This window comes from Nocardia sp. NPDC056611, from assembly GCF_042792755.1.
In the GTDB taxonomy this organism is placed as follows: Bacteria; Actinomycetota; Actinomycetes; order Mycobacteriales; family Mycobacteriaceae; genus Nocardia.
Genome location: NZ_JBHTVV010000014.1, coordinates 1 through 56,449, shown reverse-complemented (window position 1 = coordinate 56,449; position 56,449 = coordinate 1). Strand labels below are relative to the sequence as shown.

The 56,449-nt window shown below is 65.5% G+C and carries 51 protein-coding genes and 3 pseudogenes (1 of these 54 cut by a window edge); 30 read left to right on the top strand and 24 right to left on the bottom strand.

Annotation, left to right across the window (positions count from 1 at the left end; all coding sequences use genetic code 11):
* Positions 1-476, bottom strand: partial view of a hypothetical protein gene (locus ACFRAQ_RS36615; RefSeq protein WP_379107702.1) — the 5' portion only. 379 nt of this gene lie to the left of the window's left edge; 476 of the gene's 855 nt are visible here — the first part of the coding sequence; it begins with the start codon at positions 474-476; its stop codon lies off the left edge, out of view.
* A complete protein-coding gene (locus ACFRAQ_RS36610) occupies positions 473-1,237 on the bottom strand; it encodes a VWA domain-containing protein (RefSeq protein ID WP_379107700.1) in 765 nt (254 codons plus the stop codon). The genes ACFRAQ_RS36615 and ACFRAQ_RS36610 overlap by 4 nt, the downstream gene beginning before the upstream one ends.
* Positions 1,238-1,825: 588 nt before the next feature.
* Here ACFRAQ_RS36610 and ACFRAQ_RS36605 point away from each other — a divergent pair.
* The 4 genes from ACFRAQ_RS36605 to ACFRAQ_RS36590 are packed head-to-tail and all read left to right on the top strand — an operon-like array spanning position 1,826 to position 4,767.
* Entirely contained in the window at positions 1,826-2,125 is a 300-nt protein-coding gene (locus ACFRAQ_RS36605) for a hypothetical protein (RefSeq protein WP_379107698.1), read from the top strand.
* A gap of 38 nt (positions 2,126-2,163) precedes the next feature.
* Positions 2,164-3,771: an alpha/beta hydrolase gene (locus ACFRAQ_RS36600; RefSeq protein ID WP_379107697.1), complete on the top strand. Its 1,608-nt coding sequence runs from the start codon at positions 2,164-2,166 to the stop codon at positions 3,769-3,771.
* Positions 3,768-4,373 carry a hypothetical protein gene (locus tag ACFRAQ_RS36595; RefSeq protein ID WP_379107696.1) on the top strand — a complete coding sequence of 202 codons (606 nt, stop codon included), beginning with the start codon at positions 3,768-3,770 and terminating at the stop codon, positions 4,371-4,373. Before ACFRAQ_RS36600 ends, ACFRAQ_RS36595 begins: the two co-directional genes overlap by 4 nt.
* A gap of 10 nt (positions 4,374-4,383) precedes the next feature.
* A complete protein-coding gene (locus ACFRAQ_RS36590) occupies positions 4,384-4,767 on the top strand; it encodes a YbaB/EbfC family nucleoid-associated protein (RefSeq protein WP_379107694.1) in 384 nt (127 codons plus the stop codon).
* Between the two features lie 71 nt (positions 4,768-4,838).
* Here the strand turns inward: ACFRAQ_RS36590 and ACFRAQ_RS36585 are convergent, their stop codons facing one another.
* Both ACFRAQ_RS36585 and ACFRAQ_RS36580 read right to left on the bottom strand, forming a co-directional pair.
* Entirely contained in the window at positions 4,839-5,096 is a 258-nt protein-coding gene (locus ACFRAQ_RS36585) for a hypothetical protein (protein WP_379107692.1), read from the bottom strand.
* A gap of 69 nt (positions 5,097-5,165) precedes the next feature.
* On the bottom strand, positions 5,166-5,624 hold the full coding sequence (locus ACFRAQ_RS36580) for a DUF4254 domain-containing protein (protein ID WP_379107690.1): 459 nt from the start codon (positions 5,622-5,624) through the stop codon (positions 5,166-5,168).
* Positions 5,625-5,776: 152 nt separating this feature from the next.
* On the opposite strand from ACFRAQ_RS36580, the gene ACFRAQ_RS36575 reads away from it, so the two are divergent.
* Both ACFRAQ_RS36575 and ACFRAQ_RS36570 read left to right on the top strand, forming a co-directional pair.
* Positions 5,777-6,685, top strand: coding sequence for a helix-turn-helix domain-containing protein (locus ACFRAQ_RS36575; RefSeq protein WP_379107688.1), 909 nt, complete (start codon positions 5,777-5,779; stop codon positions 6,683-6,685).
* Positions 6,682-6,876: a DUF397 domain-containing protein gene (locus ACFRAQ_RS36570; RefSeq protein WP_379107686.1), complete on the top strand. Its 195-nt coding sequence runs from the start codon at positions 6,682-6,684 to the stop codon at positions 6,874-6,876. The genes ACFRAQ_RS36575 and ACFRAQ_RS36570 overlap by 4 nt, the downstream gene beginning before the upstream one ends.
* 133 nt (positions 6,877-7,009) lie before the next feature.
* On the opposite strand, the pseudogene ACFRAQ_RS36565 reads toward ACFRAQ_RS36570, so the two are convergent.
* Positions 7,010-7,302: pseudogene (locus ACFRAQ_RS36565) on the bottom strand (DNA helicase UvrD); the annotation flags it as partial.
* Between the two features lie 287 nt (positions 7,303-7,589).
* Between ACFRAQ_RS36565 and ACFRAQ_RS36560 the strand changes: the two are divergent.
* Positions 7,590-9,494, top strand: coding sequence for a DNA/RNA helicase domain-containing protein (locus tag ACFRAQ_RS36560; protein ID WP_379107684.1), 1,905 nt, complete (start codon positions 7,590-7,592; stop codon positions 9,492-9,494).
* A 157-nt stretch (positions 9,495-9,651) separates the two neighbouring features.
* Here ACFRAQ_RS36560 and ACFRAQ_RS36555 read toward each other — a convergent pair.
* The 6 genes and pseudogenes from ACFRAQ_RS36555 to ACFRAQ_RS36530 form a co-directional block, all read right to left on the bottom strand.
* Positions 9,652-9,998, bottom strand: a pseudogene (locus tag ACFRAQ_RS36555) (transposase family protein); the annotation flags it as partial.
* A 134-nt stretch (positions 9,999-10,132) separates the two neighbouring features.
* Positions 10,133-11,328: pseudogene (locus tag ACFRAQ_RS36550) on the bottom strand (IS701 family transposase).
* 410 nt (positions 11,329-11,738) lie between these two features.
* A complete protein-coding gene (locus ACFRAQ_RS36545) occupies positions 11,739-11,996 on the bottom strand; it encodes a transposase (RefSeq protein ID WP_379107683.1) in 258 nt (85 codons plus the stop codon).
* Between the two features lie 348 nt (positions 11,997-12,344).
* Positions 12,345-15,734 (bottom strand): DUF499 domain-containing protein, encoded by a 3,390-nt coding sequence (locus tag ACFRAQ_RS36540; RefSeq protein WP_379107682.1) that lies wholly within the window; start codon positions 15,732-15,734, stop codon positions 12,345-12,347.
* A gap of 52 nt (positions 15,735-15,786) precedes the next feature.
* Positions 15,787-18,531, bottom strand: coding sequence for a DUF1156 domain-containing protein (locus tag ACFRAQ_RS36535; protein ID WP_379107680.1), 2,745 nt, complete (start codon positions 18,529-18,531; stop codon positions 15,787-15,789).
* Entirely contained in the window at positions 18,528-22,046 is a 3,519-nt protein-coding gene (locus ACFRAQ_RS36530; RefSeq protein WP_379107678.1) for a helicase-related protein, read from the bottom strand. The genes ACFRAQ_RS36535 and ACFRAQ_RS36530 overlap by 4 nt, the downstream gene beginning before the upstream one ends.
* Before the next feature lie 467 nt (positions 22,047-22,513).
* Here ACFRAQ_RS36530 and ACFRAQ_RS36525 point away from each other — a divergent pair, with 467 nt between their 5' ends.
* The 3 genes from ACFRAQ_RS36525 to ACFRAQ_RS36515 all read left to right on the top strand — a co-directional run bounded on the left by ACFRAQ_RS36525 (position 22,514) and on the right by ACFRAQ_RS36515 (position 24,806).
* Positions 22,514-22,951: a hypothetical protein gene (locus tag ACFRAQ_RS36525; RefSeq protein ID WP_379107676.1), complete on the top strand. Its 438-nt coding sequence runs from the start codon at positions 22,514-22,516 to the stop codon at positions 22,949-22,951.
* Between the two features lie 203 nt (positions 22,952-23,154).
* Positions 23,155-24,003, top strand: coding sequence for a hypothetical protein (locus tag ACFRAQ_RS36520; RefSeq protein WP_379107675.1), 849 nt, complete (start codon positions 23,155-23,157; stop codon positions 24,001-24,003).
* On the top strand, positions 23,916-24,806 hold the full coding sequence (locus ACFRAQ_RS36515; protein ID WP_379107673.1) for a DNA/RNA helicase domain-containing protein: 891 nt from the start codon (positions 23,916-23,918) through the stop codon (positions 24,804-24,806). Before ACFRAQ_RS36520 ends, ACFRAQ_RS36515 begins: the two co-directional genes overlap by 88 nt.
* An 83-nt stretch (positions 24,807-24,889) precedes the next feature.
* Here ACFRAQ_RS36515 and ACFRAQ_RS36510 read toward each other — a convergent pair whose 3' ends face one another.
* The gene (locus tag ACFRAQ_RS36510) at positions 24,890-25,249 is read right to left on the bottom strand and encodes a nucleotide pyrophosphohydrolase (protein WP_379107671.1); all 360 of its coding nucleotides are present in this window, start codon (positions 25,247-25,249) and stop codon (positions 24,890-24,892) included.
* 458 nt (positions 25,250-25,707) lie between these two features.
* On the opposite strand from ACFRAQ_RS36510, the gene ACFRAQ_RS36505 reads away from it, so the two are divergent.
* Positions 25,708-26,088 (top strand): hypothetical protein, encoded by a 381-nt coding sequence (locus ACFRAQ_RS36505; RefSeq protein ID WP_357286414.1) that lies wholly within the window; start codon positions 25,708-25,710, stop codon positions 26,086-26,088.
* 69 nt (positions 26,089-26,157) lie between these two features.
* Here ACFRAQ_RS36505 and ACFRAQ_RS36500 read toward each other — a convergent pair whose 3' ends face one another.
* Entirely contained in the window at positions 26,158-26,835 is a 678-nt protein-coding gene (locus tag ACFRAQ_RS36500) for a YbhB/YbcL family Raf kinase inhibitor-like protein (protein WP_379107669.1), read from the bottom strand.
* A gap of 10 nt (positions 26,836-26,845) precedes the next feature.
* Here ACFRAQ_RS36500 and ACFRAQ_RS36495 point away from each other — a divergent pair, with 10 nt between their 5' ends.
* Together ACFRAQ_RS36495 and ACFRAQ_RS36490 are read left to right on the top strand one after the other, a co-directional pair.
* On the top strand, positions 26,846-27,979 hold the full coding sequence (locus tag ACFRAQ_RS36495) for a CapA family protein (RefSeq protein ID WP_379107668.1): 1,134 nt from the start codon (positions 26,846-26,848) through the stop codon (positions 27,977-27,979).
* Positions 27,980-28,142: 163 nt separating this feature from the next.
* Positions 28,143-28,436: an antibiotic biosynthesis monooxygenase gene (locus ACFRAQ_RS36490; RefSeq protein WP_379107667.1), complete on the top strand. Its 294-nt coding sequence runs from the start codon at positions 28,143-28,145 to the stop codon at positions 28,434-28,436.
* 54 nt (positions 28,437-28,490) lie between these two features.
* On the opposite strand, the gene ACFRAQ_RS36485 is transcribed toward ACFRAQ_RS36490, so the two are convergent.
* Positions 28,491-29,681, bottom strand: a complete 1,191-nt coding sequence (locus tag ACFRAQ_RS36485; RefSeq protein ID WP_379107666.1) for a Fic family protein — start codon at positions 29,679-29,681, stop codon at positions 28,491-28,493.
* Between the two features lie 291 nt (positions 29,682-29,972).
* On the opposite strand from ACFRAQ_RS36485, the gene ACFRAQ_RS36480 reads away from it, so the two are divergent.
* The 6 genes from ACFRAQ_RS36480 to gcvT all read left to right on the top strand — a co-directional run bounded on the left by ACFRAQ_RS36480 (position 29,973) and on the right by gcvT (position 35,524).
* Positions 29,973-31,508 carry an alpha/beta fold hydrolase gene (locus ACFRAQ_RS36480; protein WP_379107665.1) on the top strand — a complete coding sequence of 512 codons (1,536 nt, stop codon included), beginning with the start codon at positions 29,973-29,975 and terminating at the stop codon, positions 31,506-31,508.
* Positions 31,505-31,723, top strand: a complete 219-nt coding sequence (locus tag ACFRAQ_RS36475; RefSeq protein WP_379107663.1) for a hypothetical protein — start codon at positions 31,505-31,507, stop codon at positions 31,721-31,723. The genes ACFRAQ_RS36480 and ACFRAQ_RS36475 overlap by 4 nt, the downstream gene beginning before the upstream one ends.
* 142 nt (positions 31,724-31,865) lie before the next feature.
* Positions 31,866-32,489 (top strand): antibiotic biosynthesis monooxygenase family protein, encoded by a 624-nt coding sequence (locus tag ACFRAQ_RS36470; RefSeq protein WP_379107661.1) that lies wholly within the window; start codon positions 31,866-31,868, stop codon positions 32,487-32,489.
* Between the two features lie 291 nt (positions 32,490-32,780).
* Positions 32,781-33,323 carry a hypothetical protein gene (locus ACFRAQ_RS36465; protein WP_379107659.1) on the top strand — a complete coding sequence of 181 codons (543 nt, stop codon included), beginning with the start codon at positions 32,781-32,783 and terminating at the stop codon, positions 33,321-33,323.
* A gap of 2 nt (positions 33,324-33,325) precedes the next feature.
* Positions 33,326-34,414: an exonuclease domain-containing protein gene (locus ACFRAQ_RS36460; protein ID WP_379107657.1), complete on the top strand. Its 1,089-nt coding sequence runs from the start codon at positions 33,326-33,328 to the stop codon at positions 34,412-34,414.
* Between the two features lie 9 nt (positions 34,415-34,423).
* Positions 34,424-35,524 (top strand): glycine cleavage system aminomethyltransferase GcvT, encoded by a 1,101-nt coding sequence (gcvT, locus tag ACFRAQ_RS36455; protein WP_379107656.1) that lies wholly within the window; start codon positions 34,424-34,426, stop codon positions 35,522-35,524.
* A gap of 78 nt (positions 35,525-35,602) precedes the next feature.
* Here gcvT and ACFRAQ_RS36450 read toward each other — a convergent pair whose 3' ends face one another.
* Positions 35,603-36,442 carry a hypothetical protein gene (locus ACFRAQ_RS36450; protein WP_379107655.1) on the bottom strand — a complete coding sequence of 280 codons (840 nt, stop codon included), beginning with the start codon at positions 36,440-36,442 and terminating at the stop codon, positions 35,603-35,605.
* Positions 36,443-36,542: 100 nt separating this feature from the next.
* On the opposite strand from ACFRAQ_RS36450, the gene ACFRAQ_RS36445 reads away from it, so the two are divergent.
* On the top strand, positions 36,543-37,643 hold the full coding sequence (locus ACFRAQ_RS36445) for a branched-chain amino acid aminotransferase (RefSeq protein ID WP_379107654.1): 1,101 nt from the start codon (positions 36,543-36,545) through the stop codon (positions 37,641-37,643).
* Between the two features lie 72 nt (positions 37,644-37,715).
* Here ACFRAQ_RS36445 and ACFRAQ_RS36440 read toward each other — a convergent pair whose 3' ends face one another.
* From ACFRAQ_RS36440 to ACFRAQ_RS36430, 3 genes are all read right to left on the bottom strand, one after another.
* A complete protein-coding gene (locus ACFRAQ_RS36440) occupies positions 37,716-38,432 on the bottom strand; it encodes an MBL fold metallo-hydrolase (RefSeq protein ID WP_379107653.1) in 717 nt (238 codons plus the stop codon).
* Between the two features lie 141 nt (positions 38,433-38,573).
* Complete coding sequence (locus ACFRAQ_RS36435) at positions 38,574-39,545, bottom strand: carbohydrate kinase family protein (RefSeq protein ID WP_379107652.1); 972 nt, start codon at positions 39,543-39,545, stop codon at positions 38,574-38,576.
* Between the two features lie 128 nt (positions 39,546-39,673).
* Positions 39,674-40,024 (bottom strand): iron-sulfur cluster assembly accessory protein, encoded by a 351-nt coding sequence (locus ACFRAQ_RS36430; RefSeq protein ID WP_040815950.1) that lies wholly within the window; start codon positions 40,022-40,024, stop codon positions 39,674-39,676.
* A gap of 321 nt (positions 40,025-40,345) precedes the next feature.
* On the opposite strand from ACFRAQ_RS36430, the gene ACFRAQ_RS36425 reads away from it, so the two are divergent.
* The gene (locus ACFRAQ_RS36425) at positions 40,346-40,993 is read left to right on the top strand and encodes a DUF3043 domain-containing protein (protein ID WP_379107651.1); all 648 of its coding nucleotides are present in this window, start codon (positions 40,346-40,348) and stop codon (positions 40,991-40,993) included.
* A 3-nt stretch (positions 40,994-40,996) separates the two neighbouring features.
* On the opposite strand, the gene ACFRAQ_RS36420 is transcribed toward ACFRAQ_RS36425, so the two are convergent.
* Positions 40,997-41,227 (bottom strand): hypothetical protein, encoded by a 231-nt coding sequence (locus ACFRAQ_RS36420; RefSeq protein ID WP_379107650.1) that lies wholly within the window; start codon positions 41,225-41,227, stop codon positions 40,997-40,999.
* A complete protein-coding gene (locus ACFRAQ_RS36415) occupies positions 41,224-41,346 on the bottom strand; it encodes a hypothetical protein (protein WP_379107649.1) in 123 nt (40 codons plus the stop codon). Before ACFRAQ_RS36415 ends, ACFRAQ_RS36420 begins: the two co-directional genes overlap by 4 nt.
* Before the next feature lie 86 nt (positions 41,347-41,432).
* On the opposite strand from ACFRAQ_RS36415, the gene ACFRAQ_RS36410 reads away from it, so the two are divergent.
* The 6 genes from ACFRAQ_RS36410 (at position 41,433) to ACFRAQ_RS36385 (ending at position 47,430) form a co-directional block, all read left to right on the top strand.
* The gene (locus ACFRAQ_RS36410) at positions 41,433-42,401 is read left to right on the top strand and encodes a helix-turn-helix domain-containing protein (protein WP_379107646.1); all 969 of its coding nucleotides are present in this window, start codon (positions 41,433-41,435) and stop codon (positions 42,399-42,401) included.
* A 29-nt stretch (positions 42,402-42,430) separates the two neighbouring features.
* Positions 42,431-42,703: a hypothetical protein gene (locus ACFRAQ_RS36405; RefSeq protein WP_379107644.1), complete on the top strand. Its 273-nt coding sequence runs from the start codon at positions 42,431-42,433 to the stop codon at positions 42,701-42,703.
* Between the two features lie 66 nt (positions 42,704-42,769).
* Positions 42,770-44,743: a nicotinate-nucleotide--dimethylbenzimidazole phosphoribosyltransferase gene (gene cobT, locus ACFRAQ_RS36400; protein ID WP_379107643.1), complete on the top strand. Its 1,974-nt coding sequence runs from the start codon at positions 42,770-42,772 to the stop codon at positions 44,741-44,743.
* Between the two features lie 3 nt (positions 44,744-44,746).
* The gene (locus ACFRAQ_RS36395) at positions 44,747-45,493 is read left to right on the top strand and encodes an adenosylcobinamide-GDP ribazoletransferase (protein ID WP_379107641.1); all 747 of its coding nucleotides are present in this window, start codon (positions 44,747-44,749) and stop codon (positions 45,491-45,493) included.
* 146 nt (positions 45,494-45,639) lie between these two features.
* On the top strand, positions 45,640-46,443 hold the full coding sequence (locus ACFRAQ_RS36390; RefSeq protein ID WP_379107640.1) for a DUF4239 domain-containing protein: 804 nt from the start codon (positions 45,640-45,642) through the stop codon (positions 46,441-46,443).
* 81 nt (positions 46,444-46,524) lie between these two features.
* Positions 46,525-47,430: a hypothetical protein gene (locus ACFRAQ_RS36385; RefSeq protein ID WP_379107639.1), complete on the top strand. Its 906-nt coding sequence runs from the start codon at positions 46,525-46,527 to the stop codon at positions 47,428-47,430.
* A gap of 17 nt (positions 47,431-47,447) precedes the next feature.
* Here the strand turns inward: ACFRAQ_RS36385 and ACFRAQ_RS36380 are convergent, their stop codons facing one another.
* Complete coding sequence (locus ACFRAQ_RS36380; protein ID WP_379107638.1) at positions 47,448-48,860, bottom strand: DUF1254 domain-containing protein; 1,413 nt, start codon at positions 48,858-48,860, stop codon at positions 47,448-47,450.
* A gap of 74 nt (positions 48,861-48,934) precedes the next feature.
* Positions 48,935-50,902: an asparagine synthase (glutamine-hydrolyzing) gene (asnB, locus tag ACFRAQ_RS36375; protein ID WP_379107637.1), complete on the bottom strand. Its 1,968-nt coding sequence runs from the start codon at positions 50,900-50,902 to the stop codon at positions 48,935-48,937.
* Positions 50,903-51,338: 436 nt separating this feature from the next.
* Here asnB and ACFRAQ_RS36370 point away from each other — a divergent pair, with 436 nt between their 5' ends.
* The gene (locus tag ACFRAQ_RS36370; RefSeq protein ID WP_379107714.1) at positions 51,339-52,337 is read left to right on the top strand and encodes a cytochrome c oxidase subunit II; all 999 of its coding nucleotides are present in this window, start codon (positions 51,339-51,341) and stop codon (positions 52,335-52,337) included.
* 12 nt (positions 52,338-52,349) lie between these two features.
* Positions 52,350-52,766: a cytochrome c oxidase subunit 4 gene (locus ACFRAQ_RS36365; protein WP_357286489.1), complete on the top strand. Its 417-nt coding sequence runs from the start codon at positions 52,350-52,352 to the stop codon at positions 52,764-52,766.
* Between the two features lie 78 nt (positions 52,767-52,844).
* On the opposite strand, the gene ACFRAQ_RS36360 is transcribed toward ACFRAQ_RS36365, so the two are convergent.
* The gene (locus ACFRAQ_RS36360; RefSeq protein ID WP_379107635.1) at positions 52,845-53,660 is read right to left on the bottom strand and encodes an SDR family NAD(P)-dependent oxidoreductase; all 816 of its coding nucleotides are present in this window, start codon (positions 53,658-53,660) and stop codon (positions 52,845-52,847) included.
* A gap of 143 nt (positions 53,661-53,803) precedes the next feature.
* A complete protein-coding gene (locus tag ACFRAQ_RS36355; protein ID WP_379107634.1) occupies positions 53,804-55,063 on the bottom strand; it encodes an FAD-dependent oxidoreductase in 1,260 nt (419 codons plus the stop codon).
* Between the two features lie 55 nt (positions 55,064-55,118).
* Between ACFRAQ_RS36355 and ACFRAQ_RS36350 the strand changes: the two genes are divergently transcribed.
* The gene (locus tag ACFRAQ_RS36350) at positions 55,119-56,315 is read left to right on the top strand and encodes a hypothetical protein (protein ID WP_379107633.1); all 1,197 of its coding nucleotides are present in this window, start codon (positions 55,119-55,121) and stop codon (positions 56,313-56,315) included.
* Positions 56,316-56,449: the final 134 nt, after the last annotated feature.

Here is a 56,449-nt window from a genome sequence, read left to right as displayed (position 1 = left end):
GCAGCCTGCCACCGCCACTCGGCCGACGGGGGTTGCTGGGCTGAATGACGATCCGGTAGGTGGATCGGGGTGACACGAACGCTCAGGAGGGTCGCGAAGGTACTGCCGGACAGTTTTTGCTGTTCGTACCACTTGAGCGGGCGGCCCTGTGCCGCACGAAGGCTCTCGTATTCATCGACCCAAGGGCCCCAGTGGTTCACGACCTCTTTCGCGAATTCCTCGAAAACCCTCCCTGTTTCGAAGAATTCTGGATCAGCGTGGGCTCTCGTCGCCGAAATCGACGCCAGCAGCTGCGCCCAATCCTTGGCGAGGACGCTCTCGGTCGCGCCGTCGCATATGCTCGCCGTCACCGCACCGTCGATCAGCTCATCGAACGGCGTTGGCGGCAGGACGTAAACGGCGTCCTCACACTCGCTCATCGAATTGCCCTGTTTCGCCGCGAGCAGGCGCGTAACGAAAAGCCCGGGAGTGGTCACCGCAGTTCGGTTGCGCGCGTACCGATGTCCAGGAACTGGACGACCGAGGTGATATCCGCGTTGTAGACGAAACCACGTGTGGTGTCGCCGATTTGCTGGCCCTGAGCCGCGGCGTAGGACCGCATGTGACTCGGAAGCACGCTCGACATGGCGAACAACGTCTGAGCGTAGGTATCAGGCAGTCCTGCATCGGAGCTGGGGAAGACGACCGGGGTGCCGCCACTGGCCGAGACGTGCAAGTTGAACAGCAGCACCGCGCCATCGGCGGTGGCCTGGGAGGTGATGGCGGTGGCGGCTTCGGTGGGGGCGCCGTCCGTGGATTCGCCATCGGTCAGATTGATCACGATCGGCGGGAACCCTCCGGGATAGCGCTCGACCCATCCTCTGACCAAGGACTCCGCATACCTGAGCGCGCGGGTCATCGGCGTTCCGCCGCCGGCGACCGGATGCATCCAGAGGGGGAAGTGGACGGTCGTCTCGACCAAACCTCCTGCGCCGTCCGGAACCTTCTTGGTTCGTTCCTCCACCCGTGCGGGGTTGTCGGCGACCTCGCTGAGTGGTACCAGGTCGCGACCGGTCAGCGCGCCGGAGAAGGCTGAGCCGACAGCGGCGCCGTACCCCACGATCGCGACGTGGAAGTAGTCCCGCACGCCTTCTTCCTTGGCACACTTGACCGATAGCTCGGTCAGCAGCCGGTTGATCGCGTCCGCAACGACATCCGACTTCTTCTGTGGCACCTCGCCACCGATCAGGTCGTTCATCGAGGTGGACTGATCCACCAGGAAGACGAAGCAGGTTGGATTGGTGCGACTGATCTCTGCCGTATATGACATCGACATTCCCCTGACGTGACACCTCGTGCGAGGCGCAATCTTTGTGCGGCACTATGCGGCCCGCACAGTCAATGAAATCGGACGGCACCGGTGAGTGTCAATCACGTTGCGCGCCTGCGGGCAGGACGGCAAATCCGCTATAACCGACTGGTAAGTATGCGTGTGGGGGAACTGGAATAATTCGGTCAGAAGAACTGTGGCTAACCGGATTCGGGCAAATTGGCACAGTTTGTCAGTGCGATTCGGGCGCCCTCTACAAGCATCGCCCGGTGGCGACCGAGGGGACGGCTGATCAGGTCGGTCAGGGCCGGAAATTGTAGATGTTCTCCGACTCCCGCTTCATCGCCTCGATCCCATCGGAGACCTCGGCCGCGCTGGTCAGCCTCGAGCAGCCTCACGTGAGGTTGCCGCTGCGGGGTTGTCCTCGGCCCATTGGTCTTTGAACAGACTGGTCGGATGATCATGCTAGGGTCCCCGAGAACGTTCGTACCGCGAACTGATTCAGGGGGTCCAGCGGTGACTGACATTCTCGACGTTGACCTATCTACGCTGCACGGGCTGGCGAACGAGCTCGGCGGGCAGGCGGAGGATATCGGCAAGATCACCCTGACCAAGGCCGTGAATATGCCGGGATCCCCAATCGAGGCGGTCTCGACGCAGGTCGGCGACGCGGTATTGAAGGCGTACGGGTTGATCCGTGGCCAGATCCAGATCTTGGCGGACCGCGCCAAGTCGGCGTCTGGCAGTTACGAGGACATGGACAAGTCCAACGCCGACCAGTTGGACAAGTACGGCCGCGGTGAGGGCGTGAATTGACCACGATCGGTCACGTTCGTGGATGCGACCCACAGTCGATGCTCGACTACGCCACAGATCTGGTGAAGCAGAACGATGTGTTCGTTTCGATGGTCGACCAGATGGAGCAATCGGTCGACAACGCCATGAATCACTGGAAGGGCGCCGGCGCGGCGGCCGCGTCCGAGCGTGCAGTAGCTCACAAGCTGCACGGAAACCACCTCGCGACCACCATCGTCGGCATCGCCGACCACTACAACACCTACGGCGCTCAACTGGGTGACACCCGGACCTCGTTGCTGAAGATTCTGGATACCGAACTCCCTGCCGCAGGGATGACCGTGGACGATGACGGCAACGTGACCGCGCCGAAGGTTCCCTCCGACCCCGATCATCCGCTGACGGGGACCGCTGCGCTGCTTCAACAGACCCTCGACGGTCAAGCATCAGGATTCCAGTCCCGGATCAAGGCACTCCTGTTTCAGTTCGGCATGTCGGAAATATCGGCGAAAACAGCGATCTCTGCCGACCTGCAACTACTTGGGGGCTATGAGACCAAGCCGGACGGCGCGCCAATCAGTTCCAGCGTGCAGGACATTCTGGACGGCAACTCTGAACTGCCAAGTGACCCAAGGAAACTGCACGACCTCTGGGAGAGCCTGACGCCGGCAGAGAAGGACGCGTTGTACGAAAAGGACAACTACATAGGTAACCGCGATGGGCTGCCTACAGTGGACCGCGACCACTACAACCGCGAGAAACTCGACGACGAACTGACCCGCGCCCAGAATGGCGATCCAGCACTCAAAGACAAACTTGCCGACTTGCAGGGCATCGCCACCGCGCTCAACGGATCCGACCGGTATCTGATGCTGATGGATACTCAATCGGGCAGCATCCCGCACGCGGCAATCGCGGCCGGCAATCCCGATACCGCCAGCAACGTGTGTACCTACGTACCGGGGACCACTTCGCGCCCCTCGGCGATGAACGGCACCAATACAATCAACGGCGATATGCCGCGGGTCGACGCGATGAGACAGCAAGCCCAGAAAAGCGGTGCGCCGGACACCTCAGTGGTCGCATGGTTCGGCTACGACGCACCGCCAGAGCTGCTGAATGCAACGCATGTGTCCTATGCGGACAAGGGAGCACCCGCCCTGGATCGGTTCCAAGACGGGCTTCGGGCCTCCCACGAGGGTCAGCCGTCGTACAACACAGTGCTTGGCCACAGCTACGGCACGACGCTGGTCGGCGACTCCGCCAGTCATGGACGAACGCTGAATGCCGACGCCGTTGTACTCGTGGCCAGTCCGGGGACCACGGTTCAGCATGCCAGCGATCTCAGTCTGACCGGCGTACCCAGCTCGGAAACACCCAAACATGTCTTCGCCACCAAATCGGACGCTGATCCAGTAGCGTTGTACGCCCAAAAGCAAGAAGTCTCACCGCTCCGATGGCTCGCGCGTCATGCCAATATGGACGACTTCGGTGTCGATCCCACCTGGAACAGGTACGGCGCTCAGTCATTCCCCTCAGATCATCAGGGCGCGTTGGGATATGACGGAAACACGCACAGCGAGTATTGGCTACCGGACTCCAAATCCTTGCGTGGCATGGGCGACATCATCGCGGGCAACGGAAATGAGGCTGTGAAAATCAAATGATTATCAGGCGGCACAGGAGGGTTTCGGAGCTCGGTATCGCGCTGCTCACCGCAGCGGCCCTGTTGAGCGGATGCGCGAAGGACCGCGGAGACAACCATGACGCACCGAGGATCATCGACACGGGAAACAGCGGAGGAACCAAGGTGGATTCATCTCTCACCGAGTCGAAGGCCCGCGATCGGCTCAACGCCTACCTCCTCGAATCCCTCCAAGGACTCCCGCCGAGCGTGGGCTATTCGATCGCGTCGGACAATCAGTACCTCGGAAACATGCACACGCCCAGCCTCACCGTCCCCTGCGACGACCATGGCAACGGATCGGAAGTACTCCAGCTCAGCTATTGGGTCGTCGGTGTTCCGGCGGGCCAGAACGCCCAATATTTCGACCTCATCCGGAACGCATGGACCGCGCGAGGCTGGGCCCTTCAACAGGACGCCGACTCGCGCTGGGCTCCGGTGCACACTCCCGACGGCTATGCACTCGTCCTTCAATACGCTCCCGCACAAGACCATTCGTTGAGCGTTACCGCCAGCTCTCCATGTTTTCCCAAGGCAGCCGAAAGCACGGCTGCTCCCCTACCGACCGAGATCAAGCGCCCGTAAGGATTCGTGAATGTTCTCTCCACGCAACGAATCCGACGAACTGGGCCTCAAGGTGCAGCGTGCTCAACACGCTCTCGAACAGATACGTGGCGTAGGTGCCGTACAGGGTGTCCGCGTGATCGTCGACGCCGAAGATCGTCTGCTCTCGGTGACAGTGAACGAGGAAGCCATCATCATGGCCGCGTATCAGGCGGCGATAGAAGACAAGCGCCCCAAGGTCGATGAAGCACTGCGGGAACTGCGAGCCGATCCAACCTTCGAAGCGGTTTCGACCTACACGAAGGCGAACTCGGCGCGCTGGGAAGCCGAGCGCATGGAACGGCAGCGCAAGCTGGAGGAAGAGTTCGACGACGACTATTACGAGCGCGGCTCGATCAAGGCCCCGGATTGGTAGTGCTCAGCGCGACCTGGAAGACCTAATACCGTTGGCTATGTTCAGGTTCGATGCCCGTAGCTGGCGTTGATTCAGGCCCGCAGTCTCATCGGCCGCGATGATGTGGGCTTGGCTGAGGCAGCTGCGTGGTATCTGCTGAGGGGTTTTTGAGCAGATGCCGAGTCTCGGCGGGTCTCGTCGCGTTCGCGTTCGAGGCGGGAAGTGATGTCGGCGACGGTCCAGCCGTCGGTGGTCGGTGGGTGGGTGGGGTGGCTGATCAGGGGGAGCAGGCAGGTGAGGGTGATGCCGGTGGTCAGGCCGAGGAGGAAGGGGAGCCAGAGTGCGGTCATCGTGCGCCTCTTTCGGGGAATCGATCGGGCCGGTGGCAGTCGGTGAGATCCGCTGGTGGGTAGTCGGATTCAGCGGTGGGGGAGGTTGTCCGGCCGGGTGGTGACGGAGTGGGGGATGCGGCGGGTGCGGGCGGTCAGGTCATGGGTGAGGTCGGCGTAGGCAAGGGAGATTTCGGCCAGGCGGGTCCAGGCGTGGTGGGAGTAGAGGCCGGTCGTGGGGTCGGCGAGGGCGGTGCGGGCGGCGACCGAGAAGCGGGCGAGGCGGTCGATGACCATGCCGAGGGTTTCGGTGTGCAGGGTGGCGGCGGCAAAGGGGCGGGGGAGTTCGCGGGCGGTCCAGAGGTCGATGTCGTGGATCAATCGGTCTCGGGTGCAGTCGATTTCGGGGAGATCCGCCGGGGTGGCGGAGTGGCGGGCTTCGTGGAGACTGGCCAGTTCGTAGGCGGCCTGCAGGAGTGGGTGAGGCTGGGTGATGGTTCCGGCGCAGGCATGCAGGAGCAGATCTTTGGGCGGCAGGTGGGTGGTCATTGGTTGCTCCCCTCGGCTTTTCGTGATCGTGAGTTCAGTAGACACCTGCGGCAATAGAATTGGGATCATCCACAGAGTTTTGTATTCGAATTCGCTAGTAATCCAGACAGGGCATTCCTGGATGGAGTAACCCAGATAGCGAGGCAAACGAAATGGTTGGATCATCCCTTCCCAGAAGGGCCCTCGGTCGCCTGCTTCGCAGCTACCGGGAGCAGGCGAAGAAGAGTCAGCTGGCGGCGGGGCTACATGTCGATCTCTCGCCGCAGAGCATCGGTCGAATCGAGGACGGGCAGAAGGTGAAACTGTGCACCGGGCAGATTCGGGACCTGCTTGAGCTGTACGGCGTGCCGACCGAGGGCGGTGAGCGTGATGAGATGCTGGCCCTGTGGCAGGAGGTCAAGGACCAAGCATATGCGGCGAAACTTGCTGGTACAACTAAAGGTTGGTGGCAGGCATATGCCGATCAGTACGCGCCGCACTTCGATCACTATCTGAGACTCGAAGCGGTCGCTTCGCGGTTGACCACGCATCAGATGGTGTTGCTGCCCGGAATGCTGCAAACGCCCGAATATCGGCGGGCGGTTAGCCAAATCGCTTACCCGAATCATCCTGAGGTCGATATCGAGCGGCGATTGGAATTGGCTTCGCACCGGCAGGTTCGCTTGGCGGATAAGAACTTCCGCGTCGAGGTCCTGCTGTCGGAGGGGGTGCTCCGGCACACGCCGGGAGGTCCGGTCGTCATGGTGGATCAGTTGAGTCACATCCTGGAGCTGGCGGAATCCCGCTCCAACGTGTCGATCCGGATAGTGCCCTTGAATGCAGGAAGTCACCTCGGCTTGATCGCCCAGTCGTTCACCTTGCTGGAATTTCCACCCCTCGCGAATCGTCTGATCGAGCCACCCATCGTGTATGTCGAGGGGTTCGAGGGCGGGCTGTATCTGGAGCGCATGGACATGATCGACCGACATCGTCGGGCGATCAACGATATTCAACGAGTAGCGTTGACCGAGGATGACACCAAGCAGTTGGTGCGCCAGATTGCGAAGGAGTGCACGGCGTGACCGCAGACCTTTCCAGCGCCCGGTGGTTCAAGAGCACACGCAGCCAGCCCAACGGGGATTGCGTCGAGATCGCCCATCTGTCGGCCGACTCGGTCGGGGTTCGCGACTCGAAGGACCCGCATGGTCCCGCACTGGTGTTCTCCGGCGACCAGTGGGACAGCTTCCTTGCCAGCGAGATCTGGCGAGGCTGAGCCACTCTCGGATATTCGGGCGCCGGGCGTATCCATAGTACGGATACGCCCGGCCCCTACCCAGTCCAGCAGGTGCGTTCGTTCCGACCGCGGGTGAGGATGGCGATGGTGGAGGGTTCCACCTTGGCGCCGAGCCACGCTCGGACACCTGGTATTGGCCGCCCTGGAGGATCTTGACGGCGAAGTCAAGGTTCTCGGCGGTGGTGCGGTAGTTCACGGTGAGGCGTTCGGCGCGGCCGACGATCTGGATTCCCATCCGCTTGGGACCACCGGCTGGCCGCAGATGCGCTGGGGGGAGTCCTCGCGATGAATAGGTTGTCGGGGCTGTCGGCGCCCAGGGCGCACGGCAGCGCCCAGAGGGTGGCGTGCAGGTCCTTGGGCTTCGTCGACCAGGATGTGGTCGGCGACGAAGTGGCCGCCGCTGCGCGTTCCGTCATGTAGATCAGACCGGCTGCGGCCAATGGGGTGAGCAGAACCCAAGCGTCCCGCGGTTGTAGCTGGTGCAGGAGCGCAGGGTGCTGCGATGGTGGATCGCCACCTCCGAACGGTGCCATGCCGCGAGCTGCTGTCTTCGCTCGGAGAGCCTGTGTTTGGCTGAGTCCTCATCGGTTCGGCTATGGTGATTCTCGCGGCCCGCCGGGCACCGAAGTGAGCGCTTCGTCGCTGCCCCCACCCGCACGTGGATTTCGCGTGCCTTCAGGTGGGGATGACAAGTGGCTCTGGTTCGGCAGGGTGCCGAGTTTTTGTTGGGTGAGGCGACTGCGGGTCGGCTGGCGCAGCAGTTGTCCGATCAGGCGTTGCATCAGTGGGAGCAGCGGATCGGGACGGGCGAGGTGCGGTCCTGGATGCACAGTCTGCCGGTGTTTCTCGCCGATCTGGTCGACGCCGGCCTCGGCGATGTCGAGGTCTTGCTGGAGCACAAGCTGCCGCACAGCCCGAAGCGGGTGGATGTGGTGTTGTGTGGGGTGCACCCGCGTTCCGGTGCGCCCAGCTTCGTTCTCGTCGAGTTGAAGCAGTGGTCGAAGGCGGAAGCGGTTGCCGAGGAGCTGGTTTCGATCGCAGCGTATCCGGAGCCGACCCTGCATCCTGTCGAGCAAGTCCGCACCTATTGCCAGTATCTGACGGATTCGACGCCGGCCTTGGCGGACCGGCCGGGGTTGTTGCACGGTTTCGCGTATCTGCACAACGCGCGCACGGCTGACGTCCAGTCGCTGAAGCAGTACAAGCCGGACGATTTCGGCCGTTTGTTCACCATGGACGACAAGGGCGACATGATCGGCCTGCTGCGTTCGCTGCTGCGCACGGACGGCGGCCGCGATGCTGCGCGTACGGCCGCCGACGAGTTTCTCGGGTTCGAGCACGCGCCGTCGAAGCCATTGCTGGACTTGGCTGCTCGCGAGGTTCAAGAGCGCGAGCAGTATGTGCTGCTGGACGAGCAGCGCGTGGCCTACGAGCTGGTGCTGCAGGCTGCGGAGCGGGCGCGGACCGCGCGACGGCAGACCGCGGTGGTCGTGTTGGGTGGTCCGGGGTCGGGAAAGAGCGTGATCGCGTTGAGTCTGCTCGGCGAGCTGGCGCGGCGCGGTCGCAGGGTGCATCACGCCACTGGCTCGAGTGCGTTCACCAACACCATGCGGAAGGTGGCGGCGAGCCGGAATCCGCGAGTGCGGACGGTATTCAAGTTCTTCAACTCCTACATGGATTCGCAGCCCCGGGAGTTGGATGTGCTGATCTGCGATGAGGCGCACCGGATCCGGGAGACCAGCGTGAATCGCTATACCCGCGCGGCGTTGCGTGAGCGATCGCGTGCGCAGATCAACGAGCTCATCGATGTCGCGTGGGTGCCGGTGTTCCTTCTCGACGAGCACCAGATCGTGCGCCCGGGCGAGATGGGCTCGCTACGGGAGATCCGGGCAGCGGTGGAGGCTGCCGACTGCGGGCTCGAGATCGTCCGACTGGATGGTCAATTCCGTTGTGGGGGATCGGATGCGTTCGATACATGGGTTCGGCGGCTGCTCGGTCTGAGCACGCTGGGATCGGCGGTGGAGCGGCCGATCAGCTGGAGCCGACTGACGGCCGGTGTCGACGACGATTTCCGTGTGACCAGTGCTGCTTCTCCGATGGGCTTGGAGGCGTGGCTGCAGACACAGCACGAAACGCATGGGGGGACCGCCCGGATGGCGGCCGGCTACTGCTGGCCGTGGAGCGACCCCGTCAACGACGCGAACGGTAAGCGGCTCGTGGACGATGTGCGCATCGGCGACTGGAGTCGACCGTGGAATGCGAAGCCGGACAAGCGAGTTCCGGGCGTCCCGGATTCCTTCTACTGGGCTTCCGATGAGCGTGGGTTCGGTCAGGTCGGCTGTGTCTACACCGCGCAGGGCTTCGAATATGACTGGGCCGGTGTGATTTTCGGTGACGACTTCGTCTGGCGCGGTGATCGCTGGGTGGCGCAGCCGAAGTTCTCCTATGATCCGGCGCTGCGTCGCACCGAGCCGATGAACTTCAGCGCGCTGATCCGCAATACGTACAAGGTGCTGCTGACCAGGGGCATGCAGGGTGCGTGTGTCTACTCGACCGACCAGGAGACGCAGGAGTTTCTCGAGCGGATGGCTCGCTAGGTCGGTAGGAAGTAATTCGATGCCGGAATGGCAAGCACTGGAATCCTGTTGGAGCGCCAGCGAGCTGCCTAAGAACTGGGACACGCTGGTTGACGAGGTCGGGCGAAGATATCAGGACGCACACCCTAGGAACAAGACCGCAGGGCCCGGTGGGATTGGCCACCCGGTCGATCGGGATCAGCGTGCCGTCCAGGATCAGATAGGCGTGACCGGCCGTTATCGCCAGCCGCAACGCTGATCGCAGCTTCGGTGCGCGCTCGGCGAGTAAATCGACGGTCTCGTTCATATACCGCCACGCGGTCGTCGTCGAGTTCTCGAACCCGGCACCGAGATCGGCGAGGGTTTCAGTTTTACGCAGGTGAGCCAGTACGAGCAGGGCTTGACGGCCACAGGGGCGAGCTTGCGCCAGGCCGAGCTGATCGCGCGGCGATGCCATCGGATCAGCCCGGCGACGAATCCGACGGTCCGGCGTGACAACGGCAGCGCGGAACGGTAGGAAAGCACGGGAAGCCCTTGGGTGCAGCGGGTTTGGAAAGCACCTGACATTCCAGGGGCTTCGCCAATCACAGGGTCGAAACGCCGGTCCAATCACCCATGGAGACAACCGATCTCAACTAGTACTCCAGCCGGATTTTTGATCAGGCGAGCTGACCGGATAGTCGCTGGTAGTGGCTGGTGCGGGCGCGGTGTTGGTGTCGGCAACGCCAGAGTGACCAGTGCAGTCGGTGGTTGATTTGTGCGCGCTGGCTGCTGGCCGAGTGTGGCGAATAGGTGCCGAATCTCGTTGCGGGTGAACGCAATCAGGCCGGAACTGGTTGGGTCCGGGGTGGGCTCGCCGACGGCGAGGGTGGTGAGGAAGGCGTGGGCGAGCATGGCCAGGACGGTCCAGCGGTGCCAGGGCCGCCAGCAGCGGACCTGGTGCTGGTCGAGCCCGGTGAGCACCTTGGCGGTCTGGAAATTCTCCTCCGTGGACCAGTGGCGGCCGGCGACTTTCACCAGTTGGGTGAGGCTGGCCGGTGGGGGTGCCCAGCAGCGGTAGAACGCCAGCTCGCCGGTGCGCGGGTGGCGTCGGATGAGCAGCCACCGCTGTCCGGCGACGGTTTTGCTGTCGTCGGGTTCGATATCGATCCAGGCCTAGTCGTAGACGCGGGGGACCTTTCGCGCCGCGACCAGCCGACAGTGGTTGCCACGCCCGTTTCGGCAGCGCGGAGGCGAGGACGTCGGCGCGGAGGCGACCGGTGGCGGTGGTGATGCGGTGACTGCAGGCGACGGCGAGAACAATACCAACACTGCGGGATTCGATCGCCGTGCGCAGTTTCGGATCACCGCCGTAGAACTTCGTCGCCGGTTACCCAACCGGCCCGGACACCGGCGTCGAGGGCGGCGAAGATCAACCGCTTCGCCAACGCGGGCTTGGTCGCGAACCCGGCAACGTCGGGCACCCCGCCCGCTGCCCGCCGATCCGGATCGTCGGCCCACGCGCGGGGCAGATACAGGGCGCGGTCGATGAATGCGTGCCCGACGGTGGTCGCGTAGGTGAGATACGGCGCGCCCTGGCAATTTTCGATACGTCCGGCCGTGCCGGAATACTGGCGCTGGGTACCTACGGTGCAGCTGCCCTTCTTGAGGTCACCGGTCTCGTCGACCACAAGGACGGCCTCTCGGTCGCCGAGACGCTCGAATGCATAGTCGCGCAAGTCATCTCGCAACCCGTCGGTGTCGACGACCGCGGCCGACAGCAGATGCTGCATCGCGTCCGGGGACCGGTCCCGGCGTATTCGGCCAAGGTCCAGCAGTTCTTGCTCGGAAGCTCGGACACCAGCCCGGCCAGCATCCTCGCGCCGGTTGCGCGGGTCTCCACCCGCGCGAACCGTGCACCCGCGCGCCCGGTCAGCTCGTCGAACTCCCGCTGCCACCGATCAGGGTCTACGATGGCAGCCGCGGCCGCCGCCAATTCAGTTGTGTCACACACAAACACGACATGATCACGCGGTGGCCGCTCCACGTCCAGCCCGCTGACCAGCAGCATCACCGATCAAAAAGTCCGGCTGGAGTACTAGGACGGATGAAAAAGGGTTCACGGTCTTATTGATCCGAAACTGAATGGTTGAGGCGTAAACCGTGTATGGGGCTTGGAAGTAGCCGCGGACCGGTCCGGCAGCTTCTGGACACGGTGGAAGAACGAGCGGACCGCGGCGTGCATCTGGTCCGGGGTGGTGATGACCTGGTCGGTGAGAGTGCGTTTCAGGTCGGCGTTGACCGGCTCGTCCGGGTTGAGGTGCGGGGCGTACGAGGGGGCAGGAAGTGCAGTTCGAGCCGGTCAGCGTGGGCGGTGCCCCAGTCGCCGACGGCTTTGGAGCGGTGGACCGGGTGCCCGTCGAGGATCAGCACGATCTTTTCCTGGTGCTGGCGCAGCAGCCGTTCGAGGAACTCGAGGAGTTGTTCGGTGGCGAACCGGCCCTTGAACAGCGTGAAGTTCAGTGAGAGCTTGCGCATATCCATCCGAAGATCATCGCTCACCCACGAAACATCAACAGCCGCAACCGATTCGTTTCAGAACAATAGAACGGGTTATCGCGCTGTTGGTGGGAAGATGCGGCATTCCCGAATGGTCGACCTGCGGACAGTAGCGGATGCTCCTATCTGTCGTGACACTCGCAGAAAAGGGACTCGGGCTATCCAGCGGCGTGGTACATCAGGGTGCCCGGACTCACCGGGGGGATTCAATTCGCGACAACGATTCTCACTGCAACCCCCAGTCTGGTGGCCCAGAAGGGGGACAGGTGACCTCCGCGTGTTCACGCAGCAACTGATGCATGAACACGCGGAGAAGAGGGTGGACCGCCCAGCTCAGCGGTCTCCGAACTGGCCCTGAACCTTCAGGTGTCCGAGGTTCTCGACTACCTTCATCACCGTGTCATCAGGAAAGCCGTCCGGCCGATGCGCCTCGATCTGCACGGAGACATTAAGTTCGACGCCGTCGGATGCCTTCAGCAGCGCGAGTAAATCTTGACTGAGCCGGCTGAGATCCCGTCCAAAGCGTTCCGGATCGACCTGGAAGTTTCCTGAGAACCAAGCGTTCTTGACCTGTGGAACAGTCAATGAAGCATGGCCCTGCCATTCGGCACCAGCACCATCTTCGGTCCGCTGACCACCACTCGATGGGTTGCTCGGTGTGCTCTGATCGTCACGCGATTCGAGTACGTCCTCGGGCTCCGAGAGCTTCCTCTCATCCTCTGCACGCTGCGCCTTGGCTCGGCTCAGGTCTACGAGAAGTGTTCCGTCAGTGATCGGACCCGAATCTTCTCCGGTACCCGGAATGCGCAGCTCGATGTACCGACCGGTCTCTGCGTCGAAGTCGCTCGCCAGTGCGAAACCTTCTACACCGCCAGTGAGTTCGTCGAAGACCCGGCGAACGCCTTCCTCAAGGACCTTGCGGTTGCGAAGTCGGCTCAGGTAGGGGAACCGGCAGTAGTATTTCCAGAGGTCGCCGAAGGCGATATGGCCACTCTCCCAGACCTTTCCGAGGTTCTTCACCAGGTCGTTGAGGATGAGTCGCGGACCGATGACGGTGCGCAGCTTATCCAGATCTACGAGCTTCGCCCCGACCCGTTCCGGAATGAGCTTCCCGTCCTCGTCAACAGGCGCTGACTGGAGCGCAATCCGGCCGGCATTCTTGTCCCAGATCGGGTAATAGACGGTGTTGTACGCCTGCGTCAGCCGCAGACCGACGGTGTCGTTTGCGGTCTTGCGTCGATCTTTGGCCATCGCCACCTGGTCGGACAGAAGATGTAGCTCCTCTTTCTCGACGTCCTCGACGATGGTCTTCCACGCTAGGTAGTCCCGGACGGAGTCCATCAGGTTGTCCAGCAGCTCGCGATCAGCGACCGCGAACACCAGCATGTTCTGGTTCTCGCGAGGGGAGTTGCCGCGACTCTCAAGCGTCTCGCTGGCGAAGAGGAATGCGGGGTTCTCCTTGGTCTGGCTCGAATAGTGGTGCCGCGGATGGACAATCACGAGCCGCACGTCTGGGTAGTCGAGGATCTCGTCGTTGCGGACGGGTGCGGGGTAGATACCGAGGAAGGATCCCTTGTGTTTGAAATCGCGATCCTTGATTCGGGCGACGATCTCGACGTAAACGTCTTCTAGATGGTTCCGATAGTCCTCGGCTCGGTCCCGAGCCAGCCGGTTGATGGACTGCTGGGTGTCGTACCAGTAGAGGTTGCCGTCGGAGTAGAAGTACAGCGCCTGCTCACTCAGCAGATGGATTGCGGATGCGAAGTTGCCGACCACGTCGCCCGGTAGGGCAGTCCCGAGCCAAATACGTTTGCGTTCAACACCTTTCTGCTGAGCGCCGGTCCGCGCGGCAGAAGCCAGAAACGCGGACCGAGCCAAGCGGCGGGTGAGGTGACGCTGAGCGAACACGGCGCGGCTCTTGTCGACTCGCTCCGGAGTCGAGGAAGGCGCGTCCACATCTGCCTCGATAACCGCCCTCCAAGAGTCGGACAGGTAATGGGTGACCTCACTCAAGACCCATTCGTCGCCGAGCGGCAACGAGCCAGGCATGATCAGCGGGGCGGGATCTTCGGCTTGCCACAGGCGGTAGATCACTGCGCTCATCAAACGCAGTACGCCCCTGGTCTTTTGGAACCGCTCCAGGGTCGACCAATCCTCATACAGGCGCTGGAACAGTTCCGGATGGATCGGATAGGCCGCCTTGATCTTGTCCTCGTAGCTTGGCTCGAACACTTCGCGCGGGAACTCGGCCGAGTGTTCCCGGTAGAACTTCACCAGTGCCTTGGCAATGAAGTCGCGATCCTTGATCGCCTGTGCGGTGGGCTCTTCGAACAGCCTGCGCCGAACGATCTCGAAAGCCTCACCGGGCGTGGCCGGCCGCCAGTGCTTGCTCACGCGGCCGATCACATTCTGCAGGCGCTCCAACGTCTCCTGTCCGCGGACACCACCAACCTCCGCATCGCTAGCGCGCGCATTCTTGTCGGCCGGATCGCTCGAAGCCGGGATCGAGACTACGAGCATGAGCCCGGGGATGGTCTTGGCCATATCGGTCAGCGTCTGAGCAAAGGTGAACTGTGCCTCGAATGTGCCACCGGGAAGGTCGTCACGACCATGTAGTAGGCGTGCGTAAGCCACCCACTCGTCGATCAGGATCACCGCGGGTGCGTATGCCCGCAGCAATTGCTCCAGAGATTCACCCGACGGCACGCGAGCCTTATCGGATTCGGCGACGATGTCGTAGGCGTCCTGCCCACCGAGCTGCCACGCCAGCTCACCCCACAGCGTGTTGATTCCAGGGCGCCCATCCTTGGTGGAAGGTTTCGCGGTTTCGATGCGGTTGCCGACGATAGCTACGCGCCGGACTCCCTCCACCAGCGTCGTCTTGCCGAGCATGTCCTGAACAGGCTGAGGGAACTTTGTGACCGCAAGTCCCGGCGTAAAGAGGTGCCAGATGGCGAGCATCGAGTGCGTCTTGCCGCCACCAAAGTTCGTCTGCAGATTGAAAACCGGGTCTGCGTTGTCGTCTCCTGCAATCCGGCGTGCAGTGGAGGTCAGGAGCTCCTTCAGGCCGTCGGTCAGATAGGTCCGCCGGAAGAACTGGATCGGATCGGCGTATTCGTCGCTTCTGGCTTGACCGGTCGCGACCTGATGCAGATCCGCCGCGAACTCGGCCCGCGCGTACTGACCGGTGCGCACGTCTTCGTGCGGGATCATGACTTCGCGCCAGCTACCGAGCTTCTCCGCCGGTACCGAGACTGTGGTCGAAGCGCTCTTACGGACGCGATCCCGCGTGCGCTTGTCCTCGGTCTGCACCCGATGCTCTTCACGCTGCTCACGGATCGACTCGGCGGCTGATGAGGCGCCGACGGCCGTGAGCAGTCGCTCCATCGTGTCGAGGCCGCGATAGGTGTCGTCGTAGCTGAGCTTCTCGTTGTGCGCCCATGCGTTGCGGGTCTCCCGCAGTTCGCTCGCGAATCGGTAACCGCTGTGGCCTATTTGATCGTGGAACAGATGCTTGTACTCGGTGATCGCCTTGAGCTGGACTGCCGGGTCCTCCTTGGAGAACTTCATTCCGCCACTGTTCTTCACAGTGGCCCCGAGCAGCTCCAGCCAATCCTTCCCCGCCGGAGCTGCTCCCTGCATGACCAGGTCCACCACCGGACCCAACCCTTCAGCAAGGATCTCGAAACCCCTGCCTACCCGCTGCTGATGTGACAGCGCCATCGGTCCCCTCGCCTAACCCCGCGTCGGCTGTGCGTCTTGGCGCATCCGATCGTCAGTCATCGTCGTCACTCTCCTCCAACAAGGAGAAGAGATCATCTGTATCAGATGTAACATATCCGTCCAGCACGACTTTTTCGGCTGCTGTCATGATGTCAGGCCAAGCGGTACCGAGTTGGTTGAACATGGCAGCTGTCTTGGTGGAACGCCGATCCGAGATCTTGAAAAGCCTGTGTACAAGTCGGTTTGCCCTGTCCAGGCTAATCGCAGCATCGGCACGGACCCGCACACGCGCGACCAATAGGGCTGCGCCGTCGATCCCGCGCTCGTTGAATCGTTTGGCAAGGTGCATGACGACCTCCCAGTGAGAGATGTGCTCGTCCTTCACCGGGTCGTAGGCAGACGGCAGGTCGTCGAAGCTCAGCAAGCGCACCGTGCTTCGCGGCGAGTTGCTGACGACCCCTGCGGCAACCAGATCGCGGATCGCTGTGCCGGTCTGACGGAGCACGACGTCCGCGTCACCGTACGCACCGCTGCCAAACTCGAACTGCCGGAACCACTTAAGGGCAAATCGAGTCGGGGTGTCGAACTCGGCTTCTTCGCCATCGATGACTGCAGTGGCGGCCTTGTCGATCTCTACAAGCGCTTCACGGACGGTCATTGGCGTACCGTCGGGGTGGAGAACTTCTCGATACGCGGAGAAGATCCGCATACCAGGACCAATGGCCGCTTGCCCCATATCCAGGGGAGATACTCCGCCGGTGCGGAGAGCCTCGATCGCCTCGGGTAGTTCCTCTTGAAGCTGCGCGAGGAAGGTTGCTTTATCTGCAATACCCTCTGCCTCACGCGGGCGACAGATCAGGATAATGTACGACGCAAGCGCATTCGCGCCGAGACTAATCTGCCGTGTGCTCATCGTAGACTCGATCGGCATAGTGCCCACTACCGCTAGTCCAGATGTCAAGACCGCCTGGAGCATTGATACCCATGCCGAGGAGACTGCACCCTTACCTTCCGAGTCGTCCTGTTTTGCCGCATATGCGACAACGATCGGCAGGTCGGGGCGTGAGGCTTTTTGAAGCGACGTAAAAACCTCGGTGAAGCCGTCAATGAAGTACTGCTGAGCCTCTTGTTTATTGCCTCCGTGTCGAGCCGGATTTGCAGTTAGCTCAACAGATTTCGGAGTAGCAATAGTACTAAAAAGATCGGGATGCATACCTCGAAGTGCGCGGCGAAGCCAGACGTAGAAGTAGTCACTCAGATCTGCGTAGTTTATTTGACCAAAATAGGGCGGGTCAGTAACAATCAGGGCTGAACCAGGCTCGACCAAACTGCCAGCCGCACGAGCATCCAGCTGCAATACGCGGCCAGAGGTGATTCCGGATGGTAAAATCTTCAGGACGCCTATTATTGAAGAAATTTGAGTAGTCCAACTCCCAACAGATTTACCGAAAGGATATGCTTCCGCGTAATCCCACACCATGGGAATGGATTGAGTGCCGAACGCTGGCATCGAACGTGATGGTCCTTCGCGAGTGAACCACCGAACTAGAGTCGAATTCGTTTGAGCCAACTTGCTAACGCATACCCCGAGGACGGTGGTAATCGCACTGGCCTGCTCGGAGGTTCCGCCGTCCTCGATTACACGGTCATAGACGCTCGCAACTTCATCGGCAAATGTGGCCAACATTACTAACTGCCGCGACGTATAAAGATCGACATGCCGAGTAAGTCCGTACAGCGGCGGTGCAAAGTTCTTGGTGTTGGAACCTATGTCAAGCTCGTCAATATCGTCTGGAACTTCGACGTGTACATTCTGATCTGGGATATCGGAGGGGCTCAAAAAGCTCCGGCCAGCCGGCAAATCCATGCAGTAAGCCATGAGCTGTAGGCCCATTTTGCCCTTCTTGCCAGCTTCGCGAAGCTCTTTCTCGCTCAATTTGGTGGAGCACTTCGGGCAAACGAATTGAGCGCGACCGGGACCTTTAGTTGTCTGGGCTGGCCCGTCCTTTCCGCGATGTACCGCAAACCGGACTTCATCGCCTGTGACGTTAAGGCCGATGGTTGCCTCGCGGCCTTTTTGCTTGCTTAGCCATGGCGAACTGAACAGAGGTATGTTAACTGCGCACATCGGGTTTGTGCAGGGAACAGTTCGCGCCCAGATCCAAGCTACGGGATTCCCCTCATCAGGAACCGGATAGTAGTGTCCGATTTTCTTCTTTACCGCCTCTTCAACTAATTCGCCATAGTGTCGAAGGTCATCGGTAAGTCCGTCGTACGGAACATCATGTGAACGGTATTCGTCGTTGCTATTCGTCACAGATCTATCCAAAGATACAGCTGGCAACAGCTCTCCAAGGGCGCGAGTCACCAAAGCCGCAACAGGGTTAAGATCGGAGCTAACAACAGGGAGCCCCAGTCGAAGGGCTTCGACGATTGTAGAACCGCCCCCAGCGAATGGGTCTATCACGGTCGGGAGTTCGGGGTTACATTCGGCGATCAACCTGCGCGCATTTCGGAGCACGTCATTAGATGGCGCTGCCCCATCGCTGGGTACCAAGTCCTTGACAACCTGGATTAATTCATCGCGATGTGGTCCCGGACCAGGGTCATCGACCAAGGAGGCGAATATTATTGCGCGAAGTGCGGGAGTTGGCATTGGGGCAAACCACTTGTGGAAATTCTTGACAGTGCCAACGCTGCGCTTCTTCTCCGCCATGCTTGCGAAACTGATGGCAGTGAGCGGCAGTGTGACATCGATCAGCTTCCGCCGGTAATTGCCGCTGGTTCCCAGGCTCATACCGGGGTTCCACCTCGCTTCCAAGTCTTGTTCCAGTCGCCGCCCAGCTCGGTGGCGTCGAAGCTTCCGAAATCTACGTTCCTGAACGGGTCTACGATATATCGGACGTCGTCGTGCTCTGGCCCATCTGGATGCACGCTGACAAGGGCTAACCGGAAGTTAGCCCCGGAGTTCTTGCCGGTGAGCACCTCGGTGCGGGTGACGTGAAAACCCTTCGCGCCGAAGATCCGGCCCTTCACCTCGATGAACACCCAATGATCATCGACCGTACGGGATCTGATGTCGTACCCGGGGTTGTTGTGGGCCATTTCCTCGGGGATTCGGCCCAGCTTGCGCTCCTCCTCGAGCACCCGTTCCACCGCCCGCCGCTCCACGATCTCAGTGTCCCGGGCATACGCTTCGGGTGGTTGATCGCGAAGACCAGCAAGTCGGTCCAGTAGGCCCTGTGGAATCACCAGCGCTGCACCGGCGACCCGCGGTGGACGTACCTGGAGACGGGAGTCTCGATCGAGCTCTGCCATGCGGCGTTCGAGCCGCTGTTCGAGGTTTCGTGCCTGCCGTGCGGCGAACTCAGACTTGATCTTCACCGACTTGCCCGCGGCCTCGGCGTCCAATAGATCGGTATGGCGTGAATCCCAGTAGTTGATCTCCTGCAGCAGACGCTGGCGAACCAATCGCCGCGTTCGCTCGCTCTCCTGGTCGATGCGGTTCTGGAGTTCAGCGACGTGTGCACCCAGTCCGTTCTCGACCGCCCAGCCGATCGCCAGGTCTTCGACGCCGGTGGACAGCCAGGACTCCTGAAGTACTGGCTGAACCGACTGGCGCTCGTCATCGGTTGCTGGCGCGTAGTCAAGGTACGGCGCTGCGCCGGCCGTCCTGGCGGAGGATTGACACAGCTCTACGAAGTCGAAGCGCTTACTGATGATTTGTGGCTTCTCATGGCCATCCGTGATCTCTTGGGAGATTGCGACCATCAGGCGTGGTTCTTCGCTGACATCACGGCGGTCGATAAGAACGGCTCCTTGTTTGAGCTGCGTTCCGTAGCGGTCGATGATGAGCGAGACTACGGCGTCGAGGAGTGGATGGCCGGGAGCGAGCAGATCGGCGCGGGGTATTCCGGCGGGTCGTACCAGCTCGCGGTCGAAGGTAATTCGCTCGTACTTGCTGAGCACAGGCGCGCTCATCCTGATCAATCGCTCGTACTCGCGGATATCGCCGGGTATGTAAGTGATCTCGTACCGACCTGATTCGCGCTCCCCGATACGACCGCCGAGGAGCTTGAAGGCGGCGATGAAGAACGCCTTGATGAAGTACGGCTGCAGGCGACGTGCCCGCGCCTCTTCCATCCGAAGCCGCCATTCGGCGACGTCCGCCTCTGCCAGCTTCTGGTGCGCCAGTGCGCGTTCCGCCAAGAGCTTTTCGATTCCTTCGCCTACGGAAGCGTCGATGACCTGGTTAAGGCGATCGCGAACATCGGGCTGGTCGCCGTATTGAACGGCTTCCATGAGCAAGGTACGCAGCGGGTGGTCCGCGAAAGCCTCACCCAGAACGTCGAACACCTTGCCTTTGTAGGCTTTTCGCTGCTCGTCGATCTTGTGAAGGAGTCTGATGAACACCGCACCCTCGCGGGTGTCCTCGGCGACGAGGTTCCACAGGTGGCAGACCTCGGTTTGGCCGATGCGGTGGATGCGGCCGAAGCGCTGTTCGATCCGGTTGGGATTCCACGGCAGGTCGTAGTTGACCATCAAGTTGGCGCGCTGGAGATTGAGACCTTCGCCCGCGGCATCGGTCGCGATCAGGATCCTGGTGTCTCTGTCCTGGGTGAACAGCTCTTTGATCTGTCGGCGATTTTCGCGGCTCACGCCGCCGTGGATCGTCACGACGGCTTCTTCGCTGCCGAGTAGGCCGCGGATCCGGTCCGCGAGGTATTCCAGCGTGTCCTTGTGCTCGGTGAAGATAATCAGTTTTCGGGGGCTGCCGTTACTGTCGCGAACCATGGGGTTACTGACCAGGAGTTCACGAAGTTCGGTCCACTTCTTGTCGGTGCCACTGTCACGTACACGCTGAGCGACTTCGACCAGGTCTGCAAGGATGGCGATTTCCTTATCGAGCTCGGCGACCGTCCGTGCGGTGGTAGCCGCATCGACCACGTCGTTCTCGAGTTGTTCGAGCTCGCCGCTGGGCATATCGTCCAACGCGGCGTCGTAGTCCTCGGGGTCCTTGCCGAGGATTGCCGCCAGTCGGCCTTGCAGGCCCAGATCGGTGGCGCTGCTTCCGGTTACGAGTTCCTGACGGAGGAGCTGCAGCCGACGATAACGTCGCCGCAGCGACTGCAGGATCGCTTCGGGGCTCGACGCAAGGCGGCGTTGAAGCACAGTCAGCGCAAACCCGACAGTATTACCGCGGCGCCCGTCGGCCATGGCCTGGGCTTTGCCCATCTGATCGCGAACGTACTGGGTAACGACCTCGTAGAGTTCATGCTCCGGCTCGGAGAGCTGGTATGGAACGGTGTACGCCCGCCGCTCCGGGAACAGCGGTTTGCCCTCGAAGGTAAGCAACTCCTCCTTCACCATTCGGCGCATCAAGCCGTCGGTGTCGGTGGAGCTGACCCCCTCACGGTATTTGCCTTCGAATCGGTCGGAGTCGACCAGACCCATGAACAGCTGGAAATTGGCCTCGCTGCCGGCATGCGGCGTCGCCGTCATGAGCAGCAGATGACGGGTGTGCTTGCCGAGCATCTCACCGAGCACATAGCGCTTGGTCTTCTTCAGCTCGTCGCCGAAGTAATTCGCGGACATCCGGTGGGCTTCGTCCACCACGATCAGATCCCAGTCGGATCGTTGGAGTTGCTCCTGCAGCTCCTCTGAGCGGGCGAGCTGGTCCATCCGCGCGATCAGAAGTGGGAACTTCTCGAAGGCAGTCTGGTCGAGTTGTGCGTTGATCAGATCACGGGTGAGGATGTCGAATCGGAGGCCGAACTTGTCGAGCAGCTCCTCCTGCCACTGATCCGCTAGGCCTCCAGGGGCCACGATCAGACAGCGCTCTAGATCACCACGGAGCGTCAGCTCCTTGATGTACAGGCCAGCCATGATGGTCTTACCGGCGCCAGGGTCGTCGGCAAGGACGAAGCGCAGTGGACTGCGCTCCAACAGCTCACCGTAGACAGCCTGAATCTGGTGCGGCAGTGGCTCCAGATCGCTGGTGGTGACGGCCAGCATCGGGTCGAATCGGGCAGCCATTCGGATGCGCAACGCCTCCGTTGCCAGCTTGAACAGCGCACCATCCCCATCGAAACCGTAAGCGGACGAGGCTGTACGCAGCGTCAATCGGGCCTCCGAATCGCGGTACAAGAGCTGATCCGCAGCATTGCCGGCGTCCGTACGGTAGGTCAGATTGATGGCGCTGGAGCCATACCACTTGACGGCGACCACAGTGACATGGCCATTTGGTAATACGCCGCCCACGACGGCACCAGGAGTGAGATCCTCCAGCCTTACGCCTGCCACTGCTGCCACCCGATTCCCCCTCGACCCACGGTCGTTGTCCCTTCGGTTCGATTTCCGAGCATGTCGCAGGCGGCCCGACCAGGAGCATTGCTCGCTCACAGTTTGCATGGGTACCAATCCGGCAGCTTCACGGCCCGCCGACTGTAGCGAGCCGAACAGCATTACACAGATCGGGAATCCAACGCAACTCAATGAACTCGCAGGAAGCGGAAGTGCCCCCGATTCGACCAGGAATCGCAGCGGGGCTACGACGACGTCAAGTAGTTGCGCGCCAATCACTGGCAGGGGTGTCAGGTTCGGTGCCGATGCTGGACGTTGGTGCCGCCTCGACCTGACCGACGGGGGTAGCGCTACCGTGCACCTGGGCGACTGGATCGCTTGGGGGGTAACGGGGCTCGGTGTCGTCTAGTTGGGTGGTCGAGTTGGCAAGACGAGAGAGTCACACCGAGTGGAGTCGAGAGCCGACCACGGTGGAGATGCTGAAGCTGTCCGAATGCGCCACCCTCGACACCCGGCCGGGCAAACACGAACTGCGCTCGCGCGCAGAGCAACGCACCGCCTGGTGGGCTGAAGCAGTCGACCTGCTCGGCGAGGACGCCGTGGCGGCAATGATCTGGAACGCCACTCATCCGCGCCCGGTGGCGCGGGTGCAGGTGAGCCCGGAATGGGTTGCAGGCATGGCAGATCGGGTCATCGACGTGGTCTCGCGCAAGCGGTCGGTGTGGCAGGCAAGTCATGTGCGTTCGGAGGTCGAATGCCAAATCCGCGGCCACGTCGCAGCTTATCAATGGGAACACGCCGCCGTCGCGGTGACCACCGAGGCGCTGGCCGTTTCGCGGTCCATCGCGCCCCAGCCCGACCGTCTCGACGAGCCGCAGCTGTTGTGGCGCAGCGCGGACGGCACCAGCGTCTAGTTGCGTTCAACCCCAATGGACAGCGAATCATATCCGGCAGCGAAGACCAGACAGTCCGGCTATAGGACGCCGAGACGAGAAAGCCCATCGGAGCACCACTCGGCAGGCTCGGCAGCCCGGCAACATTAGCGGCACTGATAAGCAATGGGACTGAGGTTAAGTGGGGATTACAAGGCGGCTTGGTCCGGGGAAGTGCCGGTAAAATGCTTAGCGATGCACAGCAGGGTCAACTCTCGCAGCAGCTGGTGGAACAGGCCAGCTATCAATGGGGTCAGAAGATATCCGCTGGTGAGGTGAACTCCTGGCTACGGAGCCTGCCCCAGCTGCTATCCGATCTCGTGGACGCGGGACTCGGCGAAGTCGAGGTGCTGCTCGAACACCGGCTGCCGCACAGCCCCAAACGGGTCGACGTGATCCTGTGCGGGGTCCATCCACGGACCGGAATGGCCAACTATGTGCTGATCGAGCTGAAGCAGTGGTCCAAGGCCGAACTCATTGCCGCGGACCTGGTTTCGGTGGCGAAATACACCGAACCGGTCCTGCACCCGGTCGAACAGGTGCGTGCGTACTGCCAATACCTGGTGGACGCCACCCCGGCGCTGGCCGAACGACCCGGCAGCGTCTTCGGCATCGCCTACCTGCACAACGCGCGGGCCACCGACATCTCGTCATTGCTGAAACGCCCGGCCGACGACTTCGGGCAACTGTTCACCATGGATGATCGCGCCGCGATGGTCGACCGGCTGCGCGTGCTGCTGGACGAACAACGCATCGCGTTCCAGATAGTGATGCGGGCAGTCGCGGACGCCCTAGCCGCGCGCACCCAGACGGTGGTTGTGGTGCTGGGCGGCCCCGGATCGGGCAGGAGTGTAATCGCGCTGAGCCTGCTCGGCGAACTCGCCCGCAAGGGGCGCACCGTGCACCACGCCACCGGGTCCAAGGCTTTACCCAAACCATGCGGCGCGTGGCGGGTGCCCGCAACAAGCGAGTCCAGGACCTGTTCAAGTACTTCAACAACTACGTCGGCGCGGAGCCACGCGACCTCGATGTGATCATCTGCGATGAAGCACACCGCGTCCGCGAGACCAGCGTCAACCGGTGGAGCTCCGCCGAACAGCGCGCCCGGGCCCGCCGCCAGATCGAGGAACTCATCGACGTCGCCTGGGTCCCGGTCTTCCTGCTCGACGAGAACCAGATCGTGCGTCCGGGCGAGATGGGATCCCTGCAAGAGATCGGCGCCGCGGCCGCCGCCGGATGCGACCTCGAAGTGATCCGACTCGACGGCCAATTCCGGTGCGGCGGATCGCAAGCCTTCGACACGTGGGTCGCCCGGCTGCTCGGCCTGCACCCGTTGCCACCGATAGCCTGGAGCGACCTGATTGCCGGAAGCGACGACGACTTCCGGGTCACCAGCGCGGCGTCACCGTCCGCACTGGAATCCTGGCTGATCGCCCGGCGCGAGGAACAGGGCGGGACCGCGCGCATCGCCGCCGGCTATTGCTGGCGCTGGAGCGACCCCGTCGAGACCCCGGCCGGGCGGCGGCTGGTCGACGACGTACAGATCGGCGAATGGCTTCGACCGTGGAATGCCAAGGAGGGCAAGCGGGTTCCCGATGCGCCCATCTCGGATTTCTGGGCCTCTGACGACCGAGGCTTCGGCCAGGTCGGCTGCGTCTACACCGCACAGGGCTTCGAATACGACTGGGCAGGAGTCATTTTCGGCCCCGACTTCGTGCGCCGGGGCGACAGCTGGGAACCGATCCAGAAGTCTTCGCATGACCAGGCGGTCAAACGCGCCGACCCGCTGCACTTCGCAGGGTTGATCCGTAACACCTACAAAGTGTTGTTGACCTGAGGCATGGAGGGCGTCTGTGTGTTCTCCACAGACCAAGAGACCCAGGACTTCCTCGAGCGAATGACCCGCTAGGCGTAAAGGGCTCAGGGTCGGCGCAACTCGGTGTACTTCACTGCCCGGCCTTTCACCACCGCCGCCGGATAACGCTCCTCGTTCTTGCGCAACTTCGCCTCGACCGCCGCCTCGAGGTCGATACCGAGCACATCAACCAGCCGGAGCAGGTAGATGAAGACATCGGCGACCTCATCCGCTACCCGCTCGCGGCGAGCTGCGTCCTCGCAGATCGCAGAACTCTCCTCAGACGTAAGCCATTGGAACAACTCCGAGAGCTCACCGACCTCTCCGGTCAACGCCATGACCAAATTCTTTGGCGTATGGAATCGCTCCCAGTCCCGTTGGGTGGCGAAGTCTGCGACCAGCTTCTGAAGATGTTCGATGGTCATGCCACTTGTCTATCATGTTGCCGCGTCGCTAGGATGCCCAGCCGGAACTCGGCTTACTTGATCTCTAGAGTCATCGCCTTCGTTTAGGTCGTGCGTGCTCAGAACTCGTGCACGGCGCCGGAAGGCAGTCTCCTCCGCAATCCGCTACTAGGAGAGCTCGGTATCCAAGTGCCCGCCGTCATGCGCGGCAGTGGCGGAAGGGCGACAGGCGGGACTCGCGAGAAGACCTTTCGTCGTGAACAGCGGGCGCTCGAGCACAGGCTGCGACAGCTGGGTGTTGGTCCGATGTACAGGCGCGCTTTCCCCGGATCAGCTCCTCATAGCGGCGCATATAAGAATGACGAAGGGGCTCTCGAACAGGCGTGGTTCGGAGCAAGCGGCATCGCATGGGAAAAGCGGGCCGTTCTCTCGGCCATTTGGGTCTTGCTGCTGAGACCTGCGAAGGTGATCGTGGATTGATGACAAGTGTTTCGAATCTGACCGCACCGGAACGACGCCGGCTGGCCCAGCACACGCTGGACTCGCTGACGGACCGGGCGGGGCATACGTTGACGCAGGTACGGTGCGGTTGTGGTCACCGGGTGGCGGCGGTGTTCGATACACCGGCCGGCGCGGTGTATCAGTCGGCGACCGGGCCGCACGCTCACGGGTCGCGTGATTTCGTCGATGCCGCGCACAGTGCTCACGGGCATGGCACGAGGTTTGCGGATCTGCTCGCCGGTGATGGCTTTGTCGACGACGCATTGCCGGCGTCCTGCGAATGCGGGCCGCGCACACTGTCGCGGGTCCGACTCCAGGAAGCCGTCGCGAACCACGAGCATAAGATTCAGCTGCCCTGATCGGCCATCACATCGACTGGCGGTCCAGCCGAACGGCGGTCGCTTCGGTGTGCCATACGCTCGGGTGGCTCAGTTCGAGCTCAGGCCGGAGTTGAGCGTGTAGGTGCCGACGAGGTCGGCTTGTCCCAGGACGTGGCCGGCCATCGCTTCGCGCAGCCGTTTCCCGTTCACCGCCTGTCGCAGCGGTAGCCGTTCGACATCCAGGGCGCTGACGGTGAACACGTAGTGATGGATGCGCTGGTCGTTCCAGGGCGGGCAGGGGCCGTCGTAGCCGTAATGATCGTTTCCCGCACTGCTGAAGTCGTTGAGGCCGTACCGCGCGTTATGGGGTGCCGCCGGACCCGACCTGCCGGGTGTGGTCTGGAGGCTGCCTGCGGCGATCTGCCGCACGTCGGCTGGGATATCGAACAGCACCAAATGGTAGAAGTCGGTGCGCGGTAATTCCTCCGGCACCGTTCGCCCCTCGATGTTCACGTCCGAGCCGGTGTGGGGTACGTCGGGGTCGCAGCACACGACCGCGAACGATCGTGTTCCCGCCGGCACCTCATCCCACGCCAGATGCGGGTTGCGATTGGCGCCCGCCCGGACATGGTGCACGGCATCCGGTACCCCGTAGGCGAACGCGCCCGGAATGCGCGCGTTATCGTCGAATGAATCACTTCGGACCTTCATAACGATGCCTCCTTGCCCAGAAGCGAAGGCGATCGGAGTGGTATCCCCACCACTACAATTGCCATTACGAGCCATGAGATAAACGATGACGCAGACGAGCAGTCCACGGCAACAGAGTCCGGTCACCGTGCTGTTGGGCGGTGATGTGATGCTCGGTCGCGGCGTCGACCAGATCCAGGCGCATCCAGGTGATCCACTGTTGTATGAACCGTGGGTCGATGACGCTCGCCGCTACGTCGAGTTGGCCGAGAAGACGAATGGGCCGATACCGTACCCGGTCGACTTCGACTGGACGTGGGGCGACGTCGGGCCGATGCTCGACCAATTGGGATCCGAGGTCCGGCTGATAAACCTCGAAACCTCGATCACCACCGACGGCGAATTCGCGCCCGCCAAGGGCATCCATTATCGGATGAACCCCGCCAATATCGCGACGCTGAAAGCGATTCGGCCCGACGCCTGCGCGTTGGCCAACAACCACATCCTCGATTTCGGAAGCCGCGGTCTGCGCGACACGCTGGACACGCTCGACGTGGCGGGCATCGGCACAGCCGGGGCGGGAACGAGCATCGACGCAGCCTGCCGCCCGGTGGTGGTGGAGTCTGGCACCGGGCTGCGGGTGGTCATCGTCTCGGTCGCTTGCACCAGCAGCGGCGTGCCGCCGGCGTGGGCCGCGCAGCATGATCGGCCGGGAGTGTGGCTGTTCGGTGATCCGCCGGGCCGCGATATCGCCGACCGTGTCGCGGCGCAAGCGTTGGCGCACAAGCATCCCGGCGATATTCTGATCGTGTCCGTGCATTGGGGCCCGAACTGGGGCTACGGGATCGGGCTGAGCGAAATCCAGTTCGCGCGACGGCTCATCGACGCCGGCATCGACATCGTGCACGGGCATTCATCGCACCATCCTCGCCCCGTCGAGATCTACCATGGCAGACCGATTTTCTATGGCTGCGGTGATGTCATCGACGACTACGAGGGCATCCCCGGATATGGGTCCTACCGTCCCGAACTGCGGCTGCTCTACCTGGTTTCGGTCGAGCCCGGCGGGCAGCCGACCGGAATCCGGATGTTGCCCATGCGGATACGCCGCATGCGGCTCGAACATGCTTCCCGGGCCGATGCCGATTGGCTGGGTAACACGCTCACGCACATCAGCCGCCGGTTCCACACCCATATCGACCGCGGAGCAGACGACCTGCTCGAGATCCGCTGGGGCTGAGCCGAACTCACGCCCATAGCCGACGCTGATCTACAGTCCAGGGCCTACGCTCGCCGCAGCGGCACCGAGCCGTCGGTTTCGACGAGACGGTCAACTCGTTGCCTACGGCCGGCTCGAGATGTCGAGCCTCGGCAGTTCGGTCCGCTGTTCACGGGACGAGGTCATGCCGGAGCTGGAGGGAAATCCCGGTTGTATCGGGCTTTCGTTGCTGGTCGATCGGAAAACCGGCCGGTGCATTGTCACGACCGCGTGGGATTCCGAGGAAGCGCTGAGGGCGAGCGCCGAGCAGGTGATCCCGATTCGCAATCGCGCGGCTGAGAAATTCGGCGGTAGTCCGATGGTCGAGGAATGGGAGATCGCGGCCATGCATCGCGCGCATCCGGCGCCGCAGGGCGCTCGCGCTGCAGAATCCATCGAGTTGGTATTGGCGCATTTGCGCGTCCCGGAACTGGTCTGACCCAGGCCGGTTCTACGCGCCGGCGGCGGACTTGAATCCGTCAGCTACGGGCGGCTACAAAAGCTCGATGGTGCGTCGCCCTATGGCTGCGCTCAGCGCATCCAACTCTGCGAGCACGTCGGTCGCGGCCCAGACGCGATTGCGCTTGCTCTCCGAGAGAAGCTCGAGGATCCCTGCCTCGGTCAAACGTCCCAGTGCGCGATACGTACTGGCGTCCGTGGTGCCGGCAATGCCCTGCGCGGTGTCGATGTTGAAGATCGGGGTCTCGAGCAGCGCTGCGAGGATGGCCTCGTCGGCGGAGTTCGCCCGCGGGCGTGCGATGTCGCGCCAGCGATTCGGCAGGTCGGCGAGAGCCATCGCCGAGTCTTGGGCGGCCTCGCTGGCGTGGATCGAGCCGACTGCCAGATACTCGACGAACGCGTCGACATCGCCGCTGCGAAATCGGTTGAGGTGCATGAAGTATCGACCGGTGTCGGCGAGCATGACCGAGGCAAGCGGAACGGTCACGCGGCGGGTGAGGCCGCGGCGGCGCAGCACGGCGCTGATCAGTGCCCGCCCGATGCGCCCGTTTCCATCGGTGAACGGGTGGATGGACTCGAACTGGGCATGGGCGATGGCGGCCTGCGCGAGGATCGGCAGATCGTCCCGGTTGACGAAGACCAGTAGATCGGCGATCAACTCGGCGACCAGCTCGGGGGGCGGTGGCACATGAGCGGCATCGATTGGCGTGTAGTCGCTGCCGCCGACCCAGTTCTGAACGTCTCGCAGTTGCACCGCATCGCGGGCGGTGTAGTAGTCGGTTGCCATCAATAGCCTATGAACTTCGAGGAGGTCATCCAGCCCGACGTTGCCCGAGTCGGCCGCATCGACCATCGCGATCAGGGCCTTGACCGCCGCCAGCTGTGACTTCGCTTCGTCGCTGGCCTTTCCGCCGACAACCGCCTTGCCGAAGGCTCGCCAGCCCGCATCGATGTGTTCGATCTTCGAGGACGCGACGGACTCGCTGCGCAGCAGGAAGTCGGCCAGCGGTGCCAGATGCTCGCCGAAACCGGCTTCGAGGCGGGCGATCGCGATCAATGCGGCTTCGTGGGCGCGGGCGACAGCGCCGGTCGGGTCGTAGGCGAGCTCCCCGATTCGGGGCGGGATAGCGACCGTGATCCGATCGAGCGTCCGATCCGCACGTGAACCCTGACGCTGCCGCGAGGTCCAGACTCGCTGTTCGCTCCGGTGTGGTGGCCAGTTCACGCGGTCTCCTCTGGGAACGTTGACCAAATCTGCTCTTACTATACTTTAGAGCCAGAAAACGCAACTAACCACGATGCTGTTGTACTTTCTCCATCAAGCATGTCGCTTGCGCAGATCTGCGGGGTCATTCGGCTGTTGACCGATCCGGCGTACTACATCGGCCTCGGAGCGTGGTGACAGCCCTGGAGTTGGCCCGTTGCCGCGCCGTGGCACTTCCCCCGGTTCAAGGCTGTGACCAGCTACGATCCTGATCCGATCGAGCATTGTTGACTTCGGACAGGAATGTATTCGATGAGCGCATCGCGAAGCTTGCTCGCCACGGCAGTGTTCGCCGCGGTTCTGGCCGGGTCGATCCAGGTAGGGGTGGCGCCTCTCGTGCGGGCCGCACCTACGTGTGATCGGGCGCCGACGGGGGTCGAGGCGTCCGACTACAACCTGGATTTTGTGGTTCCGCCGCACCTGATGCCCGATGCGAGGTTCGACGGGCGGCCCGCCACGATCCGGGTGCATCGTGTGGAGCCGGCCTACGCGCACGGTAGGTGCCCCGGCGTGCAGACCACGGCGATGGTGCTCGTGCACGGTCGATCGATCCCCGGATCGGCCACCTTCGACCTGCGTCACCCGACCACGCAAGATCCCGGCGGTGGGGCCTTCAGCCTCCAGGAAGCGCTCGCTCGGTCCGGGATCGACACCTTCGCGCCGGACCTGCTCGGCTACGGCAAGTCGACCCGATTCGCCGATGGCCTCGACGATCCGGCCAACGCCAGTCTGCCGGGGTTCGGAGCCGACAACAGCTGTGCGACACCGGAAGTCGGGTGTGACCGGACCAGGAACGCCGGCATCTTCCCGCTCAACCAGCAGGCGCGTTATCTCGGAGATGGCAAGAACCCGCCGGTCGATGGGCTCGGCGTGAACCCGCTGCACGGCGAGTTGCGCAAGCACACGAGCGGCCATTACTTCGCCACCGCCGACGTCTGGGCGCGCGATGTCCTGCAGGTCATCGACGACGCTATCGCCAAGGCTCGACCGCGGGCGGGCAAGGTGGCCGTGCTGGGTTATTCGCTCGGTGGGGCGCGCGTCGCCCGAGCGTTGTACCGTCTCGGGGAACACACCAACCGGAAGGTCAGTCGAATCCTGTTGCTGGCCTCGGTTTTCAACCGTCTGCCCGGTGTGCCCGGCGACGTCAACCTCCCCACGGAGGAAGCCGACCTGCCCGACGTCGAGAAGTCCACGTCGTTCCCGCTCGCCATCGGTCGCACCGGCGGCTGGGACGGCGTGCCGCCGGACCGTGAGTCCGTCTGCACCGGCCGCGTGCCGGTCGGCGGACCGCAGGATCTGCAACGGCAGGTGCTCGACCTCGATCCGCTCGGCAAGTCCTGGGGCGGAAGCGATTCCGCCCACCCGAGCGGGGTGTTCCGGCTGCCGACGTTCACGAACTACGGCTGGAATCCCACCGTCGCCGCCACTTTCACGGTGCCGACATTGATCCTGCAAGGCTCGGACGACCTGACCAACCCACCGGCCAACGCCGACAACATCTTCGACTCGCTCACCGGCGTGACGAACAAAGTGATGGTGAAAATCGAATGCGGCGGCCATTTCATGCACAGCGAGGGTTGTGCCGACGCCCGCTGCGACGACCACAATGATGCGACCATCCCGTATGGGCAAACCGCGCAGACTTGGCTCGGCCCTCACAGCACCGTCGCGGCAGCACTGACCGAATGGGTCGAACACGGCACCTTCGATCGCAAGGAATGCGGCCGATTCACCGTCAACGCAAGCGGAATCGCTGCCCAAGGGGCCACGGCAGGGTGCCCGGCGTGACGGCCTCGGGCAAGGAATTGCACGAAGGGACGGCCATGAATCCGCGCACCGCGGCGTTCTGGGACGCGCATCTGGGAGCGACCGCTGGCGACCGAGGACGTCGGTCGCGGCCCATGCGCGGTCGTGTCGGCGACGGTGGCGACGAATTCGATCGGCAGGTCAAGGGCCTTGTCGATGCTCGATCCGCAATTTCGAGGTTCTTGGCGGCGCTTTGATTCGCGGCGGAAGTGCCGGTCGGGTCATGGCCGATTGCTGTGGGATAGCCACCGGCTATTGCCCTGGTGATCGGGAGGGAGGACTGTGAAATATGCCGGTGGCGCCGCCGGGCGCTGCCTCTGTGGAGAAAGGAGGTGGATCGTGTACGCACGGTCTACCACGCTTCAGGCGCAATTGTCTGCTTTGGAATCCGGGATCGCGCATGTGCGGGACGAGGTCATGCCGGGGATTGAGGGGATTCCTGGGTGTGTCGGGCTTTCGTTGCTGGTCGATCGGCATACCGGGCGGTGCATCGTGACCAGCTCGTGGGAATCCGAGGAGGCGCTGCGGGCGAGCGCCGCGCGGGTGAATCCGATTCGCAATCGGGCGGCGGAGATATTCGGCGGGAGTCCGGTGGTCGAGGAATGGGAGATCGCGGCCATGCATCGCGCGCATATGACGCCGGAGGGTGCGTGTGCGCGGGTCACCTGGGTGAAGACTGATCCCAGCAGGATCGACAGTGCGATCGACGTGTATCGGGGGCACACGTTGCCCGGTATGGAGCAGCAGCTCGATGGATTTTGCAGTGCGAGCCTGATGGTGAACAGGGCGTCGGGGCGTGCTGTGTCGTGCAGTGTGTACGACAGTGCCGAGGCGATGGAACGCAATCGGATGGCGTCGGCCGCGTTGCGAGTGGACGCCGCTCGGCAGGCGCGCGTCGAGGCTGTCGACGTCCGCGAATTTGAGCTGGCCTTGGCGCATTTGCGCGTTCCCGAACTGGTTTGACCTGGGGCTGGAGTTGGCGGAACGGCTCATCGAGGCACGGCCGCGGCGCGCGGCCGTGCTCGGTCGACCGGCGGTGAGTCGGGCATTGATCGTTCGACGATCGGAGGCCGCGTTCTACGCAAGCTGATTCACCGTGGGCAGCGGGTCGGGCGCGGGGCGAGTTGCGTAGTGGAACACCGGTCGGTCGGAACTGTTTGGCTCCGTTGATGATTCGCGTGGGGGTTCACGGAAATCTGTCGGCGGGATGCTCTAACGTAGCGCGGGACCTGTTCGCCACGACCGTGGAGCGTTATGGCTTCCTCCTCCGACCTTCATTCCCTCGCGGTGCTCGGCGCGGCCGGGGAACGGATGGTCATTTGGCATGTGAATGTGGGCGCGGCGGTGGGGGAATCGCGGCTATCGGGCGCTTGGGTGCTGGATCGGTCGTGTGTGGCGGAGATCGAGAGTCTCACGAGCGGATACCCGGTCGCGATGGCGAGAGGCGACGCGGCGGTGGATGCCGGGAGTGCGCGGATCGTCGACATCGACGCGACAGTTGAAACCGTCCGCGCGGCAGTCGAATCCGCGGATGCGCGGTTCACCGAGCATCAGGACGCGGGCGGAAAGCTGACGCGGCCGCAGTGGCCGGTGATCGCGGCGGCCGGTGGGGTGCCGTTGACGCGGTATCAGGTCGACGTGGTGGACGACCATATTCGGCCGGTGCTGACGTTGGCGCGTGAGGTCGCGGAATTGGCTGATGCCTGGGCGGCGTTCGAGTCGCTGCGGCTGGCTCGGCCGTTCCTGGTCGAGCTCGGTGGGCCCGAGGCGCGGTCGCTGCCGCTCGCGGTGCGGTGAGCATGGCGGGACTTTCGTTCGCCGCCATCGATGTCGAGACCGCCAACTCCTCACGGGGGAGCATCTGTGCGGTCGGGGTCACCGTCGTGCGGGACGGTCGTCGTGCCGAGGAGGCGTCGTGGCTGTGCCGGCCGCCCGCGGGGCTCGACTTCTTCAACTGGCACAACATTCGCGTGCACGGGATCTCGGCGGCGATGGTCGCCGACAAGCCGGAGTTCGCGCACCGGTGGCCCGAAATGGTGGGCCTCATCGGTGACCTTCCCGTCATTGCTCACAATGCGGGCTTCGACAGCGGCGCCATCCGGGAAGCCTGCGCCCACAGCGGCATTCACCCGCCCACCTGGACCTACAGCTGCAGCCTCGCCCTGGCCCGCCGTCACCTCGCCCTCGACAGCTACCGTCTGCCGTACGTCGCGGACGCCCTCGGCATCGACTTCACCAACCACCATGACGCGGCCGCCGACGCCGCCGCGGCCGCCGACATCGTGATCGCCCTGGCCAACCGGGCGGGCACCGACTCGCTCGCGGCCCTCGAACGGATGGTCGTTGACCGGCCGCTGCGGACGGAACGGACGCCTCGGCCATTGCGGACCGAGCCCGTCGCCGCCGAGCGCGCACCCCGCCGATCCTGGTTCGCCCGTGAGGAATTGGTGCTGCCGACCGTCACCGGCGCCGATCCGTCCCATCCGCTGTACGGCGAAATCATCGTCTTCACCGGCGATCTCGCGGCAATGACCCGTCAGCAGGCCTGGGACGCCATCGCCGCGTGCGGGGCGACCCCCGCCCGCAACGTCACCCGCCGCACGACCGGACTCGTGATCGGTGACGGCTTCCGCGGCGCCGACGCCGCCGCGTTCACGACGAGCAAGGCTCGGCGGGTCGCGGAACTGCGGATACGGGGGCAGCGAATCGAGGTGATGGATGAGGCCGCGTTCGTCGCCCGCCTCGGCGCGCGGTCCGGCCCGGCAGCAGCCGCCATCGTGTCCGAACCCCCGGCAGCGGGCGTGATCGCGTCTGAGCCGCTGACCGGTGGCGATCGAGCGTTGCAGGCGGTCGGTTCCGATGTCACCCCGCTATCGGCCGACCGATAAACTGCGGCGGTGACCGACGAGAAGCTGCTGCAGGGACCCATCCACGCCGTCCATGTCGAGCTGGGCGCCACCTTCGCTCCGTTCGGGGGGTGGGAGATGCCGGTTTCGTACGCGGGGACGGTCGGTGAGCACACCGCCGTGCGGACCACCGTCGGGCTGTTCGACGTCAGCCACCTCGGGAAGGCGACGGTCAAGGGCGCGGGGGCCGCGGCGTTCGTGAACTCGGCGCTCACCAATGACCTGAACCGGATTCGGCCCGGGAAGGCGCAGTACACGCTGTGCTGCACGCCCGAGGGCGGGGTCATCGACGACCTCATCGCGTACTACGTGAGTGACGACGAGATCTTCCTCGTGCCGAACGCGGCGAACACCGCCGCTGTGGTAGCCGAGATGCAGAAGGTCGCGCCCGAGGGGATCACCATCACCGACGAGCACCGCGGGTACGCCGTGTTCGCGGTGCAGGGGCCGCGGTCGGCCGAGGTGCTGGCCAAGCTGGGGCTGCCCACCGACATGGAGTACATGGCCTACGCCGACGCCGAGTGGGACGGTCGCCCGATTCGGGTGTGCCGCACCGGCTACACCGGCGAGCACGGTTACGAGCTGCTGCCCAAGTGGGAGGATGCCGAGGCCGTGTTCCGGGCGCTGACCAGCGAGGTGCAGGCCGCCGGCGGCCAGCCCGCCGGACTGGGCGCGCGCGACACGCTGCGCACCGAGATGGGGTACCCGCTGCACGGACACGAACTGTCCGTGGACATTTCGCCGCTGCAGGCCCGCACCGGCTGGGCGGTCGGCTGGAAGAAGCCGGAATTCTGGGGCAAAGAGGCGCTCGATGCCGAGAAGGCCGCCGGACCGCGCCGAACCCTGCTGGGGCTCAAGGCCATCGACAAGGGCGTGCTGCGTCAGGGCCAGGCGGTGATGCGCGGTGACGAGCAGGTCGGCGAAACCACCTCCGGCACCTTCTCGCCCACCCTCAAGGTCGGCATCGCGCTGGCATTGCTCGACACCGCCGCGGGCCTCGAGCCCGGCGACCAGGTCGAGGTCGACGTCCGTGGCCGCCGCCTGCGCTGCGAGGTCATCCGCCCGCCGTTCGTCGAAACCCGCACTGCCTGAAGGAGCTTCGCTCGTAGCGATGAACGCTGCAGTCGAGACAACCGGCTGCGGCGTTCATCGTTCGGCGTCCGGGTGAACTCACCCGCACCAGGTGCCGACGACCTCGTTGTCCTGTTTGCAGTCCGCGACGGCCAGCCCCGCCGGGCGGAGCGTGTTGTACATCTGGCGGAGAGTGTCGTCGGTGACCGCGCCGTCGACGTTCTGGTCGGCGTAGATGACCATCACCACGGATTGGCCCTTGTTGCCAGGGACCGCGATGGTGTGGACGACCGACACTGCGGGGTGGGAGCAGTCGTTCGGGCCCGGGTTGGCCAGGGTGGCGGTTACGTGGGCGGCCGGTTTGCCCTGGACGGTGAGGGTTTCGGCGGGGGAGAGGGTGTAGGTGGAGTTGGGGCGGTCGTCGTTGGAGCCGACGACCTTGGCCCAGCTGGTCGCGATGTCCTTGGCCGCGGCGCCGGTGTCGCCCAGTTTGGAGCCGGTCACGCCCGCGAGGGCTTTGGTGTGATGGCCGTCGCAGGACTTGGGCTGCCATTCCGCCGCGCCGCTCATGACCACGCGGCCGCCGCCGCCTTCGTAGCCGACGATGGTGGTCGGGGTCGGGACCGTCCAGTCCCGGGGTGCGTCGTAGCCGGCGTTGCGGTTGATGGAGTACGCGGTCTGCCAGCCGGGGGTCAGGGCCGCGATCTGGGATTTGGCGGCGCCGGTCGTGGTCGTGGTGGTCGGCGCGGTGGTGTGGGTGGCGGTGTCCTGGGGGCCGTAGTCGTCCGCGGGGAGGGCGGTTCCGGGGATGGTGTGGGCGGGGGTGAGGGCCGCGACGGCGAGGATGGCGACCAGGCCCAGCACACTCACGGCGATCAACGCGATGACCAGGGGACGGTTGGAACGGGGCGGCTGCGTCAGCGGAGGCTCCGGATACACGCCGTCCACCCTATCCAGCGGTCGCGGCGAGGGCGGGATGGTGAACGGTCCGTAAGGGCCCGCACCCGCGTGTCGAGGGCGGCGAATTAGACTCCCGGTCATGACACTTGCCGCGCAATTCACCCGTGTCCCGCATCCCGCGCCCGTTTCGGCGGAGCGGCGCCAGGAGATTCTCGCGGAGCCCGGGTTCGGGCGGTACTTCACCGATCACATGGTGTCGCTGGATTATGTGGACGGACAGTGGACCAACGGCCGCGTCGAGCCCTACGGGCCGATGGCCATGGACCCGGCCACCATGGTGTTCCACTACGGCCAGGCCATCTTCGAGGGTCTCAAGGCGTACCGGCAGGCCGACGGCTCCATCGCGACCTTCCGCGTCGACGCCAATGCCGCGCGTTTCCGCCGGTCGGCGGCCCGCATGGCGATGGCGGAGCTGCCCGAGGAGCTGTTCGTCGAATCGATCCGCCAGCTGCTCGAGGTCGACGGTGACTGGGTGCCCGCCTCGGGCGGTGAGGACGCGCTGTACCTGCGGCCGTTCATGTTCTCCACCGAGGTCGGCCTGGGCGTGAAGCCCGCCTCCGCCTACAAGTACCTGCTGCTCGGCGGCCCGGCCGGCGCGTACTTCCCGCGCGGGCTGAAGCCGGTCAAGGTGTGGCTGTCCACCGAGTTCGTGCGCGCCGCTCCCGGCGGCACCGGCGAGGCCAAGGTGGCGGGCAACTACGCCGCCTCCCTGCTCGCCCAGCAGCAGGCCTCGGAGAAGGGCTGCGACCAGGTGGTGTGGCTGGACGCCTGTGAGCACCGCTACGTCGAGGAGATGGGCACCAACAACCTGTTCTTCGTGTTCGGCAGCGGCTCCGACGCGCGGCTGGTGACCCCGGAACTGTCCGGCTCCCTGCTGCCCGGCATCACCCGTGACTCGCTGATCACCCTGGCCGCCGACTCCGGCTACAAGGTGGAGGAGCGCAAGATCTCCGTCGAGGAATGGCGCGAGGGCGTCGAATCCGGTGAGATCACCGAGGTTTTCGGCTGCGGCACCGCCGCCGTCGTCATCCCGGTCGGCTCGGTCCGCTCCGCCGAGGGCGAATTCACCATCGGCACCGGCGAACCCGGCGAGGTCACCATGGCCCTGCGCGACACCCTCACCGGCATCCAGCGCGGCACCTTCGCCGACAGCCACGGCTGGCTCCGCACCATGGCATAGCTCGGGCGCTGCCCGAACGGACGAAACACGCCCGCCCCGAAAGAGTTTCGGGGCGGGCGTGGTGCATGAGGTTCAGCTGGGCATGAACATGTGCCACTGCTCGAGGGTCTGGGGGCGCATGACGTAGTTGTGGTCGCGGATGTGGGACAGGGAGGCGCTGGGCTCCTCCGAGTACCAGTGGCCGGGGAAGACCGTCGGGTTGGACTTCAGGTCCGCGAGGTAGCGGAGGCTGCGGAACATGGCGTCGGAGTCGCCGCCGGGGAAGTCGGTGCGGCCGCAGCCGTCGACGAAGAGGGTGTCGCCGGCGATGAGGCGGTCCTCGAAGAGGAAGCACTGGCTGCCGGGGGTGTGGCCGGGGGTGTGCAGGAGTTCGATCTCGAAGCCGCCGACCGCGACCTTGTCGCCGTGGGAGTGGCCGGTGAGCTCGGAGGGGGCGATGCCGGTGACATTGGCCACCCACGGAAGTTCCTCGGCATTGACGTGGACGGCCACGTCGGTCTTCTCCAGCAGTTCCTTCACGCCGCGCAGGGTGAAGCCCATCATCGAGCCGCCGACGTGGTCGGGGTGGTGGTGGGTGGCCAGGACTCCGGTCAGGCGCATGTCGTCCGCCTCGGCGATCTCCACCAGCTGGGCCGCCTCGTAGGCGGGGTCGACGACCACGCATTCGCCGGTATCCCGATCACCGATCAGGTAGGCGAAGTTGCGCATCTGGGTGGCGATCGGGTCGCCCACGGCCCAGTCGCGGCCGGAGAGCAACTGGCGGAAGTACAGACGGTCGTCGGAGGACATGCCTCACAGCGTATTGCGGGCGACGCGTTCGTCCGAACCCGGACCGGCAACGGGACCGCGGCGATCCGGACCGGCGGCCGGTAGTGCGGACAGCCGCACGCTGATCGGATCAGCGTGCGGCTTTCGGCGGCGCGGTGGCCGTCAGCGCAGGATGGGCTCGATCTCGTTCGCGGCCTCGGCGCCGTACGCCTCGCGCAGGCGCTTCATCGCCACATCGTGGTCCAGGGTCCAGTCCTGCGGCCCAACGGTTTCCAGCACGTGCACCGCGACCAGCGAACCCAGCTGGGCCGAGCGCTCCAGGGACAGGCCCGCGGAGCGGCCGGTCAGGAAGCCCGCGCGGAAGCCGTCGCCGACGCCGGTCGGGTCCTCCTTGGCCATGTCGGGGACCACGTCCACGAACAGCTCGGAGCCGTCGCGGTCGACGATCTTGGCGCCCTTCGAGCCCAGGGTGGTGACGCGGATGCCCACGCGCTCAGCGACATCGGCCTCGGACAGGCCGGTCTTCTGCAGCAGGATGCCCCACTCGTACTCATTGGTGAACAGGTAGTCCGCGCCGTCGATCAGGCGCAGGATGGTCTCGCCGTCGAGGAAGGCCAGCTGCTGGGAGGGGTCGGCGGCGAACGGGATTCCGGCGGCGCGGCACTGGTCGGTGTGGGCCAGCATGGCTTCCGGATCGTCGGCGCCGATCAGCACCAGCTCCAGTTCGCGGTCGGCGGCCAGCTCGGTGATGTCGATCTCGCGGGCCTCGGCCATGGCGCCGGGGTAGAAGGACGCGATCTGCGCCATGGTCTCGTCGGTGGTGCAGACGAAGCGCGCGGTGTGCGCGGTCGCGGACACGCGGACCGCGGAGCAGTCGACGCCGTTGTCCTCCAGCCACTTCCGGTAGTCGCCCCAGTCCTGGCCGACCGCGCCCACCAGCAGCGGGGTGCGGCCCAGCACGCCCATGGCGTAGCTGATGTTGCCCGCGACGCCGCCCTTGCGGATCACCAGATCATCGACGAGGAAGCTGAGCGACACGTGCTGCAGCTGATCTGCCAGCAGCACATCGGAGAACTTGCCCGGAAAGCGCATGAGGTGATCGGTCGCGATGGACGCGGACACGGCGATGGTCACGGGTGAATCCTTCGAGTGGGGGAGGCGTCCCGAAAATGGTCCGCACATAAGAAAATAACCGGACACGCGACAGCGCGGAACATCCCGGGAGATGTTCCGCGCTGCGCGGGGCTAACTCGGGGGCTAGCTCAGTTGAAGCTGTCGCCGCAGGCACAGGAGCCGGTGGCGTTCGGGTTGTCGATGGTGAAGCCCTGCTTCTCGATGGTGTCGACGAAGTCGATCGAGGCGCCCTGGATGTAGGGAGCGCTCATGCGGTCGACCGCGAGCTTCACACCGTTGAACTCCACGACCAGGTCGCCGTCGAGGGTGCGGTCGTCGAAGAAGAGCTGGTAGCGCAGGCCCGCGCAGCCACCGGGCTGAACCGCGATGCGAAGGGCGAGGTCGTCGCGGCCTTCCTGGTCCAGCAGCGCCTTCGCCTTGAGGGCGGCGGCCTCGGTCAGAGTCGCACCATGGGTGGTGGTCTCGTTCTCAACAGTCATGAACTCTCCTAAGGGACCCATTTGTGGTGGCGTGTGGGCCAGCCCGTGAGGGTATGGCTCGAAGCCTGTCAACACCCGTCGGCGGGCGACTATTCCCTATCCTACGCGGCGCTTATTCGCCGGAACGGTCAGGCTGCGTCGTCGCTGACAAATAGCTCCGGGGTGTGCCGAGGTGACAACTGATTTCGGGTGGCGAGGGTAACTCGCCGGGGACGTCCAGAATCGGGCCGGCTCTCGACCGCCGGCCCGCACGCATGCCGGAAAACGGCTCTCAGCTGGGCGCTGAAGACTCGGGGAGGCGGGATTGTTAGCCTGGTCGGCGTGAAGTTCCTGCGCCGTGGCGAGTCCACCCCCACCTCCGACAGCACCAGCACCGACGCCGGTGCCGCGGTGGCGGACACGACCGTCACCCTGGGTAAAGGGCGTCCGACCCCGACGCGCCGCGAGGCGCAGGGCCGCCGCCGCGGTCCGATCGCGCCCGCGCCCAAGACCGCCAAGGAGGCCCGGGCCCGCCGCAAGGCGCTGCGCGGCACCAAGGAGGAGCGCAAGGCGACCTCGGCCGAGCGGCGCGCCGACGTCAACAACCGCCGCGCCCGCATGCTCGCCGGTGACGAGCAGTACCTGCTCCCGCGCGACAAGGGCCCGGTCAAGAAGTACGTGCGCGACATCGTCGACGCCCGCCGCAACCTGCTCGGCCTGTTCATGCCGCTGGCGCTGGTGCTGATCCTGAGCATGATCCTCTCGCCCGCGCTGCAGGCGATCGTGACGCTGGCCATGCTGGTGATGATGCTGTTCATGATCATCGAGGGCGTGGTGCTCGGTCGGATCGTGAGCAACCGGGTCCGGGAGCGCTTCCCGGACAGCACCGATTCCTCGTTCTCGCTGGGTTGGTACGCCTTCGTGCGCGCCTCGCAGGTGCGGCGCATGCGCGCCCCGAAGCCGCAGGTGAACCCGGGCGACGCGGTCTAACGATCAGTTGTGCTCTCGGTAGGCCGAGAGCGCACGCAATTCCATCGCGACGCGGGCGTGGTCTCGATCGACCACGTTCGTCGAGCCGGCGAATTCCCAGGTGTTCTCGCGGTGCAGCGGGACGGCGCGGCCGGCCGCGGCGAACAGGGCGGTGATCCGGCGGACGGCGTGGCCGACGCGGGAGGTGGCGGTCGCGGAGCGGTAGTGGCCGTGTCCGGAGGTGATGGCGGTCATGCGCGGGCCTCTTCCTCGTCGAGGTGTGCGGTGGTGTCTGCGGCCATGAGGCCGAAGGTCAGGGTGCCGAGCGCGGTGATCGCGGTTCCGGCTGCGACGATTGCGGACAGTGCATCCATGGCAGTAAGTTTTCAGTAGGGAACTTTCGGCCAACAGTGGCTGTTATGACATAGTTCGCAAAAATCCGGCCAGATGGGATCGCGACATGCTCTCCAAGGTCGCCGTCGTCCTCAACGACAACCTCGCCATGTTCGAATTCGGCGTGGTCTGTGAGGTTTTCGGGCTCGACCGGACCGCGCAGGGCCTGCCCCTTTTCGACTTCCGGGTCTGCGGGCTCGAACCCGGGAAACCGCTGAAGTCCAGCTCACCGGGCATCCACGTCACCCCCGACTACGGGCTCGAAGAACTGCGCGACGCGGATCTGGTTGCCATTCCGGCCTTTCCGATCCGCGACGGCGCGGCGAAGATCGACGCCCGGGTCATCGACGCCGTGCGCGACGCCGCCGCGGCCGGGGCCACCGTGCTGACCGTGTGCTCGGGGGCGTTCCTGGCGGGCGCGGCCGGACTGCTCGACGGGCGCACATGCACCACCCACTGGCATTACGTCGACCTGCTGGCCGAACAGTTCCCGCTCGCCACCGTCGACCCGGACGTGCTGTTCGTCGACGAGGGCAATCTCATCACCAGCGCGGGCACCGCCGCGGGCATCGACGCCTGCCTGCACCTGGTGCGCCGCGAACTGGGCAGCAGCGTCGCCAATGCCATCGCCCGGCGCATGGTGGTCCCGCCGCAGCGCGACGGCGGACAGCGGCAGTTCATCGAGCGGCCCGTCGTGGCCTGCGAATCCGAGGGGCTCAGCGAGACCCTGCACTGGATGGGCGAGCATCTGGACCTGCCGCACTCGGTGGAATCGCTGGCGGCCCGCAGTTCCATGTCGACGCGCACCTTCGCGCGGCGCTTCGCCGCCGAGACCGGAACCACGCCGGTGAAATGGCTGACCGGGCAGCGGGTGCTGCTGGCCAAACAGCTCCTGGAAGACACCGACCTGGACCTCGAATCGCTGTCCCACCGTTGCGGATTCGGGTCGGGGGCGCTGCTGCGGCATCACTTCCAGCGGTTGGTGGGGATTGCGCCGGTGGAGTATCGGCGGCGGTTCGGCGCCAGGGTCTCCTGAGCGGGCCCGGGCCGTTACGATGCGCACTCATGCGGTGGGCAGTGATGATCGCGGCGGTGCCGCTGGCGGTGCTGGCTGTGTCGGCGACGACGGGATGCACGGATCCGCGCACCGCGGTGGGGGAGTGCATCGTCGGCGGGGCGACGGGTAACCACGACAAGGTGGTGGCCTGCTCCAAGCAGCATGACGGCAAGATCATCGCCAGCGTGGCGCACGGCTCGGACTGCCCGCAGGGGACCGATTGGTCGTATACCGCCAAGGACCTGAAGGTGCAGTGCGTGCACAACGAGAAGAACTACTGACTCCCGCATCCCAGGATGGCCGTGCCTACTCGGCCGGAGCACCGGCGCAGTTGATACCGTGCTGACGTGTCGCACACTGCTCAGACAACCGATCGGCCGCTGCGGACCCTGGTGCTCGGTGGCGCCCGGTCCGGCAAGTCGGCCTTCGCGGAACAGCTCGTCGCGTCGGAGGCGGTGCGATACGTCGCCACCGCCGCGGTCGACCCCGCCGACGCCGACTTCGCCGAACGCATTGCGGCGCACCGGGCCCGGCGGCCCGCGACCTGGACCATCGTGGAGGGCGATCCGATCGCCGCGCTGGGCGAGCCCGCCGCCGCCACCCTCGTCGACGACCTCGGCACCTGGCTGACCGGGCGCATCGACGCCCGCGCCGCCTGGGAATCGCCGCGCGGCACCGTCGGCCCGGACATCGACGCGCTCGTCGCCGCTGTCTCCGGCTATGAGCAGCGCTTGATCATCGTCAGCCCCGAGGTGGGGCTCGGCGTCATTCCCGCCACCGCCTCCGGGCGTCTGTTCCGTGACGAGATCGGGACCCTGAACCAGCGCCTCGCCGAGGTGTGCGACGAGGTCTTCCTCGTGGTCGCGGGGCAGCCGGTGCGGGTCAAGCCCGACCGCGCGGTGGTCTCCGCCGCCGCGCTGTCGGATGTCGCCGGAACGGATTCATCACTCGCCGTAGCGACTTCGTCGACGGCCGGAACGGATTCGGTTGCGGTGAAGCCCGTTTCGGCGGATGCCGTTGGTTCGGCCGCCGCTGACGGCGGGACCGGCCGACCGGAGGATTCTGCCGAAAGTGGAACCGGTGGTTCGGAACTCGGCTCGGTGAGCGCAGCGTCTCCGGCCGTCGGGACCGCCGCCGTCGCTGCTGCGGCCGCCACGGCGGGCGGCGCGTCCGCTGACGGCGAGACCGGTGACCCGGCGGTCGCGGGCCCGGTCGACGACGGAGCCCAGAGCGCGCCGGTGCTGACCAAGCCCGCCCGCATCTCGTTCGGACCCGTGACCGGACCCGATCCGCTGGTGTGGGCCGCCGCCGAGGAGCGGCAGGCGCAATTGACCAAGCCCGCAGGGGCATTGGGCCGGCTGGAGCAGCTGGCCAACTGGGTCGCCGCCTGCCAGGGTGTGTGCCCGCCCAAGCAGTTCGAGCGGGCCCGCGTGGTGGTGTTCGCCGGGGATCACGGCGTGGCGCAGCATGGTGTGTCGGCGTACCCGAGCGAGGTGACCGGGCAGATGGTCGCCAACTTCGTGCACGGCGGCGCGGCCGTGAATGTGATGGCGCGCTTGGCCGATGCCACCGTGCGGGTGGCCGACATCTCCGTGGACGGCGACACCGCGCCGGAGATCTCGCGGCACAAGGTGCGGCGCTCCAGCGGCTCCATCGACCGCGAGGACGCGCTGACCGAGGCCGAGGTGCAGGCGGCGCTGGCGGCCGGCGCGAGCATCGCCGACGAGGAAATCGATTCCGGCGCCGACCTTCTCATCGCCGGCGACATGGGCATCGGCAACACCACGCCCGCCACCGTGCTGATCGCGGCCATCACCGACACCGAGCCGGTGGTGGCGGTCGGCCGTGGCACCGGCGTCGACGACGCGGGCTGGATCCGCAAGACCGCCGCCATCCGCGACGCCATGTGGCGCGCCCGCCCCGTGCTCAAGGACCCGGTCGCCCTGCTGCGCACCGCCTCCGGCGCGGACCTGACCGCCATGGCGGGCTTCCTGGCCCGCGCCGCGGCCCGCCGGACTCCGGTCATCCTCGACGGCGTCGTGGTGACCGCCGCCGCCCTGGTCGCCGACCAGCTCGCCCCCGGCGCCCGCGCCTGGTGGGTGGCGGGCCACCGCTCCAGCGAGCCCTCCCACACCATCGCCCTCAAGCGCCTCGACCTCGAGCCGCTCGTCGACATGACCATGCGCCTGGGCGAAGGCTCCGGCGCGGTCGCCGCCCTCCCGCTGCTGCGCGCCGCCGTCGCCACCCTCGGCGAGATGGCCACCTTCGCCGAAGCCGGGGTCAGTACCGCCGACGCCGACGCGGAAGCCGCTGAGGCCTGATCTGTGAACGGGCTTCGGCTGGCGGTGTCCTGGCTGACGGTGCTGCCGGTTCGAGGGCCGGATGAAGTCGACCGGTCGGTTGCTGCTCGGGCGATCGGGTGGGCTCCGGTGGTCGGGCTGTTGCTCGGCGGCGGGGCGGCCGGATTGCTTTGGGGGCTCGGCGAACTCGGGGCCTCGGGGCTGTTGGCCGGGTTTGTCGTGGTGGCCGGGCTCGCGTTGATCACGCGCGGGATGCACGTCGACGGGCTGGCCGACACCATGGATGGGCTCGGGAGCTACGGGCCGCCGGAGCGGGCTCGCGAGATCATGAAGAGTGGCGGGGCGGGGCCGTTCGGGGTGGCGGCGTTGGTGTTCGCTGTTGCCATTCAGGCGGTTTCGCTGGGGGCGCTGGCCGAGCAGGGGCGGTGGGCGGCGGTTGTCCTGGCCGTCGCCGTCGGGCGGGTCGCGGTGGTGCTGGCGTGTCGGAGCCGGATCGAGGCGGCTCCGGGGGCCGGGTTCGGGGCGTTGGTGGCGGGGACGCAATCGCCGGTGACAGGGTACGGGTGGGGTGTGATCGCCTGTGTCGCAGCGGCGTTCGCGACCGGTAATCACTGGCAGGGGCCGGTGGCGGTGATGCTGGGGCTGGTGGGAGCCATGGTGCTGGTGCGGCATTGTGTGCGGCGGTTCGGGGGATTGAACGGCGATGTGCTCGGTGCCGCACTGGAATTGAGTGTCACCCTGGCCGCGGCGGTGTTGTCGTTCGGCCGCTGAGAGTGGGCCGGACAACGCGTTCCGGCCTTGGCGGGGTTGGGATTCGGACACTCGTATAACAGTTCGTCCTCTGTTCACAATCCGACCGACCCGTGGCCGCGAATACCTTCTGATCGCATGCACCCGGCCGGAAACGGAGTCGCGAAATGCTCGGAATTCTGTTGCAGCTGGGGATATTGGCACTCTTCGCGGGCATCGCGGTGGGAATCTTCGTGCTGGGGGACCGGGTGCGCCCGAGGTCCTGGCGGCACGGCGACGATTCGGGCGCGGGCTCCATGACCTTGGACATGGTCAACATGTTCTTCGCCGCGATCGTGGCCTTCGTGGTGGTGATCCTGTGGCAGCAGTACGACACCTCGCACGCGCACACGGTGGCCGAGGGCAAGGCGCTGGTCACTGTCTACGAGACCGCCAACGGCATGCCCGAACAGGACCGCAAGCAGATTCAGGCCCTGGTGACCGCGTACACCAAGCAGGTGATCGGCGACGAGTGGAAGGTGATGGACGAGCAGCGCCGCCTGAGCCCGGCCGCGCAGTCCACCCTGGACGATCTGCGTGAGGCCGTGGACGCCGCGCCCGCCGGCGACCCGGACGCCAAGGCCACCCAGGACAAGGCGGCCACCGCGGTCGAGGCGATCATCGAGGCCCGCTACGACCGCGGTCTGGACGCGGGGTACCGACTGCCCGGATTCCTTTACGTGGCCCTGTGGTTCGCGACCGGCATGCTGCTGTTCGGCACCGTGTTCTCCGGTGTCGTGGTCACCAAGCGCAGCGTCCTGATGACCGGTCTGTTCGGTCTGGTGATCGGCGCGGTCATCGTGGCCGTCTATCAGCTCGATCGGCCCTTCTCCGGCGGCAATCACGTCGCCAAGGACGCCTACGAACTCGCCCTCGCGCGCTTCCAGCACATCGCCGCGGAAACGCCGTCCAGCGGCGGCAGTCCCCGCTGACCGTCGCGACCGCGTAACCGGCTCGGCTTCTCGGAGGCACCCGTGAACGGAAATCGCAGAACAGCACGAGGATTCGCGGCGGTGACAGCGGTCCCGGTGGCCGCGGCGCTGCTCGCCCTCCATCCCGATGTCGCCGCCGCCGACCCGGGGCCGCCGTCGATCGGGGAGATCATCAGCGGCAGCGCGGGCGGGGGAGCGCCGGATGCGGGTGACACCGCCGCGCCGATCGACGCGCCCACCGGCAGCGCGCTCGGGTTGGGTACCGGCAGTAGCTATTCCGGCAATCAGGGCCAGCCGGGCGGCCGGGTCGTCACCGGCAACCCCGCGGGCCGGAATCCGATGACCGCCTTGGATCTCGGTAGCAGCAGCCCGGACATCCCACGCGAAACGACTACGGGGGCAACGGATCTCGTGCCACCCGAACCGCCCGCGACCCCGATCGCCATCCCCAACACCCTCGGTGGCCTGCTCGGCCTCGACTCCGGCAGCGTCCTCACCGCCTGCGCGGGCAGCGCCGTGGTCGGCAGTGCCGCACTGGGGCTGGGCATCCTCACCGGCAGCGGTATGGGTTCGGGCCTGATCGGCCCCGGCTTCATCCCCGGCTCCAGCGGACTGGTCGGTCCGGGTTCAGCCGGGGCGGGCAGCGTGGTGGTCGGCAGCGCCGCCACCGGCAGCGCCCTGCTGACCTGCATGCTACTGCTGCCCGTTCCGATGGCGCCGGAACCCGGTATCCCCCTGCTGATCCCGCCGGCCGCCCCCGCGGTGGTCCCCGCCGCCGCGCCCGTCGTGGCCCCACTTCCCGAGGCGGTTCCGCCCGCCCCCGCACCGATCCCGCCACCTCCGCCCCCGGTCGAGTTCGTCGCGCCGGATCCGCCGCAACCGGCGGTCAGCCTGACCGCGCTCCAGGTCATGACGGTCATGATCATCACCATCATCGCGGGTGCGCGCGCCCGCCTCGCCCGCGCCCACCACGCGCCCGCCGACTGACGACGGGCGCGCCCGGGTCAGGACAGCTTCTCCAGCTTCGGGATCTCCCACTTCCCGTTCAGCACGCTGTCCTTCGGCGCGTACAGCCGCAGCGTGAGAGAGAACCGCCCGGACTCCGGGATCGGCAGCCAGTGCCCGGCCGGAACCTCCGACCCGGGATCGGCGTTCTGCACCGCGATCGTGATGGTGCCGTCCTCGGCCGGGGAGAGCGGGACCAGGTGGCCGACCGAGTAGATGTGCGCGGGGTTCTGCACCAGGTAGGACTCGCCGTCATAGGCGGTGAGTGACCAGAACGCCCCCACCGGCGGCAGCTGATCCTTGGCGAAAGTGACCCGGAATCGGCTGTCGCCGTCCGCGTTCGCGTCGATCGTGGGATACACCGCGTCCCGGGGCAGATTCGCGCCCAGGCCGAGCGCGGCCACCTGGGCGCGCAGCGGATAGTCGGTGCCGTACGCGCCGACCTCCAGATTGAAGAGCCACCCGTTCTGGTACTGCGACTTGGGATCCCGGTACGCGGTGAGCGCGCGACGGCCGTCGGCGAGGCCCGCGTTGAGCACGTCCGCGGGTACGGTGGCCGCCCCGCCCGGGGTGATGCCGATGGTGGCGAAGCGCTTCATGGCGTCGACGGCGTCCTCGTCGGCCGGATTGGCCGCCATGACCGCGCACATGCGCGCGAAGAACGTGGGCCCGTCCATGGCCCCCACCATCTGGGCGGGTGCGTCGGCGCTCGCGGCCAAGGCGCCCGGACCGCCCTGCACTCCACCGGAATTCCAGACGCTGAGCGGGGCGAGCTTCAACTGGTGCTGGAGCGCCCGCACATGCTGGACGTCGGCCTCGCCCTGGTATTCGATGCGGCCGAGCAGCCAGGTGGTGCCGGTCGGCATGGCCAGCTGGGTCATGCTCTCGGGCACGGTTCCCTTCCAGCCGGGTCCGGTGACGAGATAGGTGTAGGGCGGCTGCTCCGGCGCGTTCTTGACGCGCGGATTGGTGCTGGCGGGATCGTGCACCGTATTGGACCAGGCGTCGAGGAACTGCATGAGCCAGTACCGGCCGGTCTCGATCGCGGGCACCTGCAACACCATCGGTTCGGGCCGCAGGTCCAGCCAGGCCTGCGAGTACAGGGTGTCGAGGTTGAGTCGCACGACCTGCCTCACCTCGGGGGTGGGCGGGTTCTGGTGCACGAATTGGTTTGCCGGGCCCCCGGTTTCGCGGGTGACGTCCATCAGGACCAGCGGGTAGCCGAACACGTAGGCGTCCGCGGCGATGTCCTTGGCGTCGTTGGAGGCCGAGGTGGATCCGGTGGCGGCGGATCCATTGTCCGAGGTGCCGCAGGCGGCCAGTCCGAGGGCGGCCGCGGCGCCGATGCCGAGCGTCCGGGCGCCCAGTGCGAGCATCCGGCGACGCGAGCGAGGTGCAAACGGGTAGCTCATGGCCAGCACCGTACTGCGGCGACGCGGACCGGAGCGCCCCCCACGGGCGTGGCGCTCCGGTGTGTCGCGTGCGGTCAGAGGTTGACCGGGTAGGTCGGCTCCTGGATCTCGGGCTTGATCCGGTTCTCGACGAAGATGCCGTGCCAGATCATGAACACGATGAGCGTCCACAGGCGGCGGCTGTGGTCGACCGGACCGGTGCGGTGCGCTTCCAGCATGGCCAGGATGGCCTGCTTGTTGAGCAAGTGGTCGGTGCCCGACTCGGTGATCTGGGCGCGCGCCCAGTCGTAGAGCTCCGGGCCGCGCAGCCAGTGCCGCAGCGGCACCGGGAAGCCCAGCTTGGCCCGGTTGAGCACGTGCGGCGGCACGATGTCGGTGAGCGCCCGGCGCAGCGCGTACTTGGTGGTCTCCTTGGTGATCTTCTGGTCGACCGGGATCTTCTCGGCGACCTTGAACACCTCGGGGTCCAGGAACGGGACGCGCAGTTCCAGCGAGTTGGCCATGGTCATCTTGTCGGCCTTGACCAGGATGTCGCCGCGCAGCCAGGTGAACAGGTCCAGGTGCTGCATGCGCGCCACCGGATCCCAGTGGTAGCCCTGCATGGCGTAGATCGGGGCGGTGACGTCCTGGTGTGTCCACTCGGGCCGGAACTCGCGCAGCACCGACCGCAGCTGGGCGTCGTTGAAGCTGCGGGCGTTGCCGTAGTAGCGCTCTTCCAGGGTGAGCGAGCCGCGGTGCAGCAGGCTCTTGCCGCGGGTGCCCTCCGGAATCCGGTCCGACACCTTGCCGGCCAGCTTGCGCAGCGGCTTGGGCAGGTATTCGAAGGGCTTGAGCGACAGCGGTTCCCGGTAGATGGTGTAGCCGCCGAACAGCTCGTCGGAGCCCTCGCCGGAGAGCACCACCTTGACGTGCTTACGGGCCTCCTTGGCCACGAAGTACAGCGGCACCAGCGCCGGGTCCGCGACGGGTTCGTCGAGGTACCAGACGATTTCGGGAATGGAGGCCGCGTACTCCTCGGGGGAGACCATGCGGATGTAATGCTTGGCGCCGATGGCCTCGGCGGTCTCGGCGGCCACGTCGGCCTCCGAGTAGCCCTGCCGCTCGAACGCCGAGGTGAAGGTCAGCAGGTTCGGGTTGTGGCGGATGGCCAGCGCGGCGATGGCGGTGGAGTCGATGCCGCCGGACAGGAACGCGCCGACGGTGACGTCCGCCCGCATGTGCTTGGCGACGGAGTCCTCGAGCGCCTCGGCGATCTCCTTGTAGCGCTTGGCCTCCGAGCCCGCCGCGAACTTCTGCACCCGGAACTGCGGGTTGAAGTAGCGGGTCACCTGCGGGGCGCGGCCGGGCTCGACCCAGGCGTAGCAGCCCGACTCCAGGCGGCGGATGTCCTTGTGCAGCGTCTCGGCCTCGGGCACGTACTGCAGCACCGTGTAGTGCTCGAGCGCGCGCGGGTCGAGGGCGTCGGACAGCTCCAGCTCGGCGAGCAGGTCCAGCAGGCTCTTCTTCTCGCTGGAGAAGGCCGTGCCGCCCGCGCCGGTGGCGATGAACAGCGGCTTGATGCCGAACGGGTCGCGGGCCAGGAACAGCTTGTTCAGCTCGGTGTCCCAGATGGCGAAGGCGAACATGCCGCGCAGCCGGCTCGCGGCCTTGGCGCCCCAGTAGTGGAAGGCGGCCACGATGGCCTCGCCGTCACCCTCGGTGCGGAACATCGGCTGGTCGCCGAACTCGGCCCCGTGGGCTTCCTTCAGCTCGGCGCGCAGCTCCAGATAGTTGTAGATCTCGCCGTTGAAGGTCATGGCGTAGCGCTCGGGGTTCTCCGGGGGACCCCAGCGCAGCGGCTGGTGCGAGTGCTCGATATCGATGATCGACAGGCGGTTGAAGCCGAAGATCATGCGCTCGTCGTTCCAGGTGCCGCGCTCGTCCGGGCCGCGGTGGCGCTGGCAGTGCAGCGCCTCGTACACCTGTGCAGCGGTGGTCTCGACCGTCCGCCCGTCCGGAGTAGTAGCCGTGCCAGCTGTCAGAAATCCGAGCAGACCACACACTGCGCCGAGAACCTCTTTCCGGAGTCATAAGGATTGGGGCGTACCCGCACGGGCACGCTGCACGCGAAACCTACTGCCCGAGTATGCCGTACCCGTGCAGATCCCGCCGCCAGAGCCCATATCCACTGCATATGAGGTTTCCGGAGTGTCGGACAGGACCCCGTCGCAACGGGGGGCCATTGTTGGTCTACGCTGCGTAGTACTTGGGAAACTCTCAGGGTCGGTTGCGCGTTCGCGTGTACCCTTCCCCGAGCTCCCGAACTGTGCTGATTATGTGTCGTCCGGCGGAAGGGAGCCCGGGCGGCGCGGTGTCGGAATGACGACCAGGAAGGCGTTGAGCGTGGCGCACAAGGCGAGCGAGGCGATAGGGGCACGACCCGCCCAGGGTCGGCGGGGCCGCATCCTTCGGCGGGCCGGGCTGGCGGTGTCCTTGGGGATGACCGCGATGCTCGTCTCCGGCTGCTCGATCGACAACGTTTGGCTTCGATTCGGCTGGCCCTCGGGCATCACGCCGCAGGCCACCAGGATGCGCGAGCTGTGGACCTGGTCCGTGCTCGCCGCGCTGGCGATGGGTGTGCTGGTCTGGGGTCTGACCTTCTGGACCATCGCGTTCCACCGCAAGAAGGCGAACTCCCCGGAGTTCCCGCGGCAGACCGGTTACAACGTGCCGCTGGAGCTGAGCTACACGGCGATCCCGTTCGTGATCATCGCCGTGCTGTTCTACTTCACCGTCGTCGTGCAGAACTACGTGCACGAGAAGGTCGAGAACCCGGACGTCGTGGTCGACGTGACCGCGTTCCAGTGGAACTGGAAGTTCGGCTACCAGAAGGTCGACCTGAAGGACGGCTCGCCGGTCTGGGACGGTGTCGACACCGAGCGCCAGGACATGAACGAGGACATCAAGGATCGCTACAAGGAAGCGACCAAGGATGGCCACGCGCAGCCGGGCCCGAACAACGGCCTGCCCGCGAACGACATCTCCTACCTGCACTACGACAAGGTCGAGACCGTTGGTACCTCCAACGAGATCCCGGTCCTGGTGCTGCCCTCGGGCAAGAACATCGAGTTCCAGCTGGCCGCGGCCGACGTCATCCACTCGTTCTGGGTGCCGGAGTTCCTGTTCAAGCGCGACGTGATGCCGAACCCGAAGCAGAACAACTCGGACAACGTCTTCCAGATCACCAAGATCGAGAAGGAAGGCGCGTTCGTCGGCCGCTGCGCCGAGATGTGCGGCACCTTCCACTCGATGATGAACTTCGAGATCCGGGTCGTCTCGCCGGACGACTTCAAGAAGTACATGGACGCGCGGATCAAGGACCACAAGACCAACGGCGAGGCGCTCTCCGCGATCGGTCAGTCGCCGGTGGCGACCTCCACCAAGCCGTTCAACACCGACCGCAAGGCGCGCGGCAACGAGCTCGCCGACGCCAAGTGAGGATGAACTGACATGAAGGTCGAAGCTCGCATCTTCGAACTGCTCACGGTCTTCTTCGTGATCGTGGCCGTGATCTACGGCTACTTCACGGGCCAGTCCCGCACCGGCGTCGAGTGGGCGGGCACCACCGCCATCGTGCTGACCGGTGGTCTGGCCCTGATCGTGGCCACCTACTTCCGCTTCGTCGCCCGTCGTCTGGACCTGCGTCCCGAGGACTACGAGGAGGCCGAGATCGTGGACGGCGCCGGCGACCTGGGCTTCTTCTCGCCCGGCTCGTTCTGGCCCATCCTGCTGGCCGCCGCGGGTTCGGTCACCGCGCTGGGCCTGGCGTTCTTCCAGTTCTGGCTGATCGGCATCGGCGTCGTCTGCGTCCTGGGCGCGGTCGCCGGTCTGGTCTTCGAGTACCACCTGGGCCCGGAAAAGCACTGATCCGGAACACAACTCGAAGCGCCCCATCCGAATTCGGGTGGGGCGCTTTGCTGTTCGGGGGGAGTTGTACGGGGGAGTTCAGATGCCGAGCGCGTGCTTGAGGCGGGTGGTGCGCGGCGACATCGACGCCAGACCCAGCAGGGCGCGCGGGAACCGCGGTGGCAGCTGGGACGGGCGGCTGCGGATGGCGGTCTCGATCCAGCGGGCGGCCTCGGCGGGATCGATGGTTCCGAATTCGGCGTGTACGCGAGCGCTGGTGGCGTCGTTGAAGATCGGGTACTGGACCGTGGAGACGTGGATGCCGCGCGGGGAGAGCTCGGCGTCGGCGCACTGGCCGAAGGTGGTCCAGGCGGCCTGGGCGGAGGCGTAGGAGGCGAAGTTCGGCGCGGCCCCGGTCTCCGGGCTCCACGGGCCGACGTTCACTACGTGGCCGGAGCCGCCCGCGAGCATGGCGGGGAGCAGGCCCAGGGTCAGGCGCAGCGGGCCGAAATAGTAGGCGGACATCATGCGCTGGTAGTCGCGGAACCGGTCCAAGGATTGCAGGATCGGGCGGCGGGCGGGGCGGCCGGTGTTGTTGACCAGCACGTCGACGGTGTCGAACTCGGTAAGCAGCCACTCGACCAGCTGGTCGACATCGCCGAGGGCGGCGATGTCGCAGCGGTACCAGTGGGCGCGGCCCCCGGATTCGATGATGGTGGCGCAGTCTTCGACCAGCTGGGCGCCGGTGCGAGCGACCAGGATGACCTCCGCGCCGTGAAAACCGAGTAGTCGGGCCGTTTCTCGGCCGATCTCGGAGGTGGCGTCGGTGATGACCACGCGTTTGCCCTCGAGCGGGCGTTCGCCCTCGGGGTCACCGGCGGTACGGAGGCGGCGGGCAGCACGGAATTCGATCATGGGACAGGCAACCTTCATCTGAGGATTGAGCATGAACCATGCACCGATACCCCGCCGACAGTATCGATACCGCCGCGTCTCCCGGCTGCCAACCGATAGCTGATTTGCGCTACGCGATTGCTGGGTGAGCGGCGGAACACATTCTATTCGGTCGGGTCATAACGCCGGGCGCGTTCGGACACACAGATCTCGTCGATTCCGGACACGATGTCCCGCAACAGTTCCGAGGGCAGCGCCGCCGGGCGCAACCGGCAGGTGAAGGTGATGAAGCCGTGGTCCTCGTCATCGAGTTCGCGCAGGTAACGGGAGCGCACGCCGTAGGTCATGGCCGAGATCACGGTGAAGCAGCCGGTGCGCTCGCGATGCCCGGAGAACAGGTCGTGCAGGCCGTGGAAGACCCGCGCGTAGTTGGACATGGGCGCGAAAAGCGAGATGCGGTAGGCCGGTCCGCGCTCCGAGGAGCTGATCACGGTGTCGGCCAGATACTCCGCGTCGCGCAGGGTCAGCACCTTCGGAGCGAACATGAGCGCGCCCGCCGCGGCATTGCGGACCGGCATGCCGGCGCGGCCGCCCGCCGAGGCGGCGATGGCGCCCAGCGACTTCCGGGCGCGCGCACCCACCTCACGCCGGGCGCGCAGCGACAGATTGGGGGTGGTGGGGTGCAGGCTCGACCACTGGCCGAAGCGGACCGTGCCCAGTTGCACGGTGCCGGTGCCCACCGGACGCGCGACCTTCAGCGGCGCGGTGTCGATCCAGCGGCCCACCTGCAGCATGGAGTCGCCCGGGGACTGGATCTCGCGGTAGGAGTGCTCCACCCAGGTGTCGAAGTCCAGGAAGCGGTGCGCGTCGGTGGTGAGCCAGGTGCGGTCCTTGTCCACGCCGGTCACCTCGAGGGTGAGCGCGGTGATGATGCCGGTGCGCCCGCCGCCGCCCAGGATCTTGCGGAAGCGCTCCGCGTGGTGGGTGCGCCCGCAGGTGCCGAAACGCCCGTCCTGATCGACGTATTCGAGCTCGGCGACATTGTCGGAGAACATGCCGAAGCGATGCGACGCCGCCGACAGCCCGCCCACCGCCGCGAACCCGCCCGCCGTGATGTCGCGATGGTCACCCACGATGGGCAGCCCGAGCCCGTGCGCGCCCAGGGTGCGATCGATGTCGGACAGCCGTGCCCCCGCCTGCACGCGCACAGTCCTGGCATCGGCGTCGACCACCTGCACGCGGTTCATCTTCCGCATGCTCAGAGTGGTGCCCTGCACCGGCAGTCCGAACTCCTCGTCCGGACGTTCCCCACCCCGGATGATCAGCGGTTTCGTCGAACGACGTGAATCCCGAACGGTCCGAACCACATCCGCGGTGTCGCGGGGCAGAAACTCGTCGGGGTGGGTGGAGACGGGCGTGCTCATGGCGCTACAGCTAACCACAACCGCGCGAATTGCGCTCGCGCGTAGAGTCCGGCCCATGAGTTTCCTGGGTGGGGTTTTCGGGTCGCCGCGAAATCGGTTCGGCAAGAAGATCTTGGAGCAGGTGCGGGGGTACGACGCGGTGGAGTTCGCGCAGTTCGACGCGGAGGCGTTCGAGATCGCCTACCGGCTGACCAACGGGTACGCGGCGAAGCTGAATCTGGACACGCTGTATCGCCGGTTCGACGGGAAGATCAGCGCTGAACTGTTCGAGGCCGTCGACACCCTGCTGCTGCCGCCCGACGCCCCCGAGGGGTGGGACGAGGTGTCGCCCAAGCTGCGGCCGGTGCTGCGGCGGGCCGGCTACGGGGCGGTGCAGGTCGCGGGGGTGAACGGCCGCGATCTGGTGCTCACGCGGCCCGCGCTGCCGTACCTGTCGGAGCTGGTGGTGATCGATCTGCCGAGCACCGTGCAATTCGTGACCCGGCAGGATCTTTCGCGCTGGGGCGTGGACGACGAGCAGGTGTACGCGGTCGCGCACGCCAATCTCACCGAGCTGGCCATGAGCACGCTGACCGCCTTCGATCCGGGGCAGGGCGTGCGGGTGCTGGACTTCGCCGACGACGCCGGCGAGAACTACGTCGGCTCCCTACCCCTGGTGGCGGGCTGGCTGGCGGGGGTGCGGACCCGGACCGGCGGCACGCCACTGTTCTTCCTGCCCGGCCATCTGGGCATGCTGGTGGTGCTGGGGGCGACGCCCGAGGCGCTGCCGCAGTTGCTGGAGCTGGCCGCCGAACGGCACGAGGCCGCGCTGCGCCCGCTGTCGGCGGTGCCCTACACCGTGGACGACAACGGCGACCTGATGCCGCTGCGGGTGGACGAGGACCATCCGGCGTACGCGGAGATCCGGCACGCGCAGGCGCAACTCGCGGTCGGCGCGTACCGGTCGCAGACCGAGAAGCTGCGCGCCGAGGACGACCGCGAGGGCGCGATCATGGAACTGCTGCACGTGCGCGCGCCCGACGGCAGCGAGTACACCATGACCTCCTGGACCGACGGCACCACGAATCTGCTGCCCGCCGCGGACTTCATCTGCTTCGTCACCGGCGAGGGCGATGTCTTCCGGGTGGCCTGGGACGACGTGTCCGGGCTGGTGCCACTGGAACTCGCCGGCGAGTACGACCCGCCGCGCTTCCGCGTCCACGACCATCCGCCCGCCGAGGTCATGACCCAACTGCGCGCCCTGGCCCGCTGACTTGGGTTCTAGTAGTGGTCGCAACATCCCAGCTCAAGTGGTGTAGTGGACTTTCAGATTCGAGAGGACCGGGGGCGGCATAGCGGCGGGCGGCCGTTGACGCGTGAGCGCGAGGCATACTTCGAGCTCATGCG

What these genes read in the sequence shown, in the direction of transcription:
- ACFRAQ_RS36525 (WP_379107676.1), top strand. Translation starts at nt 22,514, where the DNA reads ATGCTGAAGCTGTCCGAATGCGCCACCCTCGACACCCGGCCGGGCAAA.
- ACFRAQ_RS36520 (WP_379107675.1), top strand. Translation starts at nt 23,155, where the DNA reads ATGCTTAGCGATGCACAGCAGGGTCAACTCTCGCAGCAGCTGGTGGAA.
- ACFRAQ_RS36545 (WP_379107683.1), bottom strand. Translation starts at nt 11,996, where the DNA reads ATGGATATGCGCAAGCTCTCACTGAACTTCACGCTGTTCAAGGGCCGG.
- ACFRAQ_RS36415 (WP_379107649.1), bottom strand. Translation starts at nt 41,346, where the DNA reads ATGGATGCACTGTCCGCAATCGTCGCAGCCGGAACCGCGATCACCGCG.
- ACFRAQ_RS36580 (WP_379107690.1), bottom strand. Translation starts at nt 5,624, where the DNA reads ATGACCACCCACCTGCCGCCCAAAGATCTGCTCCTGCATGCCTGCGCC.
- ACFRAQ_RS36610 (WP_379107700.1), bottom strand. Translation starts at nt 1,237, where the DNA reads ATGAACGACCTGATCGGTGGCGAGGTGCCACAGAAGAAGTCGGATGTC.
- ACFRAQ_RS36500 (WP_379107669.1), bottom strand. Translation starts at nt 26,835, where the DNA reads ATGGCTCGTAATGGCAATTGTAGTGGTGGGGATACCACTCCGATCGCC.
- ACFRAQ_RS36350 (WP_379107633.1), top strand. Translation starts at nt 55,119, where the DNA reads ATGAGTTTCCTGGGTGGGGTTTTCGGGTCGCCGCGAAATCGGTTCGGC.
- ACFRAQ_RS36590 (WP_379107694.1), top strand. Translation starts at nt 4,384, where the DNA reads ATGTTCTCTCCACGCAACGAATCCGACGAACTGGGCCTCAAGGTGCAG.
- ACFRAQ_RS36480 (WP_379107665.1), top strand. Translation starts at nt 29,973, where the DNA reads ATGAGCGCATCGCGAAGCTTGCTCGCCACGGCAGTGTTCGCCGCGGTT.
- ACFRAQ_RS36505 (WP_357286414.1), top strand. Translation starts at nt 25,708, where the DNA reads ATGACAAGTGTTTCGAATCTGACCGCACCGGAACGACGCCGGCTGGCC.
- ACFRAQ_RS36465 (WP_379107659.1), top strand. Translation starts at nt 32,781, where the DNA reads ATGGCTTCCTCCTCCGACCTTCATTCCCTCGCGGTGCTCGGCGCGGCC.
- ACFRAQ_RS36460 (WP_379107657.1), top strand. Translation starts at nt 33,326, where the DNA reads ATGGCGGGACTTTCGTTCGCCGCCATCGATGTCGAGACCGCCAACTCC.
- ACFRAQ_RS36355 (WP_379107634.1), bottom strand. Translation starts at nt 55,063, where the DNA reads ATGAGCACGCCCGTCTCCACCCACCCCGACGAGTTTCTGCCCCGCGAC.
- ACFRAQ_RS36380 (WP_379107638.1), bottom strand. Translation starts at nt 48,860, where the DNA reads ATGAGCTACCCGTTTGCACCTCGCTCGCGTCGCCGGATGCTCGCACTG.
- ACFRAQ_RS36390 (WP_379107640.1), top strand. Translation starts at nt 45,640, where the DNA reads ATGCTCGGAATTCTGTTGCAGCTGGGGATATTGGCACTCTTCGCGGGC.
- ACFRAQ_RS36595 (WP_379107696.1), top strand. Translation starts at nt 3,768, where the DNA reads ATGATTATCAGGCGGCACAGGAGGGTTTCGGAGCTCGGTATCGCGCTG.
- ACFRAQ_RS36535 (WP_379107680.1), bottom strand. Translation starts at nt 18,531, where the DNA reads ATGAGCCTGGGAACCAGCGGCAATTACCGGCGGAAGCTGATCGATGTC.
- ACFRAQ_RS36510 (WP_379107671.1), bottom strand. Translation starts at nt 25,249, where the DNA reads ATGACCATCGAACATCTTCAGAAGCTGGTCGCAGACTTCGCCACCCAA.
- ACFRAQ_RS36490 (WP_379107667.1), top strand. Translation starts at nt 28,143, where the DNA reads ATGCCGGAGCTGGAGGGAAATCCCGGTTGTATCGGGCTTTCGTTGCTG.
- ACFRAQ_RS36360 (WP_379107635.1), bottom strand. Translation starts at nt 53,660, where the DNA reads ATGATCGAATTCCGTGCTGCCCGCCGCCTCCGTACCGCCGGTGACCCC.
- ACFRAQ_RS36540 (WP_379107682.1), bottom strand. Translation starts at nt 15,734, where the DNA reads ATGGCGCTGTCACATCAGCAGCGGGTAGGCAGGGGTTTCGAGATCCTT.
- ACFRAQ_RS36445 (WP_379107654.1), top strand. Translation starts at nt 36,543, where the DNA reads ATGACACTTGCCGCGCAATTCACCCGTGTCCCGCATCCCGCGCCCGTT.
- ACFRAQ_RS36420 (WP_379107650.1), bottom strand. Translation starts at nt 41,227, where the DNA reads ATGACCGCCATCACCTCCGGACACGGCCACTACCGCTCCGCGACCGCC.
- ACFRAQ_RS36370 (WP_379107714.1), top strand. Translation starts at nt 51,339, where the DNA reads ATGACCGCGATGCTCGTCTCCGGCTGCTCGATCGACAACGTTTGGCTT.
- ACFRAQ_RS36575 (WP_379107688.1), top strand. Translation starts at nt 5,777, where the DNA reads ATGGTTGGATCATCCCTTCCCAGAAGGGCCCTCGGTCGCCTGCTTCGC.
- ACFRAQ_RS36495 (WP_379107668.1), top strand. Translation starts at nt 26,846, where the DNA reads ATGACGCAGACGAGCAGTCCACGGCAACAGAGTCCGGTCACCGTGCTG.
- ACFRAQ_RS36600 (WP_379107697.1), top strand. Translation starts at nt 2,164, where the DNA reads ATGCTCGACTACGCCACAGATCTGGTGAAGCAGAACGATGTGTTCGTT.
- ACFRAQ_RS36405 (WP_379107644.1), top strand. Translation starts at nt 42,431, where the DNA reads ATGCGGTGGGCAGTGATGATCGCGGCGGTGCCGCTGGCGGTGCTGGCT.
- ACFRAQ_RS36585 (WP_379107692.1), bottom strand. Translation starts at nt 5,096, where the DNA reads ATGACCGCACTCTGGCTCCCCTTCCTCCTCGGCCTGACCACCGGCATC.
- ACFRAQ_RS36440 (WP_379107653.1), bottom strand. Translation starts at nt 38,432, where the DNA reads ATGTCCTCCGACGACCGTCTGTACTTCCGCCAGTTGCTCTCCGGCCGC.
- ACFRAQ_RS36365 (WP_357286489.1), top strand. Translation starts at nt 52,350, where the DNA reads ATGAAGGTCGAAGCTCGCATCTTCGAACTGCTCACGGTCTTCTTCGTG.
- ACFRAQ_RS36410 (WP_379107646.1), top strand. Translation starts at nt 41,433, where the DNA reads ATGCTCTCCAAGGTCGCCGTCGTCCTCAACGACAACCTCGCCATGTTC.
- ACFRAQ_RS36430 (WP_040815950.1), bottom strand. Translation starts at nt 40,024, where the DNA reads ATGACTGTTGAGAACGAGACCACCACCCATGGTGCGACTCTGACCGAG.